Genomic DNA, 56,409 nt, shown 5'->3' on the forward strand with positions numbered 1-56,409 from the left:
CAGCCCCTCGACGAATAATTTGCCACCACTGGAGATTCTGACAGCACGGGTGTTAAGCGACAGAACCCATATTCTTGCCGAGTATCGTAATAATATTTTATTTTTCGCATCGTTGATGGCGGTGATATCCGTGGTGCTCGCGGTTATTTTTGCCCGTCGTGGGGTTTCGCCACTGCGCAGGTTAGCAGATCGTACGGCGCAGATTGGCACCAGGACCCTCTCCTTCCGGCTGAATAAGAACGATGTCCCGACTGAACTGGATACGTTAATTGACCAGACGAATGCCATGCTGGAACGTATGGAACGGGGATTTCAGCAATTGAAGCAGGTGAGTGCGGATATGGCACATGACTTGCGAACGCCCATTACTACTCTGCTGGGGCAGACGGAAGTCGGGCTGAGTGCGACTCGGGATAACGCTTATTATCAGCGACTGCTGGGGTCGAACTTTGAGGAGTTACAGCGCATGTCACGGATGATCGACAACATGCTGTTTCTGGCGCAGGCGGAACAACCTGACCAGGTCATCCAGTGTAGCGATATCGATATCAGTGCAGAGATGGCGCGGATTTGCGCCTATTTCGAAGATCTGGCCGCCGACCGGGATGTGACCCTCCGGACGCACGGCAGCGGTAAGGTATTTGCCGATGCCATGCTGTTGCGTAGAGCGCTGGCAAACCTGCTGTCAAACGCCGTGCGTTTCGCTCGCGCAGGAAGCAAAATTGATCTGATTGCTGAAGCTCTGTCTGATGGGATGAGTATCCAGGTGATTAACCACGGTGAGACGATCGCCCCCTTACACCAGGAGCGGATCTTTGATCGTTTTTATCGGGCTGACCCTTCCCGTAACAACTCGGCGCATTCCAGCGGGCTGGGACTGTCAATCGTCAACTCAATCATGCAGTTGCACCAGGGACGCTGCTGGGTTGAAAGCCGGGATGGTATCACCTGTTTTGGTCTGATGTTCCCCGACGCAAAACGCCTGAATAACGTATAAAACATTCACGGACTCATTACCCCAAACTGCCGCTGTAACGCAATTTTGCCCCTGGCGGTGAAGATCACCTCCCGATATCCGGGCGTGATGGTTATCCATGCTTTTTGCCGGAACAGCGTCAGCAGTGCCGCACCGGCATCCCCTCCCAGATGAAAGCGTCTTTCGCTCCAGTCGAGGCAGGCACAGCAAGCTTTACGCCGGGATAAAGGATTCAGCACCGCGCCCAGATGCAAAAAATGGGTTTTGCCCGCAGGTGTCAGTGCTGCACCGCCGGGTTCCAACCAGCCTTCCTGCTGCATAAAGTCGTAAATCTTCACAGCGATTTCACCTGCGAGGTGGTCATAGCAGGTTCTGGCATGGCGAAGATGCCGCGGTGTTCGTGATACCGCTGACGTGCCGGGGGTTATCGTCACGCCCATCAGCGTTTCCAATAGCCCGGCAATTTCACGTCCGGCAAGGCGATAATAGCGATGTCGCCCTTGTGTCAGGCAGAGGATTAGCCCGTTACTGAGCAGCCGCGAGAGATGACCACTGGTGGTGGATGGCGCAATGCCCGCCACCGCACTGAGTTCGGTCGCGGTCCAGGCGCGCCCATCCATTAACGCGCAGAGCATACTGACCCTCGACGGGTCAGCTATGGCGGCGGCAACGGCTGACATGGATTGTTCCAGCGAACTCTCCGGCAAGTCATCAGATGCGATATTCAACAGGTTCATGCAGGGGGTGTTTCCCATTCTCGCGTTACTTCGGCGGCCCGTTCATCATTGTCAGTGACAAGAATAAGCCGATTACTGTGATCGCTGTACTGTACCAATATATTCACACCGCTACGGGCAATTGCATCGGCAATTGCCCCCAGTTCTCCGGGATGTTCCTGGCGTAATTTTCTGATCAATGGACGACAAATGTTCCTGACGTCAAAGCCTGCGTCAGCCAGTACCTGAAGCGCTTTTTCACCGTCTTCAACCAAAAAATGAGCATGCCCTTCTTCGGCGGTTGCAAACATCCCTCCCCCTTCCAGGCCAACACCATTTTTACCCAACAGTTTCCCAAAAGCAGCCAGTGAGCCGGGGGTATGCTTAAGAACAACGTGAATATCATACATGCTGTAGCGACTCCTGATCTGACGAGTAATCCCGTAATACGTGGACAACGCGAATTCTGTAAAACGCAAAAATCGAACTTTTACCCTCTTCCTGGGCAGACTGATGCATCAGATTGTCTTTCCAGCGGGCCACCGACGTCTCATCCTCCCACCATGACAGGGAAAGTATCTTTTCGGGATTATTCAGACTCTGAAACCTTTCCAGGGTGATAAACCCTGGCGCATCTGCCAGCAAGGGTTTCAACTCGGAGGCGAGTTGCAAATAGCGCGCCTGGGCAGCGGGTAAGGCTTCTGCTTCAAAAAGAACCGCAATCATTTCAACACTCCATCATTAAGATGGCGTCAGTTTATGCCCGACAGAAAGCGATGCTTCGGTCGGCACCGAAATATGGAAAGTGGTCATAGCAAACAGCTACACAGGAAATGCCAATGTTTTGCGGTTTCCCGATGACATTAGTTACAACAGGCAAAAGGGGGTACAAAAAAAACACTGGTTTGTGACACTGGCGAAAGATGCCCTGCGTCTCACAATCTGGAAAAGTTTCCTGCTGACCGAAGGCGTATTTTAACGGAAATTATTAGGTTGTTGTAACTAAAGGCGCGGCGTTAATATCCTGCTACCGAAAGACCAATATGGGCAAATGAACATTGTCAGTGGCAGGTGTTGCGGATAACCTTAATAACCATAAAATTTAAATGGATATCAGGAAGGTTGTCATGAACCGTTTTATGATGGCAAACAGCCAGCAATGCATCGGATGCCGAGCCTGCGAAGTCGCCTGTGTCATGGCTCATAATGATGAGCAACATGCGTTAACCCCTGAGCAGTTCACTCCTCGTATTACGGTGATTAAACATCAACAACAGCGTAACGTTGTCACCTGTCATCATTGTGAAGATGCGCCCTGTGCCCGTAGCTGTCCAAATGGCGCAATCAGCCGCGTCAATGATTCCGTGCAGGTTAATCAGCAGCTGTGTATCGGCTGTAAATCCTGTGTCATCGCCTGCCCTTTTGGCACCCTTCAGGTGTTAATCACCCCCACTGGCAAAGCCACCGCGCACAAATGCGATCTCTGCCTTGAACGCAGGGATGGGCCGGCCTGTGCGCAAAATTGTCCTACGCATGCTTTGCAACAGGTGAATAACGTTACCCTGACCAAACTGGTGCAATCACGCCGCCTGCGTGCCGCCAGTCAGGAGGCGCAACCCTGGCACCAGGTTGCTGTGCTGCCACCTGTATCTGACCATGCCAAAGTACGGCAAATGAAAGCATCGTCGCCACGGGGAGAAGCAGACAAACTCCCGTTGGTAATGCGCCAACAAAGCTTTGAGGAAATCTACCTGCCATTTCGTGCAGAGCAGGCACAACGTGAGGCTCTGCGCTGCCTCGCTTGTGGCGAGCATAGCATTTGCGAGTGGAACTGCCCCCTGCATAACCACATTCCGCAATGGATAGCACAAGTGAAAGCAGGCAATATCGCCGCCGCCGTGGCGCTTTCACATCAAACCAACTGTTTGCCCGAAATCACCGGTCGCGTGTGCCCGCAGGACCGCCTGTGTGAAGGTGCCTGTACGCTTCACGACGAATATGGCTCAGTTACCATCGGCAATATTGAGCGATTTATCTCTGATCAGGCACTGGCGCAGGGGTGGCGGCCCGATTTAAGCACGGTGCAACAGGTGAATAAACGCGTCGCCATTATTGGCGCGGGTCCAGCCGGGCTGGCCTGCGCGGATGTGTTGGTGCGCAACGGCGTAAGCGCGACAGTTTATGACCGCCACCCGGAGATCGGCGGTTTACTGACCTTTGGTATTCCTTCTTTTAAACTGGATAAAGCGTTACTGGCGCGTCGGCGTGAGATCTTCAGCGCTATGGGCATCCGCTTTGAGTTGAACTGTGAGATTGGCAAAGACATCGCGCTGGAGACATTGCTCAGTGACTATGACGCCGTATTTATTGGCGTCGGAACTTATAACTCGATGAAGGCAAACCTGCCTAACGAAGACGCCCCCGGTGTCTGCGATGCACTCCCCTTCCTGATCGCCAATACCAGACAATTGATGGGGCTGCCACCCGCTGCCGGACAACCATTTATCAACACCGCCGGTCTGAACGTCGTGGTGTTGGGAGGAGGAGATACCGCGATGGACTGCGTGCGCACGGCGCTACGCCACGGGGCGAATAAAGTGACCTGTGCGTATCGTCGCGATGAGGCCAATATGCCTGGCTCCAGGAAGGAGGTGAAAAACGCACATGATGAGGGGGCAGCGTTTGAATTCAACGTACAGCCGGTGCAACTGGAACTGGACGACAGTGGCAAGGTTTGCGGTATCCGTCTGCTGCGTACACAACCGGGTGAGCAAGATGCGACGGGCCGTCGTCGGCCAGTGCCGATTGAGGGAAGCGAGTTTGTCATGCCTGCCGATATCGTGATTATGGCGTTTGGTTTTAATCCTCACGCCCTGCCCTGGCTGGTGAGCCAGAATGTTCAACTGGATGCCCGTGGCCGCATTGCCGCCAACGTTAACAGCACCTACCGTTACCAGACCAGCAATCCGCAAATTTTCGCTGGCGGTGATGCGGTGCGCGGTGCAGACCTGGTGGTGACGGCGATGGCCGAAGGTCGTCATGCGGCACAAGGTATGATGGACTGGCTGGAAATATAAGATGGGGTGTGCAACCGACCAAAATATGAATTAATTGTTTCTGAATATCGATAATAACGGTTAAATTCGCCACATCTGGTGGCGAATTTAAATCCCGACAGACAGTTAATATTTATAAAATATTTGATCGACTTCAAACAAATTTTAAAATGCCGTAAATACCTGAAAAAAATAATAACTTTATTATGCAAATGCACATTGCCTTGTGCCAGGCTAAACCTTATCGTTTTCTGGTGGAGAAATAAATAACAACGTTAAATCAGGATTGATATGTGCAAAGCGACCTGCATTCTTCCAGTGTAAATAATTAATTTATTCCAGGCATCCCTGACTTGAAGAATTCATTATTTACATTTTTAAAATTCTATCAAGTTTAAGGTGGTGCCAGATGGCTCAAGTCAATGAAGTCGGCGATGTTGTTCATGCCAGGAAAACCAATGTCAGGTGGCATGTTGTTATTATTCTGTTTATCATAACCGCCGTGAGTGTTGGCGATCGCTCCACGCTGGCAATTGCCGGTAAAGATATGACCACCTCTCTGGGAATTAACCCTGGTCAGATGGGATGGGTATTCTCAGCATTCGCCTGGGCATACTGTATGGCACAGATTCCCGGCGGCTGGTTACTGGACCGTTTCGGTTCAAAAAAAATCTATCTCTGCGGCCTGTGTTTGTGGTCAGTGTTTACTTTATTGCAGGGTTTTGTGGAAGTTTTCCACGGTTCCACTGCCATCATCTGTTTCACCGTTCTCCTGTTTCTGGTTGGCCTGTGTGAGGCGCCGGTCATGCCAGGAAACAGTCGTTTTGTCGCCGCCTGGTTTCCCTCTAAAGAAAGAGCTACCGCCGCCGCAGTTTTTAATTCGGCGCAATATTTCGCGACGGCGATTTTTGCACCCATAATGGGTTGGCTGACACTGAATTATGGCTGGCAATCTATTTTTATCTTTATGGGCCTGTTGGGTATCATCATTACTTTCTCTGCGGCCAGGGTCATCCATAATCCGTTGAACCATCCCCGCGTGAATGACGAAGAGATTGAGTATATCCGTGAAGGCGGCGCCTTGGTGGATATGGATCAGGGTAAGTCAAAGACAGCTTCCGCATTCAATATCAGCGCCTTCAAGCAATTGGTCACTAATCGCATGTTATTAGGGATTTATCTTGGTCAATATTGCATCAACGTTTTGACGTTCTTTTTCATTACCTGGTTTCCGCTTTATCTGGCAATGGATAAGGGGCTGGATATCAAAACGGTTGGATTTATTGCGGCCATCCCGGCAATTTGCGGGTTTCTGGGCGGATTGATGGGCGGTGTGATCTCGGACCGTATTTTACGCATCACAAAATCACTGTCTATCGCACGTAAAACGCCAATTGTCCTCGGTATGCTGCTCTCCATGGTGATGGTGTTCTGTAACTATGTCGACTCGATTTACCTGGTTGTCTTATTCATGTCACTGGCTTTTCTTGGCAAAGGCATTGGCGCACTGGGATGGGCAGTGATGTCAGATACCGCCCCGAAAGAGATGGCAGGTGTCGCCGGTGGGTTGTTTAATTTGTGTGGTAATTTCGCAGGCATCATTTCTCCGGTTGTCATTGGCTATATCGTAAAAGCCACAGGACATTTTGAATGGGCGCTGGTATTCGTTGCGATCCATGCGCTCATCGCCATTTTCAGCTTTGTGGTCATCGTTGGTCCGGTTAAACGTATTGAACTAAAAAAAGCGCTTTAAGCCCTACCGTGCCACGGATGGCACCGGGTCTGATTCCAGTCAACCTTCTCCTGACAATCCGCATATTTATTTCCTCAGAAAAAAGCCCTTTTCCAAAACAGAGATGGGCGAATTCACTTCCTTTTTTTGTTTTTTTACTAGTTTTTCCCTGATGCTGCTTTTTCAGCTTAAACGTATGCCGTTTCGGTACAGATGTGAAAGGTTGACTTCAGGTAGGGTTGGATTTATGTAGTTCTATGTCAACGGAGAGACAAAATCGATGAAATCATTATCAATACCCCATAATTTAATTCAGATGTTTGAAAATGACACCGTGGTAGGTTGGGCGATAAAAGACCGTACCTCAAAATTTGTCTATGTAAATAAAGCATTCAAGATCTGGCAAACTATCGCCACCTCTTATGATGACGAAGGCCGTAAGATCCACGACGTTCCGGTACCAGTCGCTGAATTTGCCGATATATTTGAGCAGCAGGAAAGGTTTGTAGAAAGCACAGGAACTATTTAAAGAGCCATCACGACGCATATTCAGGGTCGTGAAAAGATAATGCAGCCGGTTTATAATATTCAGGAACCACTTTATGACGAAAGCGGCACATGCATAGACACAATAATAAGCGTAAGACACGTTAATATCCTTACACCTATATCATTATTAAATGGCAAGCTGAATCAACACGCCACTTTTCAAACTCCACCTGATATTTTTACAGAAAAGGAATGGGAAGTAATGTATTTATTACTTTGTAATCTCAGCCTTAAGGAGATAAGTAATGTTCTTGGCATTTCTGTAGATGCCGTGAACGGGAGGCTGAGAAGCTCCTTCAGAAAAACCGGTGTAAACTCATCCGCGACATTAGTTGATTTTTGCAGAACCAGTAGATTTGATAACTATATTCCTCAGTTTTTCCTCAAAAAAGGCCACATCGTCATAACTGGTTGAGAAAAATGGAATTTTACTTCAAAAATTCATTGCTGGGATGGGCGGTAAAAGATCACTCATCCCGATACGTTTATGCCAATGACCGAGCCTGCAATTACTTCAACATCCCTTCTGATAAAATAAACGGGTGTACAGACCGGGATCTGATTAAAGATATTGATAGCGTTTACCACAGCAACATACTCGATGATCAAAAAATTGCCCGCACCGGCAGGATAAGTGTTGTGGTGAAAATCGTGAGAATACGTTGTTGTCAGAAGGCGGGAGCACTGAATACCTCGAGTCTGCTGCAATATTGCTATTGCAAGGGGTGGGATAATTATGTCCCACCTTACTTTTTAAACAAGAGATACCTGGTCATTGAACAATAATGGGACAAGCACTGGCGGACCTTAAGCCCGCCAGCATGTCACCGTTAAAACGGTGCCACCTGCGCCAGACTCACGGGGTGCCGCTGCCGCCACCAGCCAAAGCTCAGTAAAGAAATTCCACCAATGATGACCAGTGCACCCAGCAAGGTGAAGCCTGACATATAACTTCCCGTACGCGCATACAGAATCGCGACCATGAAACCTGCCAGCGTACCGCCACCACCAGCACCAATGCCATTGACGATGCCCGATGCAGCCCCCACCGCATGAGGACGCACACTTGACTGGATGATCGACCAGATATTCGGCGTAAAACTACTGGCGTAATAGCCCATTGCCAGGGTGATCAACGTCATTTTCACCACGGCGCTCTCGACCCACGGCAACAATAGCAACATCGCGCCAGGGATAAGCAGACCCAATGCGGCGATTAAAATCCGCTTACCGGTTTTGTCACTCAGCCATGACATAGGGATAGCCAGCAATACGGCCAGCAGGTAGGGCAGCGCGCTGGCAAATGCCTGGCTCCATCCGGTGAAGCCGAGGGATGTCACCACCATTGGAATCCAGAGCGTAATCCCCCAGAACAACATCCCCTGCGTAAGATAGGTGATGATCAACAACACAAACGACATGCCGCCAAAATCCTCACGAGTCAGACGCACTTTGCGCGGGGCCACCTGCGCCTGCTGCAACGGCGCATCACGCGTATTCAACAGCACGCGAGCATAGAGCGGCACCATCACAAGTAATCCAATGCCGCCACAGAGGAAAAAGAGATTACGCCAGCCCATCATATTGTGTAGCGGTGTCAGGATGATAAATCCCAGTCCGAGCGCTAAAAACTGGCCGTAATAATGGATAAGGCTGTTGGCGCGGGTCAGTTCTGCCGGGGAGAACCACAGCCGCACAAAGCGGGATTGCTGCGGCCAGTAAATCCCTTCCGCCACTCCCAGCACGAAGCGACAGGCGACCAGAAAGGCCACGCTGCTGACCAGGCCGGTGGTGAGGGTAGCCAAAGACCAAAGTGCCATCATACCGATCGCAATGGTTTTAGGGTCAAATCGGGTGGTGAAGATACCGCCGGAAATATTCGCAACGATATAACCGATGAGAAAAGCCGTCAGTACCAGGCTTGAGGTGGTGGCAAACCCAGCTCCGCTAAAACCGAGATCCTGAGCCACGTCCTTCAGCGTAACGGAGAGATTAGTGCGGTCGATGTAAGAGATAAACATACCCAACATCAGCGTACCGCCAATACGTAACCATGGAGATTGCATAGAGATGACCTCAGTAAAAGTCAGCAGCGCGCCACAAGGGAACGCCTGCTTTCAGGGTGAGTTGAGGCATCAGCAACTGGCTACCTGTCAGGGTATGCTGATGGACATCGGTAAAGGTAACCGAACGATTTTCAAGCCGAAAAAGCGCCACATCGGCATAACTGCCCGGCGCCAGGGTGCCTATCTGTTGTTGCATTCCCAGTAAGGCCGCAGGCCGGGCGGTACAGCGGGCAACCACCTGGTGCAGCGACAAACCCAGCGCAAGAAACTTCGACATCACCCAAGGCAAGCCATACACCGGTGCACGGTGTAACGTCATTGATGACAGATCGCTACTGATGATATCCGGCAGAAAATCATCCTCCACGGCACGCTGAGCCACCCGCTGGGAAAAATTATTGCGGCCATGAGCACAATCAAAGATCACCCCGCGCTGGCGTGCCAGGCGCGCCGCAGGCTTAACGCGCCCCTGTTCATCAAGCAATGTGTCCCCTTTCCCGTGGTAACAATGGGCGAACACATCCCCGGCACGGAATATCTCCAGCAGTTGTTCGGTAGTTTGCACCGGGTCAGTCATGTGCACGGCGACACGACAATTAAGCATCTCAGCCATCTCAACGGCACGTATCATCGGACGGGAACCCAGTTCACCGACAATGCCGCGTTCTTCTTTCAATTTTAGACCGAGCAGGACATCAGGATACTGGCGGAAAAGTTGCTGTAATCGGGGGAGGTCGAAATAAGCCGGATCGTGATTCTCTTCTTGCCAGAGCTGGCCTGCCGGGTACGCTGCGACATAAGCTTTAATACGCACCAGGCTACGGGGGATCTGGTCGCGCAGAAAGCTTTCGACATTGGCGCTCCCGGCAGAACCGGCATCAACCACGGTAGTGACACCAAGCGGCAGGGTGGCAAGATCGGGAGGTACGCTACTGTGGGTGCCGCCATAAAATACATGGGCGTGATAATCAATTAACCCGGGAAACGCATAGCAACCGGCAGCGTCGATAATCTCAGTCGTGCCGCTGACAGGCGTATCCTCCGGGGCAATGACATCATTCAGGATATGGATATCCTGACGGCATTCCGTTCCTCTGGCGGGATCAATAACAATGGCATTCTTAATTAACAGATGTTTTTCGGGCATAGGGACAGACCTTATTTGTGGTTATTCACCTTTTATTCCCTCTAAGCCTGGTGTTAAACACTGAATTAAGCATCGTTCATCTGCCCGGATTTAACGCCATCAGGAGCTGATTCTCTGTGAAAATACCCAATTTGATTTTAACTGCTTCACACTATTTTTTATTTTGTGAGCAATCCCGTGTTGACACAAAAAATAACAGATTTACATAAATTGACGCACAAAAAATAGCAAAATCGCTGCGTTAACATAGCAGCAGACCTCTCAGTCTGCTGCCACTCATCAAGGATTTACGGGTAACTCACCGGTGTGATTGCGCTCGGGTCGAGATGTTTACTCAATGTCTTGATTGCCGACTTCATCGGGCACAACGTACCGACGTCAGTGATACGGCAGTCGGCCTGACGCCACTCTTCACGCAGCAACGGATGAGCCTGGTCGACTGACTGTAAATGACGCAGGTCGTCCAGACTTTGTCCCTGAAAGAAGACATGGATAAACCGCTCACCACTTTGCGTGTCACGCCAGCGCTCAAAGACCAGACTGCTTCCCGGCGGAATATTGCCACGCGTATAGCCCGGCAGCGTCCAGCTGAAGCCCATCAGCGTGCGCACCATCGCGATATTGGTATCATGTGCAACCAGCAGCAACCAACGCGTATCCGGCATCGACGCCGGGGTATGATCCACCCCCTGCAACATGGCGTTCAGCAATATGGAACCCCGTTTCTGCGCGGTATAAAGCACGTCATTACTGAGATCATAATTGGCGGTCAGCAAGGGCAAGATCTCGGTTATCTGTGCAGCCGTTGTGATTTTCCCCCAGGCGAGCTGACTGAGCGGCAAATTTTCATTCCAGCCAAGCCGCAAGGTTTCCACCATATTAGCCAGCACGCTCAAACCCTCAACATAGGTTTTGCCACTTTTGCTTTGTTTAATTTGCCAGGGTTTATCAAAAAAAGAGCAGTCCGTTCCGGGAGCGCATACCGCGGCCTTCAGTGCGCTCACCGCAGGCTGCAATGCCTGTTGTCGTGCCGCCAGATCCCCCGCTTTGGCCTGTACCGCTGCCAACTGTGTTGCCGGTTCGGTGTTCGTCGCCGGAAACGCTTCGGTCTGGAACAACGGATCGTTCTCCTCCTTCACGCGGTGAATGGCAACACCACAACCGGGAAATGCCCCATCAACCAACGCCAGGGCTGTCGCCTGGGTACGTTGTAACGGACTGGCTCTGACATAGATATCCTGTGGCTGCGGGCAACCGGCGGTCAGTAAACCGAGCTGGCGATAGTGTTCACCTTCCCAGCGTCCTTTGTTTACCACCGCCGCATAACCATGTCCGGTCAGTTCACCGTCACGGGTGACCCAGGTTGTCCAGTGACGATGCGTGGCGGCCTCGATGTCCTTGCGGTTATCCGGCGTGGGTGGCCGGATGCCGTGGCGGCTGAGTTCCACCACTTTCTCCAGTTGATAATGTGCTGCTGCGTGGGTTTGCGTTGCGCATAACCACAGTGCTCCGGCGATGAACAGGCGTGCAGCGGCCTGATGTCTGCGTGGCATCATAATCTCTTCCTTTATTGAGGTAATTAAGATGAAAACAGGGTGCGGTGTTCGCTGGCGTTGCGTCTCGCCACCATCACAGCAGTGACAAAACACAACAACGCGGAAACAAGACCGGCTGCCACCCAAAACAGGGACAACGTGTGAAAATCGTAAAGTTTTTTGCCGTTTTCCATCACCGAGGTTTTATCGATGATAAAGCCGGTCAGGAACTCACCAAAACCCGCGCCAGCGTAGCTGACAATACCAATGGTGCCCAGCGCAGCGCCTGCTGCTTTGCGCGAGGAGATATCCACAGCGAGCAAACCGCCCAGAAAACAGGTCAGCGCGCCAATGGTGGCACCGAAGATCACCATCGACAGAATATCGGTGTAGTAGCTGTGTGGGGACCACAGCATCAAGGCAAAACCGGCGGTGTTAATCAGACTAATAAAACCCGCCATAATGCTGCGATTGCGGGCAAAGAAACGGTCTGATAACACGCCAGCGAGAATGGTGCCAACGATGCCGGCAATGGCATTTACACCAATAATGGCGGAGGCTTCGACGGTGGTGTACCCCTTGCCTTGTTGCAGGAAAAAGATGCCCCAGGAATTCACACCGTAGCGATCGATATACATAAATGCCGAAGCCAGCGCCAGCGTCCAGAGCGCCGGGTTGCGCAGCGCAATCAGTTGATTACGCAACACCGAACTTCTGGCTTCTTCTTCTTCAAGCGGTTCATCGCTGATGGTATTGATTGAGGGAAAGCCACTGCTCTGCGGCGAGTCACGCATAAACAACAGCATGATCACCACGCCTGCGGCACCCAGCGCCGCGGTGGAGAGATACCCCATATGCCAGCCGTAACCGGCAATAACCGCAGCAATCACCATGTAGGTCATGGCTTCGCCGATATTGTGCGCCGTTGACCAGATGGAATAGAAGGTGCCACGCTCCTTCGTCCCGTACCAACGTGCCAGCGACACGGCACATGGCCCGACCCCCATTGACTGTGCCCAGCCATTGATGCCCCAGAAAATCGCCAGCATCATGGCATTGGTGGTCATGCCCATCATCAAGTTCATGCCGGCACTGAGCAATAATCCCAGGCTCATAAAGCGCACCACGTTGGCATGATCCGCGAGAAACCCGTTCACAAACTTACCGATGGCATAACTAAAGAAGAGTGCAGAACCAATCATGCCCAATTCTGACGGTGAAATCCCTAAATCCACCAGCGCACTTTTGGCAACGGTAAAGGAAAGACGGCACACATAAAAGGTGACGTAAGCCAGTGTCATCGCCAGAAAGGTCTGCCAGCGCACCACGCGAAAACGGTTTTCATTAAAAGTTATGCCGTCTTTCGCCGGGCTGGCCCGGAAAAAGCTGAGTAATCCAGACATCATCGTATCTCCGTTGGGCGGAGGCGGTGCTGATTGATGTGTTTCATCCCTGAGAGCGTGTTCCCTGTTGTGTAGAGTACATAATCAGATGCCCTACCCGTGCAGGTTAAAGTAAGGGTTGTTTAACCCATTGTTTTAATTGTGGGTAAATCTTTTCACTTGCCAAAAGAACAACATTTCCGCGCGCGATCCCCTCCGCCGCCAGATAATCGTTGGTGATACCACCCGCCTCCCGCATTAACACGATCCCCGGTAATCCATCCCAGGGGTTCATATGCGGCTCGTAATACCCAATCAGACGACCCGCCGCAGCCCATGCGCTCATTAACGCACCAGATCCATTGCGCACGAACATGCCGCCATGTTGCAGAAGTTGGTCAAGAAACGGCAGGAAATCTTCGGTAGAAACGCGATGCGACGTGCCGACACCCATCACCCCACCCGCAACGGTGGTCGCCGGATGCGGCGAGATTTGCTGATCGTTCAGCCACGCGCCCTGCCCTTTGCAGGCATGGAACAGCTCGTGGTGATTGGGGTCATACACCACGCCGATCACCGGTTCGCCGTCAATAACGATGGCCAGCGAGAGACACCAGGTATGCAGGCCGTTGAGAAAACAGCTGGTGCCATCGATAGGGTCCACTACCCACAGCACCGATTTCCCCTCATCGGCCGTGCCGCTCTCTTCGCCGAGGAAACCATCGTTCGGAAATGCCTCCGCTATCCGCGATTTTACGAAGGACTCCACCTCACAATCGGCGCGGCTGACCACATCCTGCAAGTCGCTCCCTTTGTGCAGGGTTTGCAGGCTGTCACGCTGTTGATAGAACTCATACGCCAGTTTTCCACCTGACTCAGCAAGACTACAGGCGAAGCGATAGCGCGCCAAAAGCGAATCATTTTCACTGGTTAACATAACCTCTCCCTAAAATGCACACGCGTGCATTATGCGATAAAAAATTAGCCCCGAAGGGCAGAGAGAGTGTGGCGGCAGTCGGCAGATTATACTGTGACCGATGCCGCATAAAATTAATTTTCCATTAAGCACTGTTACGGATAATTAATTTCACTGGTACGGCACGCTGCCGTGAAGGGAGATCAAACTGTGCAATCCGTGTGATAAGAAGATCGACCGCATGGTGTGCCAGTGCGTCGGTATCCTGTTGAATTGTCGTGAGATGATAGGGATCCCATTCTGCCTGGGGTATATCATCGAACCCGATGACAGCGGGGAGTACCGTCCCATCATTAAGGGAACGAAGACCGTCAATTGCGCCCAGCGCCAGCATATCTGTGGCACAAATCAGCACATGGCAGCGACTCAGGGTGATGGCAGCGGCACGCCCTGCCGCATAACCACCACCCGCGATAAATTGTGGGGTGATGTTAAAATCAGGGGCGGCTAACACCAGCGACTGATAACGCTCGCGAGTACTGAAATTCGACGCATCTTCTCCAATAAACCCCACTTCCTGCCAGCCTCGTTGCCGACAGTAATCCGCCAGCAGCTGCATTCCCTGCGCATTATCGCTGGCAACACGATCGCAACCTTGCAGATTGGCATCACGGTTAATCAGGGTGACCGGGATTTTGCGCGCCAGATACTCCTCCGCCAGGGAGAGTGGCGGCGCACCTGAAGTAATAATCACCCCCGCCACATGATAACTCAGCAGTTGTTTCAGCGAAGGCGCCAGCTGTTCGGGATCGTCGGCGTTCATCAGCAACGGCATAAACCCCTGCAACGCCAACTGATGCACCAGCGGCGAAAGCAGCTTACTGCGGAAAGGGTTGTCAAAACCGGAGGTAATAATACCGATGAAATTGCTGCTCCCGGTATTCATCGTGCGAGCGATAATGTTGACCTGATAGCCCAATTGTTCAGCGGCCTGTAATACTTTGGCGCGCGTTTTTTCCGCAACGGATGCCCCGGGAGTAAAGGTACGTGACACCGCAGAACGTGAAACACCCGCCAGACGGGCCACATCTTCGGCCTTCACCCAGTTTTTATTTTTCTCACTCATGCTGAGTCTTCACTGTGGTCATCCCTTTTTGTGGAGAAACATTCACATTATCAAATCTGTGAGGCGTTGCAATCTCATGCATCCGTCGCCATGCGGGAATTTCATATTGAAATATGCGAATTAATTTAATAACTATCAATAAATTATATTTTCCAGTGCATGGGAAAAATCTCGTATTTTTCCCTGTTGTTAGCCGTTAAGGTTGTGAATCGGCAGTGGACGTTGTTTACTGAGGCAATCAAGGGAGGGACCAACCTATGTTAACCTGCTTTTCCATCGCCAATTATCGATCCATCCGCGATCTGACCTTGCCGCTGGAACGCTTGAATGTGATTACCGGCGAGAATGGCAGCGGTAAATCAAACCTCTACAAGGCGCTGCGCCTGCTGGCCGAGACAGCCAAAGAGGGGGTGATCAATGCGCTGGCAGAAGAAGGCGGGCTGACCTCAACCTACTGGGCAGGTCCGGAAACGCTGTCGCGCAGTATGAAACGTGGTGATGTGCCAATCGAAGGTGGGCCACGCCATCATGTGGTGCGCCTTAAGCTGGGCTTTGCCAGTGACCATTATGGTTATGCGATTAGCCTGGGCTTGCCGACCCCGAGTTCATCAGCCTTTGCTCATGACCCGGAGATCAAGCGAGAGGTTATTTTTAATGGTCCGTACTACCGCCCGGCTTCCTCATTAGTCGAGCGAAAAGGTAATCTGCTTAAAGTCCGCGCAGACAGACAATGGCAGGTCGCCACACAGAAAGTACCGGTCTACGGCAGCATGTTCGACCAACTGGCCGATCCCACCACTGCGCCTGAGGTTTTCCAGGTGCGTGAAATGATACGCAACTGGCGTTTCTACGATCATTTCCGTACCGATAAAGACGCCCCTGCACGCCAGGTGCAACTGTTAACGCGCACCCCGGTTCTGCACCATGACGGCAGAGACCTGGCATCAGCAATTCAAACCATTATTGAAACCGGCGATCGCCAGGCGCTTGCCCGTGCAATTAACGATGCTTTTCCTGGCAGTCGGCTGGAGGTCATGCAGCCAGGCGAGGGACGAGGTGCGATCGCTTTCTACCAACATGGTCTGCTACGTCCTCTTTCGGCCGCCGAACTCTCCGACGGTACGCTGCGGTTTATTCTTTGGGTTGCCGCCTTGCTGACGCCACGCCCACCCGAATTGATGGTGCTGAACGAACCTGAAACCAGCCTGCATCCGGACCTGCTGCCTGCACTGGCGCGCTTAATTCTTCAGGCTTCGCAACATACGCAAATTTGGGTAATCTCTCACGCCAGCCGTCTGGTTAATGCGCTGATGCAAGACTCAGAATGTCACCTGATTGAGCTGGAAAAGGAGCTGGGGCAAACGCAGATTAAAGGACAGGATATTCTCGACGTACCCGCCTGGCATTGGCCTGATGAGTGATGTCACACCGTCACGTCAGGTAAACGTCATTGCCCAGGTGATCACCCCAGCCACTACCGTGGTGAAGGTCAGTGCGACGAGGAAAAGAATATCGACCATTTTTTCCAGCCGGTGATTGCGCCGCTGGTTGCGGGTGCGTAGCGCCCAGTAAGACATGATGGTGGTCGCCAGATAAAGAATGGCATTGATGGCGAGCAGATCATCGCCAAGCGTATCTTCACGTCTCAGGGTGGTCACAACCTGAAAAATACCGATAACCGTAATACAAACGCCGACCATCGCCGCCGACGCCATAAAGATATGCACACAAATATCTTCATCCAGCCTGTTACTGATTTTGGGTTTGATCATCAGCATCACCTTAAAAAGAGCAACGTTCGATTTCTCAAATAGTGGTGATTCACTCTAACCTTATAAGGTTAACTCAGACTGAGGAGAGAGAATATGGCTAGCGGCTGGTCTGGTGATGGCGCCGTTCAGGATCAGATTGACGCCACTGTTGATGATGCCGTTGCCCGGGCACGGAGTCATCTGGGTCTGGGTGAAAGCGCCCACTATTGCGACGAATGTGGTGAGCCGATTCCCGAGGCTCGACGGCTGGCATTACCTGGGGTTCGCTACTGTATCAAATGCCAGAGCGAGAGAGACAAACATGAGGCCAGCCACAGCGGGTACAACCGTCGCGGCAGTAAAGACAGCCAACTGAGATAGCCTCTCAGGGCAGCGTTATTCCGGTTCTATCCAGGTTGAAGTAAAGTCGAACCAGCCCAGATTATTAAAATGCATCCCCTGTGCCTGCTCTGGCCCCTGCAAACGCATCCAGTGGTGAAACAATGGCTGCAACCACCCTTCCCTGATAATGATCTCCGTCAGTTGCCTGGCAGGGAGTACACCCGCACGCCACTGCTGCTGCCAGTGGGAAAATAAATGCTCATCGCCACCAGAAATGGAGGTTTTTAATAATGGCATACCGGTCAGCCAGGCACCGACATTCCAGGCCTCCGGCAAGGTAAAATTCACTGTACCTAACCATAAATCCGCGTCACCGGTGCCTGCCGCCCAGGCTTCATAGGGCATTTCAATCGCCTCAACGTCAACACCACTGGCTGCCAGAATCTGCTGACATGCCCGAATTAACACGGGAAATTCCCAGTGTTGATGGTGGTACGCCAGCCGCAGGCGTTGAAGGTCGGGAGTGCGCATTCCTCCTTTTGCAATCTGATGCGACCAGTCGGAAAGCAAGCTCTCTGCGGGTAGCCACAGCGCCCGGACCGTTTCCGGCATCTGTTGCCTGATGGCTTGCGGTGCCAATTGCGCCCGAATCCAGCGTCGGTGTGCAGGGTTATGCCACAGGGGCGAACGGCTGTCGCACAGCAAAAAGTAGCCGCCGCGCTCCAGTACCGGCTCTTCCGCTGACGCGGTAAAGTGCGCACCCAGCGCGGCGACGTACTCGATATCGCTCATCCCGGAACTCAGCAACGCCGAAGGTCGGTCGGAAGGGACGGGTTCCAGGCAGGTAATGATATCAATTTCGTCCAACAGGCTGCGAAAGCCAAAGTAGCGATCAAACGCGGTCAGGCGCAGGTGCCATTCGTTATTTTCCGCGACCTGATAAGGCCCGGAACCGACAGGGTGCGAGGCAAAATCAGGCCGCTGGTGATGGTCGGCGGGCAGAATCAATGCGGCGGCATCCGCCAACAATTGTGGCAACAACTCATCCGGGTGGCTCAGTTCAATCATGACGCTCAGCTCACCCTGCGCCAGCACGCTTTTAAGATGAGAAAAAAGTGGGGATTGCGCGCTGCGGGTCAGAGAAGCCACCACATCGTGGCTGGTTAATGACGTGCCATCGTGAAACAGCACTCCGGGACGCAGGTAGAATCGCCAGTGCAGCGCATCAAGCCTGCGCCAACGGTGCGCGATATCCTGCTCAACCTGCCCGGAGTGCTCATCAATACGTGTCAGCCCGCTAAATATCTGCCGGATCAGGTGAATTTCCGTACGCCGCAACGCCGTTCCGGGATAGAGATTTTGCAGAGATCGATAATAAGGCACACGCAGCGACTGGCGTTCATCCTGCACGCTGTGGCCCAGGCGACCGCGCAGCAGGGAGGCCAGATGGTGTTTCTCATCACCCAATAATGTCAGGACACCACGCATATCGTTCAGATCCAGCAGGCGTTCGGCCTTTGCCAGCATCAGTTGCTGTTGTGAATAGCGTAGCTCCAGTTTTGCCAGATGCCCGCGACCGGGGCGGGCATGCCAGGCCAGCCACCCGGCAGATTGCATCTGGATAATCAGGGTGCGCATATGTCGTTTGCTGCAAAACAGCGCATCAGCGAGGGTTTGCAGCGTGGTCAGTGCCTCGCGCTGCGGAAACAGGGTTAACAACTTTTGATAATGCTGCTCAAGACGTTGGCTACTCATAAAAGATGAACTCTATAGCGCAAAAGACATCAATTTTTCATTTCCTCTTTTTAACGCACTATTTTCCCGCAGGCAATCTAACCGACGGGAACCCCCATGAGCAGAATGATCAACAAAGACACCCGCATATGTATGTCACTGGCGGCGCGACCAACCAACTTCGGTACCCGCTTCCACAATTACCTCTACGAGGCGCTGGAACTCGATTATTTGTATAAAGCGTTCACCACTCAGGACCTGGCGGCGGCCATCGCGGGTATCAGAGCGTTGGGGATTCGGGGATGTGGGGTATCGATGCCGTTTAAGCAGGCGTGCATTCCGCTGATTGACGAGCTGGCCCCCTCCGCCGCCGTGATTCACTCCGTGAATACCATCGTCAATAACGACGGCTATCTGACCGGCTACAACACCGACTATATCGCCATCGAAAAATTGCTACAGAAATACGATGTTGCGCCGCAACTGACCTTTGCCCTGCAAGGCAGCGGCGGCATGGCCAGCGCCGTCGCCTGTGCGTTAAAAAATCACGGATTTCACCACGGCTACATCATCGCCAGAGATGACAAGAGCGGCAAAGCCCTGGCGGCGGCGCACGGCTATCAGCACCGCCATACGATGGAAGGAGTGACGGCTGACGTGTTGATCAATGCCACGCCTCTGGGAATGGCGGGTGGTCCGGAGGCGGAGACGCTGGCGTTCTCATCCACGGCGATTACGGCCGCTCAGGTGGTGTTTGATGTTGTGGCGCTGCCGGAACACACACCGCTGATCCGTTCTGCCCGTGAGCAGAACAAAAAGGTGATCAGCGGTGCGGAGGTTTTTGCCATTCAGGCGGTTGAGCAATTCAGCCTGTATACCGGTGTTCGTCCTTCCGATGAACACTTCCGTCAGGCCGCTGCTTGGGCAAGGCAGGTTTAACGCTGATACAGATGGACGATCTCCGCCGATAACTCCCGCGCCAGCAACGATGTCATTAAATGGTCCTGCGCATGGACCATAATCAAGGTCATGGGCTGGCGACCTTCTCCCGCATCCTGCTCAATCAGGCGGGTTTGCATTTTATGTGCCTGGCGGGTGAAGGTATCGGACTGCTGCAACAGCTGTTGCGCCAGGGCAATATCTCCCGCCCTGGCAGCCTGCAACGCCTCAAAGCACAGGCTGCGTGCCTGACCGGCGTTAACGATAATCTCCATCACCGCCTCTTCTAAATCGATCATCATTGCTCTCCGTCAAAGCCGTTATTTGCCGCCGTGGCAGCAAACCATTCGCCGCTTTTTTTCACGCTGCGCGTCTGGCTGGCGAGATCGAGCTGTACAAAACCGTAGCGGTTTTTGTAGCCGTTACACCAGGACCAGTTATCAATAAAGGTCCACATGTGGTAGCCAAGGCAGTGGCTGCCCTCGGCAATGCCTTTGTGCAGCCACTTCAGGTGATCGGAGATAAAATCGATACGGTATTGGTCGTTAATCTGCCCGTCTCGCGCAAAACGCTGCTCGTTTTCCACCCCCATGCCATTCTCGGAAATAAAACAGCGTGGGTTGCCGTAATTCACTCGCAGATTGGTGAGAATGTCATAGATGCCCGGCGGGTAGATTTCCCAGCCACGATACGGATTCATGGTGCGTCCCGGCATTTCATAATGGTCAAAGAACCACTCCGGCATAAAGGGGGCCGCCGGGTTGACCGCATTTTCGCGGCATTTAACCCGCCGAGGTTGATAGTAATTGATACCCAACAGATCGATTTTTCCTGCCGCGATCAGGGCGCTGTCCCCCGGCAGGCACGCCGGTAATTGGTCGTACTGCTTCAGCAACGCCACCAGATCTGGCGGATACTCCCCCAGCAGCACCGGATCGAGAAAGCTGCGATTAAACAGCAGATCAGCATGATGCGCGGCGGTAAGGTCGGCAGCGTGTTGAGAACGGGGGTACGACGGTGTCAGGTTAAGAATCACGCCGATCTCGCCGCGATAGTCCCCGGCGCGATACGCACTCACCGCCGCAGCGTGGGCCAGTACGGTGTGATACGCCACCGTGGCGGCCCGGCGAAAATCGACCACATTGGGATAGTGGAAATCATAAAGATAGCCACCTTCCACCGGCACGATCGGCTCGTTAAAGGTGAACCAGTGCAGCACCCGATCGCCGAACAGGTCAAAACAGACCTGCGCATAGCGACCAAACGCTGCCACCACGTCACGGCTCTCCCAACCGCCTTTCTCCTGCATCGCCAGCGGCATATCGAAATGAAACAACGTCAGGAACGGCGTGATGCCCTGCGCCAGTAATTCATCAATCACGCAGTTGTAAAACGCCACCGCTTCCGCATTTACCTCACCCGTGCCATCCGGTATCAGCCGCGACCAACTGATGGAGGTACGAAAACTGTTGTGATTAAGTTGCTTAAGTAAGGCAATATCCTGCTGCCAGTGCTGGTAAAAGGTCGAGGTGTGCTGTGGCCCGACCTGCTGATGAAAACGCCACGGTTGTTGTGCAAACCAGTGGTCCCAGGTAGTGGCGCTTTTTCCGCCGCTATCGCTGGCACCTTCTGTTTGCAGGGCCGAACTGGCACTGCCCCACCAAAAATTCTCAGGAAACTGATACTTCATTACGTTTCTCTCCGGATTGAGTTGTCGCCGCCTGTTCCTGGGCTTTTTGTTCTTCAGATTTCATCAGGGAACGCTCATACGCACGCAGGAAAGGCAGGTACATCAGGGCTGACATCACCATGCAAATCAGGCACATCACCACCGGGCTGATCGCCCAGTTGGCGGCCCAGGATGCACCAATTGGCGCCGGTGTTGTCCAGGGCGTGAGCGACACCACCTGGGCCAGCCAGCCCATCCTGGTGGCGGTCCAGGCGAGGATGGCGTTAACCATCGGTACACAGACAAAGGGGATAAACATCATCGGATTCATAATGATCGGCGCGCCGAACATTATCGGTTCATTGATGTTGAAGAAGCTCGGCACGATACCCATTTTGCCAATGGTGCGCAGATGGGTGGTGCGGCTGCGTAACAGCAGGAAAGCCAGCGGTAAGGTGGAACCCACACCCCCGATCAACAGGTAATGATCCCAGAACCCCTGAAGGTAGATGTGCGGCAAAGCGGTGCCCGCCGCCAGCGCCGCCTGGTTAGCGGAGAGGTTAGCCATCCAGAATGGGTTCATAATCCCGGTGACGATCAACGCCCCGTGAATCCCGGCAAACCAGAACAACTGACAAAGCAGCACCGACAACAAGATCGCTGGCAGCGAGTCAGACGCCGACACCAGTGGCTCAAGCAGATGCATAATCGCTTCGGGAATAATCATCCCGGTCTGCGCCTGGATAAACAGATTGAGCGGGTGCAGCGTGCCAATGATCACCACCACCGGGATCAGGATTTCAAAAGAACGAGCCACACCGGTTGGGACTTCTTTGGGTAAGCGGATGGTGATGTTGTTGTGCTTCAGCCAGGCGTAAACCCGCGTCGAATAAATCGCGGTGATCAACGCGGTAAATATCCCCTGCCCGGATAAATAGGCTGTGGAGATAGTGCCGTTGGAGTAAGGTGCGGCCACCAGCAGAAACGCCATAAAGGCCAGCAACCCCGACATTACCGGATCGAGCGAGAACTGCCGCCCGAGGCTTGCGCCAATCCCCACCGAGATAAAAAAGGTCATGACCCCCATGCTGAGGTAAAACGGCAACATCAGTTGCTCACGGTAAGTCGCGGAAAAATCCAGCCAGGCACGGGCAAAGCCGTTGGTGGTGGTGGCCGAGAATGGCGGGAAGATAAATACCAGCATGAAAGAACCGATAATCATAAACGGCAGCGCGGCAGTAAAGCCGTCGCGGATCGCTATGATGTATTTCTGTTGCCCGAGACGTCCGGCCAGCGGCGTGATCGCTTTTTCGATAACGCCAATCATCGACTGATATAACGAACTCATACCATCACCTTTATTCGTGAGCCGCCTCAATAAGCGAAAGCGCGAAATCCAGCACTTTGTCGCCGCGCTGCATACCGTAGTCCATCATCTCGATTGGCTGGACAGGGATCCCGGCGCTTGCCGCTTTGTCGGCCAGCGTTTTCAGCATGTATTTCACCTGAGGTCCCAGCAGCACCACCTGATAACGCGCAAACTGCTCGTCAAATTCGGTCACGCCATACGCATCAATTTCAACGGCCAGACCGCGTTCCTGCGCCACTTCTTTCATTTTGCGTACCAGCATGCTGGTGGACATCCCCGCCGAACAACACAACATAATCCTGATCATCGTCATCCATCCTTCAAAGCTATGCCTCAATGTGGTTACGATTGGATATCATACGGAAACCGGTTTCCATGAAAGGTTGAACGAAGTGTGACCCGCATCAATTTCTGATAAATCGGCGGTTTTTTTATTAGATTCGCATCACAAAACATCATTATTTCAACCCGTAACGGCGCGATTTATCGCACGTCATTTTGGCATAGTTAAAAAACCTCGCGATAAATCGCGCCGCTACGGGATGGTGATTTTGCGCAAAAATGGAAAACCGGTTTCCAACAATCAGGGAAGTCGTTATACTTCTGCTGGCTAAAGTTTGCTCAGGGTTTCCGGGGAGAAAGATGTCTACGATCAACGATGTATCGCGCTTAGCTGGGGTGTCAAAAGCCACAGTTTCTCGGGTGTTGAGTGGTTCGCGCGGAGTGAAGGAAGCCAGCCGTCAGGCAGTGCTCAAAGCGGTTGACGAACTCAAGTATCGACCTAACGTTATTGCTCAGTCACTCTTCAGTCAGTCTACCGGTTGTATTGGCGTCATCTGCGCCCAGGAAAACATCAACCAAACTACCGGCTACCTGTATGCGCTGGAAAAACAACTCAGCCAGCACCAGAAGCATCTTCTGTTACGCTTCGCCAACAACAAAGCCGATGTGTTACATGCGCTCGATGAACTGAGCTGTGGCTTGTGCGATGACGTGCTGATCATTGGCGCGCGCTTCCCGCTCGATATCCAGGATGACAATGTGATTCTGGTCGATTGTGCCGAAACTGACTGGCCCAACAGCATCCAGTTTGACCACGGTTTTGCCGCTGAGACCGCCTGTAACTATCTGATCAGCCAAGGTAAGCGCCAGATTGCTTTGATCTATCCCGAGGCCGGTAACGCAGGCGAGCAGGTACTGAGTGGTTATAAGCTCGCACTGGAAAATAACCTCCTGCCCTATAATCGTAATCTGGTGTTTATGGATGCGCCCTCTTCATCGGTCGCGCTTCAGGTGCTGCTCAACAATGCCAGTACCCTGAATTTTACTGCGTTGTTGACGGCCAACGACCAGGAAGCACAACAGGTTATTACCCAGCTACAGGCCTTTAATAAATCGGTGCCGGGCGACATTATGGTGTTCAGCCTGGCCGGTTCAGTCCATTTACCGGGCATTCCCACCATTCCGGCCATTGAGTATTCACTGGATGCGATGGCAGCCAGAATTGTCGGTTGGCTGACGAGAAAGACGCAAGATATGTTGGGTTCCTGTACGTTACGCGGAAACTTAATCATTCCGCGCTGACACCACCGGAGTGAGGAGACGAATAATGACGCAGCAGTATGAATACAGGCTCACCCGCATACCGGCACCGCCGACGTTTACGGATGCGCGCTCCGTAATCATCCCGGATGCCGTGATGCAGCAACGTCTCGCTGCACTCCTTCAGCGCATGAACGCACAACAACTGGATTACCTGGTCATTTACGCGGATAAAGAACATGGCGGAAACTTTGAGTATCTCGCCGGTTTTATCCCACGTTTTGAGGAAGCCCTGCTGGTGGTCAGCGCGGGCGGCTCTCTCAGCTACATCATGGGCAATGAGAACCTCAAGCTGGTGCCGTTTGCCCGCAACCCCGGCACCTGCCTGCACGCCCCGATTTTCTCCCTGCCAAATCAACCGATGGATGGCGACCAACCGCTACACAAGCTGCTGGCAAGCTGTGGTATCGGCACCACGAGTCGCACCGGGATCGTCGGTTGGAAATTGTTCGCCGATCTCGCGCTGTTTGATGTCCCGGCATTTGTCGCCGATGCGATATTTCAGGCTTCCGGTGGCAAACAACGTGTCAGCAACGCGACCGGGTTGTTTATCTCCCCGCACGACGGGGTGCGTATCCGTAACCGCGCGGCTGAAGTCGCCTTCTATGAATACGGTGCCAATCTGGCATCGGGCAGCCTGCTCAACGCACTGGATGCGGTGGAAATCGGCCTGAGTGAAAAAGCCATTGGACAACGGCTGGCCGCCGCAGGACAACCGAACAACGTCATCAGCATCGCCGCCACCGGTGACCGTTTCAGCCATGCCACTCTTTATCCCCGCGACAAATTGATTGCGCTGGGCGACCGCTTTTCCCTGACGGTCGGTTACAAAGGCGGGCTGAGCAGCAGAGCCGCGTATGTGGCGACCTGCGCTGACGATCTCCCTGCGCAAGTGGCGGATTACCTCACACGCGTGGCGGTGCCCTACTACCACACGGTGATCAGTTGGCTGGAGCGTCTCAAATGCGGCATCACCGGTGGTGAACTGTATCAGACGGTAGAAAATGTGTTGCCGAAGGAGCGCTGGCACTGGCATCTGAATCCTGGGCATCTGGTGGCCGATGAAGAGTGGCTGTGCTCGCCCGTCAGTGCAGGGTCCAGCGCGGTGTTAAGCAGTGGCATGTTATTGCAGATCGATATCATCCCTTCAGTGCCGGGTTACGCAGGATGCAGCATCGAAGATACGGTGGCGCTGGCAGATGCACAGCTGCAACAAGAGATTACGGCGAGCTACCCGCAGGTCTGGCAGCGGATGCAGGCACGGCGGCGCTATGTCGAACAGGTGCTGCATATCAGGCTGCATCAGGATGTGTTGTTGCTGTCGAATACAGTAGGTTATTTGCGCCCCTGGCTGCTGGATAAGACTCAGGCGCTGGTGAAGGCGGCAACCTGAATCCGAACGATTTTCCTATTACCCACACCGTTTGCGGTGAGCGTTGTTAGCCGCAGACGTGCGCTACCCCGTCTGAATTATCATATTTTCATATAGATGAAGGTGATTTCTCGGTGATCTCCTGTCTGATGCGCTGAGAAATAATTGCGCAGCTTCACAATTTTTATTATTAGTAATTGCCAATGTTGCAGAGCGTGCTGAATACTCCCGCCGCAACATCCACATACGTTTTATTGCGGCGTGCTACTGCTTCGGCAGGCAAGACCAAAATAAAAATGCCAGCTCCAGTCTTTTCTGGAGTGCATTTTTGTTTTGGTCTTTTTTTTTGCCTTAACGAAAAGGGAAAATGATGAGTCATAACGAGTTAGCTGATGAAATCCTGCGTCTGGTCAACGGAGGCGAAAACATCCGTACCCTGACGCACTGCGCCACCCGACTGCGGATGGAGTTCAACGATCGTGCTGCGGTCAACAGCGAGCAGATTGAAAAATTACCCGGCGTGATCAGCGTGGTGGAACGCGGTGGACAGTTCCAGATTGTGGTGGGTAACGATGTACAACGGGTATTCCGCGTACTGGAAAAAGCCACCAGCGGCAACAAACCCACGACCACGCCCCAGGCCAAACAAGAGCGTAGCGGTATCGTTTCTCAAATCATCAGCGTGATCTCCACCACCTTCACCCCGGTGATCCCGGCGATTACCGGGGCTGGGATGATTAAAGCGCTGCTGGCGATCTGTAAACTCACCGGCGTGATGAACGAGAGCAGCCCAACGTGGCAGTTGCTGAATATCATCTCCGACGCAGCGTTTTTCTTCCTGCCGGTACTGCTTGCCTATGGCGCGGCATTGAAATTCGAATGTAACGCGATTCTGGCGATGACCATTGCCGGCGCGCTGCTGCATCCGGATCTGGGTAAAATGCTCGCCAGCGGCAAGCCGGTGGATTTCCTCGGTTTGCCGTTCCAGCTGGCGGATTATGCCGGTTCGGTACTGCCCATCATCCTTACCGTCTGGTTGATGTCGTACATCGAACGTTTTGCTGAACGTGTCTCACCGTCAATCATCAAGTTTTTCGTCAAACCGATGATTATCCTGCTGGTCACCGCACCGCTGGCGCTGGTGGTGGTCGGCCCGCTGGGCATCTGGCTGAATGATGTCGTTGCCTCCGGCGCGGTGATTATTGACCGTCATGCCAGTTGGCTGATCCCGATGCTGATGGGTGGCTTGCAACCGTTCCTGGTGATCACCGGCACCGCCTGGGCGATGACGCCAATCGCCACCGGTCAACTGAGCAAGAACGGTTTTGAAATGATTAACGGCCCTGGCATGCTGGCTTCTAACATCGCCCAAGGCGCAGCGACCCTTTGCGTGGCGCTGAAAACCCGCAACAAAAACCTGCGTCAGCTCGCGTCTTCCGCTGGCTTCACCGCGTTGCTGGGCATTACCGAACCTTCGCTGTATGGCGTGACCCTTAAGTTAAAACGACCGCTGATCGCGGCGATGATTGGTGGCGGCTGTGCCGGTATCTATGCCGGGTTAAGTGGCCTGGTCCGTTATGCGTTCGTCTCCCCCGGACTGGCCGCCCTGCCTGCCTTTATTGGGGCTAACCCGATGAACATCGTTCATGCCTTGATCACCTGTGTGATTGCGATCGTGGTCACCTTCGCCCTCACCTGGATACTGGGTTTTGACGATATCCCTGATGGCGACACTCAGCCCCTCAAAGCCGCACCGGCACCGGTAAACCTGAAGCCCGGTACCATCATCAGCCCGTTGCGCGGCGAGATGGTGCCATTAGCTGAAGTCAAAGATGATGTGTTCTCCCACGGCCTGCTGGGCCAGGGCGTGGCGATCCGTCCCGAGGAAGGTGTGTTGCGCGCTCCGGTGAGCGGCAAAGTGATGACCTTCCTGCCCTCCTGCCATGCCGTAGGCCTGATGAGCCACGATGGTATGGAAGTGTTGGTGCATATCGGTCTGGATACCGTGGCGCTGGGCGGTCAGCATTTCAGTTCGTCCTTAGAGGTGGGCGATGAAGTTCAAGCGGGGGATGAGCTGGTACGTTTCGATCTGGCAGCGATTGCAGCCGCCGGTTATGACCTGATCACGCCGGTGGTGATCATTAACAGCGATGAATATGCCGTCACCACGGCCCCTGCCGCACCGGTCGATTTCGGCCAGCCGATTATGGAACTCAGTCTCAGGGAGCAGGCCGCATGATTTATCAGACACAAGCCGCGTTTCCTGACGGTTTTCTGTGGGGTGCCTCTACCTCGGCTTATCAGGTGGAAGGCAGTTGGGACAGTGACGGCAAAGGCCCGTCGGTGGTGGATATGCTGACCCATCCGGCGGGCAAAGCGGATTTCACCGTCGCCAGCGACCATTATCAACGTATGGAAAGCGATGTGGCGTTGTTTTCCCAGCTTGGCCTGAAAGCCTACCGCTTCTCCATTGCCTGGTCGCGGGTGATCCCCGACGGCGATGGTAACGTTAATCAGGCGGGCCTGAATTTTTATCGTCGCCTGGTGGATACCCTGTGCGCGCACGGCATTGAACCGATCGTCACGCTGTACCATTTCGACCTGCCCTGGGCGCTCGAGCAGAAAGGCGGCTGGCTGAATCGTCACACCATCGACGCCTTTGTGCGCTATGCCGATGTGCTGTTCCTTGCGTTAGGCAACAAGGTGCGTTTCTGGCTGACGATTAATGAGCAGAACACCATGATTCTGCATCCCGGCGCCATTGGCACACCGCCGGGGCGCGAGTTACCGGATAAAAAATCACTCTATCAGCAAAGCCATCATATGTTGGTGGCGCAGGCACAGGTGATGCAGCGCTGTCATCAACGACTGCCCGAGGCGAAAATCGGTCCGGCGATCAACACCACCTCAATGTACGCCGCCACCTGTCGCCCGGAGGACGCCATCGCCGCGCACAACTGGGAAACGCTGCGTTGCTGGAGCTTTCTCGATGTCGCGGTACATGGCCGCTATAACGCCCTGGCCCTGCGTTATTTGCAGGACCGTGACCTTGCGCCACAGATGCTGCCGCAGGATACGGCGCAACTGGCGGCGGCACGCCCGGATTTTGTCGCCATCAATTACTACTCCACCGCCACCATCGCCGCCAGCCGCGGTGATGCCTCCGATGTTGCGCCGCGCGCCGGCGATCAGCAGATTATGTTAGGTGAACCCGGCGTATACCGGCCAGAGGAGAATCCTTATACCGCCAAAACCCCGTATGGCTGGGTGATTGATCCAGTTGGATTACGTTTAACGCTGCGCAAGGTCTGCGAACGCTATGGCCTGCCGGTGATGATCACCGAAAACGGCATCGGTGCGCCTGACACCCTGGCGGCCGACGGCACAGTCGATGATGGCTACCGCATCGATTTTCTGCGTCAGCATATTGAGCAAATTCAACTGGCGCTGGCCGACGGCGTTGAGGTCATCGGTTATTTCCCGTGGTCAGCGATTGATGTGGTTAGCACCCATCAGGGCTATGCGAAACGCTATGGTTTCATTTATGTTAATCGCCACGAGCAGACGCTGAACGATCTACGGCGCATACCCAAACGCAGTTTTTACTGGTACCAGCAGGTGATCGCCAGTAACGGACACCAATTACAGGACACCCGTTAGCAGATGAAGGTCATTAAAGTCCTGAACAACAGCCTGGTGCTGATCGAGGATGGCGAAGGTAAAGAAGCCATCGTGATGGGTAAAGGCATTGGTTTTAACAGCCATGTTGGTGACCTGATCCCGCGCGAGAAGGTCGAAAAGTTGTTTATGGTGCAGGAAAATCTGCCCGGCGCGGAGTATCTGAACGCCTTCGCCGCCATGCCGGAAGAGATTTTCCAGATGACCGCGCTGGTGATGCAGATGGCGCAGCAGGAACTGAGCCATCCGCTGCGTCCGCAAATCTTTTTTACCCTGACCGACCACCTGATGTTTGCAGTGGAGCGCAGCCGCAAAGGGATCATGCTGCAAAACCGCGTATTGTTTGAGGTACAACGTTTCTGGCCAGCCGAATTTAACCTCGCACAGCAGGTGGTCGCGCGACTCAACAGTCAGTTCCAGCTTGAATTGCCCCCCGAAGAGGCGGGCAACATCGCTTTTCATCTGGTAAATGGTCAGTCGGAGCACAGCGACACCAGCCAGACATTGCTGGCGATGCGCATGCTGAAAGATATCTTCAATATCATTCAGTACCACGCCTGGATCACTATCGACACCTCTTCGCTGAATTACTCACGCTTTTTGATCCATATGCAGTTCTTTATCCAGCGGATGTTCGCCGGGCAGCTTAACCACAGCCAGGGCAATGCGTTGCTGCCACAAATCATCCGCCAGCACCCGCGTATGCACCGCTGTGCGCTGGTGATTAATGATTATGTGAAGAAAATGCTGGAGGTTGAGATGACCGATGATGAGCTGCTGTGGCTGATCGTCCATCTGGTGAGGATTGCAGAGGCACCCGTAGATTAATTGAGAAGAACGGGATATTAAACAGTCATGTCGGAAATATTTTGATTCCCATATGACTCATTAACCGACTTAATGACTCATATAAAACCCATAGCGCTGTTAGCTCACCGATGTCTTCAATGCTATAATGCCTCTATATAAGCCATAAAGTATGTTAATGACCTTTAAGGAGGTCAAAATGCCTCGTTCTGTTCCAAGAGCCTACTCTCGCTATACACATGAAGCTTTGCGTTTACTGGCGGCAATGATCCGGTTAGAGCGTAAAAGCCAAAAGATGACGGAGTCAGAATTAGCTGAACGTGCAGGCATATCTCGCAGCATGTTGCAGCGCATCGAAAAAGCAGACCCAAAGTGTGAGCTTGGCGTAGTGTTTGAAGTTGCAGCGTTATTGGGCATACGATTATTTGATGTAGATGCTGATACGCAAAAGTTAAGGGATTACCGTAAACATGCTGAAGACAAATTGAGTCTGCTGCCACAACGGATACGTAAACAAACGAAGGAAACGTTTGATGATTTCTGAACGAGCATCACAACAAGCATTTGTATGGATTTGGCTGCCAGGAGAAACAGCTCCCGTTGTTGCAGGTCGCCTGAGTAGTGACGATCGAGGCAATCTGGTTTTTAACTACGGTAAAAGTTATCTCGAACGTATCAATGACCAACCTGCTGCAATGCCGATATATCAGCCTGAACTCCCTTTACAATCTGGTATTCTGCCACTATTACCGGGTCTTACGATGCCCTCGTCTATCCGTGATAGCGCGCCGGATGCATGGGGGCGTCGGGTCATCATTAACCGCAAACTTGGGATACGGGGCGCAGATACCGATACCGCTTTGCTTGATGAGCTGACTTATCTGCTTGAGTCAGGTTCAGATCGGATCGGTGCTTTGGACTTTCAGCAATCAGCGACGATATATGAACCCCGTTACGCTAAAAATGTTGAGATGGAGGAGTTGCTACGTTCGGCTGAGCGCGTAGAGCAAGGCGTTCCCCTTACTCCTGAACTGGATCAGGCATTATTCCACGGAAGCTCAATCGGCGGCGCACGTCCGAAAGCACTTGTAGAGGAACAAGGTAAAAAATACATCGCCAAATTTTCAGCCAGCAACGATCTCTACAGCGTGGTCAAAGCTGAATTTACCGCCATGAGACTTGCTACCCTTTGCGGCCTGAACTGCGCGCCAGTACGTATGACGCAAGCAGCGGGTAAAGATATTTTGCTCATTGAACGATTTGATCGGATTAAAACCGATGCTGGCTGGACACGAAGAGCGATGGTATCAGCTTTAACCCTCTTCGGTCTGGACGATATGATGGCGCGGTATGCCAGTTATGAGGAGTTCGCTCATCTCATCCGCCAGCGTTTTGAACATCCGAAAGAGACGCTTCGAGAACTCTTTGCACGCATATGCTTCAATATTTTGTGTGGTAACACCGACGATCATGCCCGAAATCATGCCGCCTTTTGGAATGGTACAAGGCTTTCACTCACACCGGCTTATGACGTCTGTCCACAAGGCCGTGCTGGAAATGAAGCCACACAAGCTATGCTAATTAACGGTAATAACCGTTTCAGTCAGCGTAGTGCATGCCTTGAAACCGCGCAGAATTTCCTGTTATCGAAGGAAGAGGCTTCCGAAATTTTTGAGGCTCAGGTGGAAATCATCAAATCCAGTTGGGATGATGTGTGTGATGAGGCTGGATTGTCAGAAGTTGATCGCCGTTTTTTCTGGAAACGACAGTTTTTAAATCCTTTTGTCTTTGAATAATAACTCACAAGGTATTCAGGATGATTTATCCGTGGATGAAAAACGCCAGCTACGGGCGTTAAACGAGGGTTGGTAATGGACAAGAAATTGTTTGGGCGTCTGAAAGAAAGTATGACGCAAATGAGTGAAATTATTGAAGGCACCCGCGAAGCTTCACGCGAACCTACTGGACCAGCCAAAGCGCTGTTACGTGCTATTGAGCGCGATCCACAACATGTCATCCCAGCTCTTTCCCCTAAATCCTGATTCCATGATGATTTCTGAGCACCTACCAATTCAGCAGGTGCTCAGTCTTAACCTACATCAACTCTCTTGCATCGACTTCAGCATATGGTCTGCCAGACGCAAACTCAGGGCTGCGCCGGTCAGTGTCGGGTTCATGCAGGATGCCGAAGGCATCACGCTGGTGCCCGCAATCCACATATTGGGGTGATCGTGGGTACGGCAGTTACTGTCCACCACCGAATTCTTCGGATCATCGCCCATAATGGTGGTGCCCATGATGTGCTGCCTGTCCTGATACTTGGTATCAATCGACAAAATTTCCGCGTTGAGCAGCTCGGCAAACTTGTGGAAATCCTTAATACCTTCATCCTTACCGGCATGCCAGTAATCGGTCACGCTGTAATAAATTTCCGGCAGTGGAATCCCAATCGCATCCTTTTTGGTTTTGCTCGGCGTCACGCGGTTTTCCGGCAGCGGCAGGGTCTCAAAATCGATGGCGAAGTTAAGTGAACGTGCCGACTGACGTCGAATCTCCGCGTCAAGTTTTGAACCCAGCACCCCTTTTGCGATCAGCGACGCGGCATAATCGGCGGTCGGCACCGTATTACGCACCTTGATTTTGTAGCTGGGGAAATCCTTGCGGAACGCGCCATCACGATTGTTCAGATAGACCAGCAGTTCGGTTGGACCCTGACCCGGCCACACATCTTCCGACATCATCACATTCATGCTGATGCCGGTGTGCCCCATCAAATTGCGCCCGACCTGGTCAGAAGAGTTAGCAATGCCGTTGGGGTACTTCTCTGACGTGGACATCAACAGCAGTTTTGGCGATTCAATACCGTAAGCCGCCAGCACAAAGTAGTTCGCCGTCAGATGATGTTCGGAGCCATCCGGCTTTTTATACCAGACGCCGGTGATCTTACCGTCATCCGCCGCTTCGATGTGGTACACCACCGCGTTATCGAGCAGCTTTGCGCCGAGACGCTCGGCTTCATCGATATGCATCGAGCCATCGTATTTGGCGGCAATCGGACAGACCGGGTTGCAATTGTTATTTCCGGCGCACATCGGGCGTTTGCCCCACGGCTTGGTCGCACGACCGTTCGGCTCCAGCACCGGGTTGTAGCCCCCTTTACCGAGCAGGTCGCTGAGGCGGTCAAACAGGTAACTGGTCGGCAGACCTGGCATCGGGAACGGGGTGGAGCGTGGCGGCCAGGCTTTTCCGCCCTGTCCACTCTCATCCTGACCATCCACACCGGAAACGCCCAGCTCATGCTCCGCTTTGCCATACCACGGCTCCAGCTCATCGTAACCAAACGGCCAGTCACGGCCCCGGCCATACAGGCTGTTGAGCTTGAAATCATTCGGGATCATGCGCCAAAGCGCAGAACCGAAGTGCCAGGTAGTGCCGCCGACCACGCGCAGGTATTTCGTCGGATACTTCACCGGCCCAACCTGTTGCAAATAATCACCGTAGGTCGAGGGGATATGCGGCGGGTTCGGATAGGGTGAACCCACGCCCTGTAATTTAATGTTAGTCAGTGACATTTTGAACGGTGAGTTACGGAAGCGCTCGACGATCTCCTGACGTGACACCCGCGGTCCTGCCTCAAGGATGATCACCGATTTACCGGCCTTCGCCATTTGGGTCGCGATCAGGCCACCCATCACTCCTGACCCGATGATGATCACATCAGCATCGACTTTTTGTGCACTCATGCGTGTTCTCCTGTTGTTGCCACCTGACCTTTTTGTGTCACTGCCCAATAGAACGGCCCGCCGCCGTAGGTCGGCACCACGAGGATATCTTTGGTGGGCAGGTACATCATGGCATCGGCATAGGCGATCAACTCCAGATCGCTGCCGCTACCCACTACGCCGGTGTACCAGGCAGAAATGAGGGTTTTGGCGGTTTGCCAGTCGCTGTTGTCCGCGGTGAAGGCAGCAAGAAAATCATCAACATGAGAAAAATTACGCTGTTGCAACAATGTCTTCAGACTACTGAGCTTCTGACTGAACTGCGCATCATGACGCGTCAGCGCGTCGTAATAGCGTTGCCCCAGCAACGGACCGCACGGACGGCTGACGAGAAATTGCGACACCTGAAGAAACCCCGAGTCAGCCAACTGATCTGCCGCCAGCGCTCGCGCCGGAAACAGTGAATTGCACATCGCGCCGAGAGACAGGATGCCCATCCCTTGCAGCAGTCGGCGACGGGAGATGGCGGTAGAGTTGTTATGCGCCATGTTTTTTCCCCCTGCGCGAAAGTGAAACTAACAGCACCAGCAGAATAATCACCACGATGGCTGCACCGCCCCAGACTGCGGGCTGGGCCAGACGCGCAATCAATGGTCGTTCACCACCTTCACGCACGGTTTTCACCTGATCGGCCGTCACGTTCAGCTCGGCGTTGCCAAAGTTTTTCAACACGTAGTTGCTGACATCCGCGATTTGCTGATCGGTAAGACGATCGGTAAACAGCGCATCCGGGCCGAAACCTGGCATATCAATATCTTTGCCGTCGACCTGGCGATGAACCCCATAAACGATAGTGGCGATCAAATTGTCAGCCTGAGCGGCACCGGTGGTGGTGTTGTGGAACAGCGAGGGATAGATAGTGTTGCCGGAACCATCCGCCTGATGGCAATTGGCGCAGGTGCTGCTGTAGACTTTCCAGCCCGCATCCGGATCTTTCACGGCGCGTTGCAGTGCTTCACTGGTTGCCGGTTGGCCGATATTATCGCGCGCCTGACTGACCGGCTGACTCATCGCCGGAACCTGACGCAGATAAGCCACCATCGCCTGGATATCATCATCAGACAGATATTGCAGGCTGTGTTCAACCGCTTCGGCCATCGGGCCTGCGGCCTGAGCTTTGCCCGCCACATGACCGGTTTTCAGGTACTGCGCGATCTCAGCATCGCTCCAGTTACCAATACCGGCTTGTTTATCCGGCGTGATATTCGGCGCATACCAGCTACCGAGACTGCCGCCACTTAAGGCCTGATCGTTATTTTGTCCCATCAACGCATTACGTGGCGTATGGCAGGTATCGCAGTGCGCCAGCGCATTCACCAGGTAATCACCGCGATTAATTTCAGCGGATTTATCGGCAGCAGGCGTAAAAGGTTTGGCATCCGCGAATAACATATTCCAGAAGAACATGCTTGAACGGATATTAAACGGGAATGGCAAATTTGTTGGTGCCGGTACATTATCGTTAGCTTTCACGCCGTGCATAAAATACGCGTACAAGGCATGAATATCGCTATCGGTAATTTTCGCATACGAGGTGTAGGGCATCGCCGGATAAAGATGCTGCCCCTGTTTATTAATCCCCTCTCTGACGGCTCTGGCAAAATCCTGTTCGGTATAATCGCCAATTCCCGCTGTTTTCGATGGGGTGATATTGCTGGAAACGATATTTCCGAGTGGCGAAGAGATAATATACCCCCCCGACATTGCTGCACCGTGATCAGGTGCGGTATGGCAGGCCCCACAGTCTGCTGCAATAGCCAGATACTTGCCTTTCGCAATAAGCGATGCAGAGTCGGTCGCATTTTCAGCATGGGCTGAAAATGTCGCAGACATCAGAATGCTCAACGCGAAAGGCAGACAACTCTGTCTCACCTTTCTTGCCTTCATGGTAATTGCTTCCGGTAAATAATTATTAGTGTTATTAAAATAAGAAATGCACATCTGTAGCAATGCCACAGATGCGCAAGGTTAACAGATTGTAAATCTATACAAAATACAAACGGTGCTATAACAGTTCGTAATCATTGAAAACAATATTTTCACCACTGGCCGCCGTGATATCAACTTTGCCAGGTTCGGTCAAAAACGCATCGCCGGGATGAACCCACACTTCTTTTACCCGGTTTACATGGGTAGGGTCGGCTAACAACACCCGCCCTTCTGTGAAGAACACCCGCACTCCCGGCCCATGCTGGGTATATTCGCCGGTGCTTTCACCCGGTTTAAGGGTCACTTTCCAGCCTTTTACGGTTTTCTTATCCAGCACCTGCTGGAAGGCCTCGTTTGACGGGCGGGTGGCGCCGCCAAAATGTTGCGGCCCCGGAATATTGATTTCAAACGCCACCTGATGATTAACGTTATTGCCGGTGTTGGTGACTTTATCGGTATCAGATTTCCCCTGATGTTCCCCGAACTTCACATTGCCGGTTTTCATTTCGGTGTTGTTGGCTGGTTTGTCCGGATATTCGATTTTCACCGGGCTGCCTTCAATATGAGTATTAACGTAATCCAGATGTTGTTCGTGATACAGCGTGGAATGTCCGGGCTGGATCAGCACCCGCATCACTGTGACATACTTATTTTCCAGAATAACGTGATGCAGCGGTTCCAGATCCGTTGCCACCACTTTTTCCGCCGCACTGGCTTGCACACTACCAGCCACAATCGCAGAGGATAATAAGGCGTTCAGCAACGCATGACGAATTTTAGGCATGACAACTCCTTATTTAACGCATAAATATCATTCAAATTCAGGCTGAATGAATAATGTAACATGATGATGGTGATTGATATTTACTCAACAATGGTGACCCAATTTGCACCTTTCCCGGTTGGTACGCGTTCAATTAATGAAAGCTTGCCGGTATTTTGGTCAATTGCATACAACGCCACCTGGGTTGATTTTTGCCCTGACTCGATCAAATAACGACCCGAATTATCAATAGCAAAACCGCGTGGTTGGGTTTCGGTTTTGGTGCTGTTAATTAACGTCAGTCGCCCATCAACCGGAGAAACACGAAAAGCCGTGATATTGCTGCTGGTGCGTTCGGTGGAATAGAGAAAACGACCGTTCGGGGTGATATGAATGTCCGCCTGCCACAAACGCGGCTTGGCTGACTTCGGTAAATCATCATCACCGGTCAGTGGACGCGCCTCACCACGTTGCATATTGCTGGCAATGGCCGGATCGAGCGATGGCGTCGCTTCATGTTCGGTCATGGTACCGTCCTGATTTAGCGTCAGACGCGAGATATTGCCGGCCATCTCAGTCAGCAAATACATGTTTTGCGCGCCTTGCTCATCGCGTTGCGGCGCGAAGACAAAATGGCGAGGACCGGTAGCCGCTTCACGCTGAATATTCACAAAAGACGGGGTATTGGGCGTCACCTTGCCGCTGTGGCTGTCGAAGCGGTATTGCAATAATTGATCAGCACCGAGTAACGGAACAAACAGGAACTGGTTGCCGGGATCGGTTTGAATCGAATGCGCCCGCTTACCGGTATGCACCACCTGTACCGGTGCGCTTTCCACTTTGCCGTCGCTGGCGATGCGATTGACGCTGAACAGATCACCACCATAGGAAGAGGAGAGCAGAAAACGGCCGCTCTTATCCAGCGCCAGATACGCCATCGCTTCCGGCAATGGTGTATCCGCAAAGTGACTCAGGGTGCCATCCGCCTGAATATGCCAGGCCGAGACGTGATAAGGCTGGCTGCGTACCGACACGTAAAGCGTTTTTTTATCGCTGGAAACGGCCATTGGCATGCTTTTCAAACCGGTGGGATATTCCCCAAGCGGCTTAAGTTGACGCTGTGCTTTATCCAGCGTATAGGCGGTCACTGTCCCGCTGTCGCCATTCGAAACATACACATACGCCTTTTCCTGTGCCATCACAGTGGAAGCAAATAACATCATTCCTGCGGCCATGATTCTCTTTTTCATTTTTTATCGTCACTTTTGTAGGGTTCAGAGATTGAGTTACCAACGGGTGTTGAAATGCTCGCACAGTTCCAGCACCGCCTGTTCCGGTAAGGCCGTTGGCTTCGTTGTGCAGTTCAGCCATAAACGCGCGGTTTCCTCCAACTCCTCCAATGCGAAGCTGGCCGTTGAGACCGATGTGCCCCATATCACCGGCCCCAGACGTTCCAGCATCACGCCGCGCACCTCGTTAGCCAAACCGGCAACCTGCTCAGCCACCTCGGCATGGCCTGGACGGCGATAGTCGATCAGCGGGATACGGCCAACTTTCATCACCTGGTACGGCGTCAACGGCGGCAGAATGCTGTCGCGCTGCCAGACCCCCGCCAGCGTCAGTTGCACCAAATGGGTTGAATGGGTATGTACTACGCCGTGCGCATCGGGATTGCGGTCATAAATCTGGCGATGCAGCATCAACGTTTTCGAGGGCTTATCACCGGAAACCCACTCGCCGTCGCGGTTAACTTTGGCGATACGCGCCGGCTCCAGATGGCCTAAACAGGCATCCGTCGGCGTGATCAACCAGCCATCTTCCAGGCGAGCGCTGATATTGCCTGCGGTGCCGGTGGTGTAGCCGCGGGTAAACAGATCTTCCCCTACCCGGCATATCTCTTCGCGTAACGACTGTTCATTTTGCATAGTTTTTTCTCCTCACTCGCTCGCCGTGGCAACGACAGGCGATTCACTTTGGGTGTTGATGGGAAGGGGTTCCAGTTTGCCAAGCACAAACATAAAGGTCAGCGCGCCCAGTACGCAGATACCGCCGGCCACCAGTAACGGCACAACAAACGAGCCGTGGCTCAGGGTAAGCATCACGCCGGTAAACGAGGCGGTGACAATCCCGGCGAGATTACCGGCGAAGTTCTGAATACCGCCGAGGGTAGCGACATAGTTGCTGGCGGGTGCCACGTCTGCTGGCAACGTCCAGATGTTGGCGGCGGTAAAGGCCAGGCCCGCATAAGTAATGGAGAACAGCGTCAGGATCACGGTGATGCTGTCGGTAAATGCAGCGAATGCGATCACACTGGAAAGCAGCATCCCGGTGATCAGGCAGGTTTTGCGCGCCGCCGTCAGACTAAACCCCTTACGGTACAGCGCATCAGATACCACCCCGCCCAGTAAGCTGCCGGGGATCCCCATCAGCGCCGGAATGGCCCCCAAGGTACCCAGCTCTTTCAGCGAGAAGCCATGCGCCATGGTCAGATAGGTCGGGAACCAGGTGACAAAGAAATAGGTGGCGAAGTTCATGCAGAAGAAGCCAATCATCATGCCCCACACATTGCGATGGCGGAACAGCGACCACATCTCGATCTTGCCGTTGTTCTGCGTCGCAGGCACGGCGCGATCTTCCAGCAAATTCTGCCGTTCAGTTTCGTCCAGCCCTTTCATCTCTTCCGGCTCGCGATAAAACAGCAACCAGATAGCCACCCAAACCAAACCTAACGCCCCGGTCACCACGAAAGAGGTTTCCCAGTCCCAGGTACTGATTAACCACGCCACCAGTGGCAGCGCGATCGCGCTGCCGGCGCGCGGGCCAGCATCAAAGATGCCGCTGGCGGTGGCGCGTTGCTTTTTGGCAAACCAGCTGTAGACCACTTTGACACAACCCGGGTTTCCCCCCGCTTCACCGATGCCTAATGCCAGGCGAGCGGCAAAAATCGAGGCAAAGCCTTTGCCAAACGCGGTGAATACGGTAAACAGCGACCACCAACCCACGGCCAGCGCCAGTCCGGCGCGCGCCCCCAGGCGGTCAATCAGGCGACCGGCCGGGATCTGCATCAGGGCGTAGGTCCAGAAGAAAGCGCCGAGGATCAGCCCCATGCTGGTGTCGTCGATGCCCAGGTCGGCTTTGATATGCGGAGCAGCGATCGCCAGGTTAATACGATCGATGTAATTGATAGCGATGGCGAAAAAGCAGAACACGATCATCAGCCAGCGAATTCGTGGATATCTGCGCATGGTGAATTCCTTTATGATTTATTTATGGGTTACAGGAGGTTTAGCCGCATCACGCGTGCAGCCGCCGCCGGTGTCGTTAAAAATCGGGGACAGACATCATGAAACTGTTAAAAAAACGTGAGCAGGCATCCCCGACCTGATAACATGATGTAAAAAGTAAGCGATTACAAAATACAGTCAAGCCAAAAGTAAGCGCTTTCAAAATTGATGGTGAGTTGTCTGCGAATTTTGTGGACAAGCTCACTCTTTCAGCAGGAGTGACTTGATGAGTGAAAAACAAAATGGATCCGGCCGCGTATCACTGGAAGATGTTGCCCGCCTTTCTGGCGTGTCAACGGCCACTGTTTCTCGCGTGTTGAACGGCAGCACTACCGTTAAAGCGGCGCGCCGCGCCGCGGTGGAAAAAGCCTGTGAAGAGCTCGGCTATGTGATTAACCGCGCAGCGCGCACCCTCGCCTCGCGACGCAGCATGACCATTGGTGCCGTGGTGCCAACATTAGCGACGGAAACCTTCTCCCGCGCGCTGGCGGCGTTTCAGCAGTTAATCCATGACGCGGGTTATACGTTGTTGCTGGCGAACTCCAATTTCGACCCGGACACCGAGTTGAAAGAGGTGAACAAGCTGATTGAATACGGCATCGACGGCCTGATGCTGGTGGGCAACACCCACCATCCACGCCTGTGGGAGCGCATCAGTCAGCAAGAAATTGCCTGTATCCAGACCTTCTCCCATGACAGCGAGAAGCCCTGCGTCGGCTATGACAGCGAAGGTGCAGCAGAAACCATTGCCAGACATTTGCTGGAACTGGGGCATCAGCGATTTGCGGTGATTGTCGGTACGCCGCCGTCAAACGATCGTGTTTCGGATCGCCTGAAGGGGACACGACGAGCGCTACAACAGCAGGGGCTGACATTGGCGGATAGCCATCTTGTCGATAACGCTTTCACCATGAACGACGCACGCAAAGCGGTGTTCCGCCTGCTGGACGGGCCGGAGCCGCCCACTGCCATCATTTGTGGTAACGATTTGCTGGCATTCGGTGCCATGCGCGCCGCCAGCGAGCGTTATCTGCGCATTCCCGGCGACATCTCCATCGTCGGTTTCAATGACTATGAGTATGCCGAGCACCTGGAACATCCACTGACCACCATGCGCGTAGATCTGGCGTCAATTGGTGAACATGCCGCGCATTATCTGCTGAATACGCTCAATAACCTGCCTGCCCCGCAACACACGCTGATTAAGACTGAATTGATTGTTCGGGGCAGCAGCGGTTCTGTGCCCCGTCAGGAACGCTAATCGCGGCGTTGCATACCAAACTGGTTGAAGATGTCTGTCACCGCAGACGTTTTCAGCCAGGCCAGAAAGGCACTGGCCCGTTCTGGCTGTTGCGCACACGTCAGCATCGCCGCCGACAGCGAGATCGGTTGCTGTGCTTCTGCCGGCAGCGGACCCACCACGTCAATCCCTTCCACCATCAGCAGTTCGCTGATTTGTTGCACCGCGAGATCTGCGTTGCCGTTAACCAGTTGCTCAGCGGTAAACCCGGCCGGGATCACCGTACCGCGCGCACGTAGCGGCTCATCGATATTGAGTTGCTTTAACAACCGCGAGAACCAGACGCCGCTGGCCCCCGCTTCCGACCAGGCCACAGAACGCGCCGCCAGCAGGCTGGCAATCAGTCGGTCAAGGTTGCTGATATCCGGCGCTACGGCACCGGCCAACACCGCCACACCAATCGGAGAGTCGACCACTTCAATGCGGCTGCTGCCATCGGCAATCCCTTTGTCAATCAGGCGATCGACGGTGTCCACCGTGGCGATCACCACATCCGCCTCCGCCCCCTGGTTCAGCTGTTGCTCGATAACGGTACTGGGATGCCAGCGTATTGCCAGCGGCGTATCCGGGTGTGCCGACTGCCAAACATCAATCAGGGTGTTGAACGGTGCGCTCAGGGCGAGCGCGCTATAAATATGTAACGTCATTATTATCCCTCGCGGGCAAACAGCGGAGCACGGCGCAGCAACGCGGCATCCAGTTGGTCGGGTTTGGTGACACCAATCAGCGCCATATCGCGATCAATCTCATCACCCAGGATATGCATGGCATGCTCGATGCCGGCCTGGGCGCCAATCACCGAACCGTACAGAAACGGACGACCAAGAAACACAAAGTCGGCACCCAATGCCATCGCTTTCATCACATCGGTACCACGACGAATGCCACTATCGATTATCACCTTCATATTCCCTTTCGCCGCGGCGATTTCAGGCAAGGTATGCAACGGCGGCACGGTGTGATCAAGCTGGCGTCCACCGTGGTTGGAGAGGATGACCGCATCCGCGCCTAAATCACGGGCGATAAAGGCGTCCTCCGGTGACATCAGCCCTTTGATCACCAGGTTGCCTTTCCACTTCTTACGGATGGCCTCAACGTGTTTCCAGCTCAACTTGTCACGCGCGTTGGTGTTACGCACTTTGTTCGACATCATCGGCGGTCCGCGTTCCGCATCGGTGTTTTCAAAATGCGGGGCACCGTGGCGCAGGAAGGTTTGTGCTACGGTGCCGAGCAGCCAGCGCGGACTCAGGGCGCTTTGCCACATCACTTTCGGCGTGATTTTGATTGGCATGCTGAAACCGCTGCGGGTGTTGTGTTCGCGGTTGCCAAGCATCGGCGTATCACCGGTGACCACCAGCGTTTTATACCCGGCGCGTTCAACACGCTCGACCAGACGGTCAATACGCGGTTGATCGCCCGCCAGGTAGGCCTGAAACCAGGCATCGGGATTAGCAGCAATCACCTCCTCCAGTGGAATCAGTGACGATGCGCTGAGTATCATCGGCACGTTCATCGCTCTGGCCGCTTTTGCCAGCATCAGGTCGGCACGGTAGCTGACAAAAGACGCGCCACCCAGCGGGGCGACACCAAAAGGATGGGACCAGTTATGCCCCAGCAGGCTGACGTGCTGATCACGCCCGGACACGTCGCGAAACATGCGCGGCACAAACACATACTGCTGATAAGCCTCATAGGCTGCGGCGATGCCTCTGCCGGTCTCCACTCCGCCTTTTACGTACTGAAAAATCATATTTGGTAAGCGCTTGCGTGCATGACGTTCGAAGTCGTCCAGCGCCAGCAGATCGCGAAAATGGCGCGGTACGGTATTAGCGGGACGAACCTGCACTTCTGGCGTCACGGCGATGTTAATAGCGGTGGTGTCTCCACGAGTTGTCATAGTGCGTTCTCAATTTTATGGAAAGTAAGCGATTTCAAATCAGGGGTTATTACGAGGCTATCCTGTTTATATCCTGACAGACGCGCAGTTTTTTTGTGTGATCGCCGTCACCATATGAACACAAATGTAAGCCCTTACATTTTCAACCCGGATTAAGTATGGTGTGCTGTAGTCCACTTTGATCGTCGCTGCTGACGGAGATAACCATGAACCAACGCATTGTTTTATTGCACGCTACCCCGGTGGCGATGACCCCGATTCAGGAAGCTTTTAACGACTTATGGCCCGAGGCTGAGGTAGTCAATCTGCTGGATGACGGGCTGACCATTGACCGCGCCAAAGAGGACCAACTGTCTCGTCGATTGACGGATCGCTTTGTGGCTTTTGGTCGTTACGGCTACAGCATGGATGCCCGGGGTATTCTGGTCACCTGCTCCGCATTCGGTCCGGCGATTGATGAACTGGCCGCCGCCGTGCCGGTGCCGGTGTTAAAACCCAACGAAGCGATGTTCGAAGCCGCATTGCAGCAGGGCCAAACCATCGGCATGGTAGCGACCTTCGGCCCGTCACTGGTGACCATGTGCGCCGAATTCGATCAGTATGCGGCGCAAATCGGATCTGGTGCCCGGCTGGAAACCGTCCTGGTGCCGGACGCCATCGATCGGTTACGTAAAGGGGATGTCGACACCCACAACCGGCTGGTCGCCGAATATGCGCCACAACTCAGTCATTGTGATGTGATCATGCTGGCGCACTTTTCCACCTCTCGCGCCGCAGATGCGGTGCGTGCGCGTGTCGATATCCCGGTGCTGACGGCCCCGCATGCGGCAGTGCAGAAAATGAAGGCAGCCACAGGAGCATCATCATGTTGATTGGCGTTATCGCAGATGATTTTACCGGAGCCAGTGATATCGCGGTGACGCTGTCACAAGGCTTACCCGGCGAAGATGGCTTGCGTACCACGCAATATCTCGGCGTGCCACAACAACCTGCGCATGCGGAAGTCGAAGCCGGTGTGATTGCCCTGAAATCCCGCTCGCTGCCTGCGTCAGAAGCGGTCGCGCAGTCGTTGGCGGCCTGCGAATGGCTGCTGGCGCAGGGGTGTAGCCAGATTGTGTTTAAATATTGCTCGACCTTTGATTCCACCGATGAGGGGAATATCGGGCCAGTGCTCGATGCGCTAACAGCACGTTTGCAGGCAAAGCGCGTGATTGTCTGTCCGGCGTTCCCGGCGATGGGTCGCACCCTGTATCAGGGTAATCTGTTTGTTCACGATCGACCGCTAAATGAATCCGGTATGGAGCACCATCCCTTAACGCCAATGAAGGATGCCGATATTCGCCGCCTGTTGGCACGCCAGTCCCATACCCCTGTCAGCCATATTCGCTGGCAACAGGTGGTGGAAGGCAGCGAGGGGCTGCGTGAGCGACTGGAAACCCAGGATAATGACCCCGCACAGTTGGTAGTGGTGGATGCCCTGAGCGATCATGACCTGACAATTATTGGTATCGCCGCAGCGGGGCTTAAATTGATCAGCGGCGGCTCCGGCATTGCCCGGGCATTGCCCCATAACTTTATCAAGGCCGGGCAGGCACTGGGCCATCGGAGTAACAACCCGGCCGTCAGCGGCGCGACCGCCATTCTGGTCGGCAGTTGTTCCGGTGCCACACGCGGGCAGATCGAGGAGCATCAAAAACACCACGCGGTGCTGGCGCTGGATATCACCGATGTGATGAATGAACGCGTCGGTGCCGATGATGTGGTGAAATTTATCCTGGCACACCAGCAGGAATGCCCGCTGGTGTACTCTTCCGGCGATCCCGACAGCGTGCAGCAGGCACAGCAACAGTTTGGTCAGCATAATATCTCCCGCCAGCTCGATAAACTGTTTGGCGATGCGGCGCGCAAACTGGTGTACGAGGCGGGTATTAAACGTCTGGTGGTCGGCGGCGGAGAAACCTCCGGCGCGGTGGTGAGCGCGCTAAATCTGGGATCGTTGCAGGTTGGCGAGGAGATTGACCCCGGCGTTCCGGCGCTGTTCGCACAACCGGAAGCACCGCTGGCGCTGGCCCTGAAATCAGGGAATTTTGGCCGGAGAGATTTCTTTGCGCATGCGTTGAAGGTATTGGGTGGGTAATTCCATCCTTTGTCTCCTTACAGCGCGGCATACCGCGCTGCTTTTTGCTCAACTCTCGGCCCCATTGAAGTAATAATCTACAACTTATATAGTCCTGATTATAAGACGCAGCTTATAGGGAATTGGCATGTGGACGGTACTTTTTAGCCCACTTTTTGATGACTGGCTTCATGATCAGGAAGATGGGTTACAGGAAAAGATTATTGCAGACTTAATTAATCTTAAAGCATATAGACCTTCACTCTCACGCCCATATGCAGACACGGTAAAGGGTTCCATACATAAGAATATGAAGGAACTGAGGGTCCAATATTCAGGACGTCCTGTTCGTGCATTCTTTGCGTTTGACCCTGTCAGAAGAGCCATTGTGCTGTGTGCAGGTGATAAAAGTAATGATAAGAAATTTTATGAACGAATGATCCGTATCGCGGATGAAGAATTTTCGATCCATCTGGCCAGAATGGAGGTTAACAAATGAGAACATTAGATGAAGTGTTGGCCGCCCGCTCTCCTGAGAGCCAAGCGCGCATTAAAGAAATGGCTGATGAAATGATTCTGGAGACAGGACTCCAGATGATACGTGACGAGTTACAGCTCTCTCAAAAAAGTGTTGCTCAAGCAATGGGGATTAGCCAACCCGCGGTAACTCAGTTGGAGCAACGCGGCACTGATCTAAAAATCGCTACCCTAAAACGCTATATCGAAGCAATGGGCGGAAAACTCAGCCTGGATGTGGAATTACCCACTGGCAAGCGGGTTGCCTTCCATATCTAAAAACAAAATCGAGCAGGGGCATCCCCCTGCTCACTGCATTATGCGCTCCGTTCAGTGGCTTCCGCCTCAAGCGCTTCCTCATTCACCATCGTCGCCTGAATCGCTTCCTCCTCCAGCACCGGATTCAGTGCTGCACCAATCGGTGAGGTCGCCAGGCTATCCGGCATCACCACATGCGGCAAAGGGACTTCGGTGGTGGGCAATGGCAGGGCTTTGACCGGGCGATTCATCAGGGCGATCAGCAATGCGCACAAGGTAAACGCCAGGTACAGCACATGGCTGCCGAAGGGTTGCATCAGCGCCCCCACCACCAGCGGACCAATGCTGGCCCCGATGCCGAACGCCATCAAAAGACAGGCGCTCAGGGAGACGCGCCTTTCCGGCATCACCTGATCATTCGCCAGTGCCACCTGAAGCGGATAAAGTCCAAACTGCATCATGCTGACGAAAAACGCGATCACCAACAACATCTGGAACGAGAGAGTCCAGGGCAAACCCAATGTCAGCGCGCCCAGGCCATACAACAACGCGACAAAAAACAGCAGCCGCTGGCGGTCAAAGCGATCCGATAACCAACTGAGCGGGAACTGAGTCACCAGCCCGGCGAAAATGCTGACACTCATAAACAAACCGGTTTGTTCGGTGCTGAAACCCTGACGGCTGGCATAGACCGGTGCTAAGCCATAAAACGCACCGAGCGCCATCCCGCTCACCAGCGTGGTGGCCAGCAAACGCGGGATGGTGCGGAGAAAATAACCCAACTCCATCGGTGCTGGAGACATCGCACGCGCATTGGTTCGCGTGGTCAGGGCAATCGGCACCAGACAGAGCGCAAAGCACAGCGCGACAATCAACAAGGTGCTGATGCCAAAGCCATCCTGCATCGCGAGGATCACCTGGCCGCCACTCAGACCCAGATAGGTCGCCACCATGTACAAACCAAAAATCGTGCCGCGCTGGGAGGATTCCGCCTGATCGTTCAGCCAACTCTCCAGCACCATATATTGGCACATCATGCACAAACCGATGATCAGGCGTAAAAATACCCATATCGGGATCATGTCCGTCAACCCGTGACCCAGCACGGAGGCGGTCACGATTCCGGCGCAGGCGACATAGCTGCGGATGTGCCCGACGCGGGCAATCAGGTTGTGTCCGACTTTGCCGCCAATCACCAGCCCAACATAGTTAGCCGCGGTGATAGCGCCAATCAGCGTGCCGTTCACTTGCTCATGCGCCAGGCGCAATGACACATAGGTCGTGAGCAAACCAGAACCGAGCAACATCAACAATGTCGTGACATATAACGGAAGAAAAGCGTTGAGTACTTTTCTCATAAGATGCTCAGTGAGGATGGTAAAGCAGAACCCGGCATAGAGACCTCATCAGTAAACAGCTTAAGTAACAACGGGTAAAGATAGACGATACCCGCCAGCTATGCTTACGAATTTTGCTGAACTCCAGAACGCACCGCGTCTGTAGCGGCGCGATTTATCGCGCTGAAAAAGATGCGCAATAAAGTGCGCCGCTATGATCAGTTAGCGTAGATCTTCCACGCGGCTTCCATCCCTGCCCCTTGGACCGTTTTAAAACCATAACGATTAAGCGTGGCTTCCAGCGCCGCCAGGGTTTGCAACACACAGTCTTTGCGCGCGTTGTAACCCATAGTGCCGATACGCCACATCTTGCCTTTTAACGGGCCAAAAGAGGTGCCGATTTCGATACCAAAATCGTTAAGCATGCATTCACGGATTTGCTGATCATGCAGCCCGTCAGGAATGTTAATGCCCAGCACATTATTCATCTTATGCCGTGGGTCGCCGAACACCTCCAGCCCCATCGCTTCAACCCCGGCACGCAATGCAGCGCCATGCAGTTGGTGTCTGGCGATACCGGCTTCCACACCTTCCTGCACAATCAATCGTGCGCACTCACGGGCACCATACAGCGCCGAGGTCGCCTCAGTGTGGTGGTTCAGGCGTTCGCTGCCCCAGTAATCCATGATCATCGCCAAATCAAAATAGTTGGACGAGATAATGGGTTCGTCACCGTCCTGATGACGGTTATCGCGGATCCCCTCTTCCACATGACGTCGACGGGTGATCGAGTCTGCCATCTGTTCACTCAGGGTAATGGGCGAGGTACCGGCTGAACCGCCAAGACACTTTTGCATTCCAGCTGAAACCGCATCCAAACCCCATGCATCGGTTTCGAGCGGATTGCCACCGAGAGTCGCGGTGGCATCAGTATAAAACAGCACACCATATCGCCGACAAATTGCGCCTAACTCTTCCAGCGGCTGACGCATGGTGGTGGAGGTATCACCGTGCACGGTTAACAGCATGGTCGGCCGCACCCGTTTGATCGCCTCTTCGATTTGATCGGGGGTAAACACCGTGCCCCACGGGGTTTCGATGGTGTGGACTTCCGCCTGGCAACGACGGGCGATTTCACACAATAAATGACCAAAACGACCAAACACCGGCACCAGCACTTTATCCCCAGGCCGGATGGCTGAAACCAGAATCGCTTCAATCCCGGCACGCGATGTGCCATCCACCAGCAACGTCCAGTCGTTGCTGGTGCGGAACACCGAGCGGTACAGCATCATCACTTCGTTCATATACGCTGTCATTGCTGGATCGTATTGTCCGATAAGCGGTGCTGACATGGCGCGCAACACGCGTGGGTCGGCATTGATCGGGCCAGGCCCCATTAACAGGCGTTGCGGGGGATTGAGCTGGCTAAAAACAGGCTTGTTCAAAACATCTTCCTTAGTGACGTAAAATTTTGCTGACAAACTGCCGCGTGCGTTCGTGAGTGGGCGCGTCAAAAACCTGCTGCGGCGAGCCGGTTTCCACCACCTGACCATCGGCCATAAACACCACCTTTGATGACACCTCACGAACAAAACTCATCTCATGGGAAACGATAAACATCGTGATCCCTTCTGAGGCCAGCTCGCGAATGGTATCCAGCACTTCGTTCACCATCTCGGGGTCGAGCGCCGCCGTCACCTCATCCAGCAACAGGATGGTGGGCTTCAGCGCCAGCGCGCGGGCAATGGCAACGCGCTGTTGTTGACCGCCGGAGAGTTGGTCCGGATACGCATTGATACGATGTGACAACCCTACCCGTTCCAGTAAACGGCGTGCGTCCTGCTCCACCTGCTGCTTTGGCCAGCCTTTAATTTTGGTGGGCGTAATCATCACGTTTTCCAGTACCGTCATATTCTGGAACAGGTTGTACTGCTGAAATACGATGGCGATAGATTCACGCAGCTGGCGCAACTCGCCTTTATTGGCGTAATCCACCGCGTTATTTTCCAGCAGAACCTGTCCCTCTTTCGGCAGCAGTAAACCCATCAGCACTCGCAACAGGGTACTTTTGCCGGAGCCGGACGGCCCGATCAGGCTGACGATATCGCCTTTCTCCACCGATAAAGTGACGTTCTCCAGTACCGGTTGGTCGTTATAGGAGGCTTTTAAATTAATGATGTCGAGCTGTGGCAATTTTTCTCTCCAGACGCTTACCGAGACGCGATAACGGATAAGACACAATGAAATACAGCATAAGGACGACGGCATAGACCAGCGTGGCCGAGTAGCCTTTATCCGACAGGATTTTGCTGGCGGAGGTCAGTTCCATCACGCCAATCTGCGAAGCCAGCGTCGTGTCTTTGATATACATAACGAAGAAGCTAAAGGTTGGCGGAATCACCACCGTCAGGGACTGCGGAATGATCACGTAGCGCAGCGTCTGCAAATAGGAAAAGTTCAGCGTCACCGCCGCTTCCCACTGGTTATGGTGTACCGATTCCAGCCCGCTGCGGATGATCTCGCCAAGGTAGGCGGCAGCGATAATACACACGCTGATCAGCGCCACGGTAAAGGTGGAGAAGCGCAGGCCGGAATACTGGCTGATAAAAAACACCAGAAATAACGTCACCAGGAACGGGATGCGCCGGAAAATAAAGAAATACACATGGACCACGCCACGCAGCGGTGACAGGATCGCCGCTTTAGTATTGATGGTCACCGCCAGTACAAAGCCCGCCAGAAAACCAATCAGGCAGCCAAACGCCGACAGTGCCAGCGTGATGCCTAACCCCTGCAATAACAACAACAGGTTGTAGTACGAGAACAACCCTGTAATTTCCGACCAGTCGAAGTAGCTCATCAAAATACCCCTGTTCTGGCACGGAAAAGAAACCGCCCCATAATCGCCAGGGCAAAGGTGGCGACAATGGTGATCACGATATAAATCACGGCAGCTACGGAGAAAGACTCCACTGACAAATAGGTTTGTGAGCTGAGGTTATAGGTACGGCCAGTAAGTTCTTCGACACCAAACATCGAGGCCATTGACGTCCCCAGCGTCATCACAATGAACTGGTTGGAGAGCGGTCGGAACATCACCTTGATGACATGCGGCAGGATGACGTAACGGATAATCTGCACACGGGAGAAGCCGAGCACTTCTGCCGCTTCAATTTCCATGCGACGGACCGAATCAAAGCCCGCTCGCTGGATTTCACATAAATAAGCCCCGGCGTTGAAGGTGGCACCGATCAGCACTGCGGTGAATGGCGACAGCAAAATACCCACTTCCGGCAGAGCAAAAAACAGAAAGTAGATCTGCACCAGTTGCGGCGTGTTGGTGGCAAAAACCACGTAGGCGTTAATAAACTTACCGGCCAGTTTAGGGCCATAGCGCAGGATGCTGGTACAGATCATCGCAATCACCATACCGGAGGCGAACGCCAGCACCGCCAGTTGCAGGCTGATCCAGGCGCCGCCTAACAGGTAAGGCAGTTGATCAAGAATGGGGAAAAAATTCAGGTTCATCAGAACAACGCTCAATCGCTAAAGAGCGCCCCAAACTGCGGGCGCCCGATTAAATCAGAACGAAACTCAGTATTTCGTCGGCGAGGCAGTTGGGTCATGCAACATGGCGTGACCAAACCATTTCTTCCAGCTGCTGCCGATAAAGCCTGATTTATGCAGCGCGGCGATCTCGGTATTTAACTTCTCACGCAGCGCGGTGTTGCCTTTGCTGACGGCGATACAGTCGTAATCCACTTCGATCGGGTCATCCACCACATGCCACTTGGTAGGATATTTTTTGGTGTAATCCAGCATGAAATCGAGCACGTCGATCAGCGCATCAGCGCGGCCCTGCGCAATGGCGCGCACCGCATCCGGGTAGTTATCGAGGATCAACAGCTGAGCTTTAGGAATGTTGTCCTGAATATATTTGATTGGTGTGGTGCCGCGCACCTGCACCAGTTTTACTGACGGGTCATTCAGGTCCTGCCATTTTTTGTACGGTTTTTTATCAGTGGTGAGGATGCCCAGCACTTCGGTGTTAACCGGATCGGTGAAATCCACCACCTTCATGCGATCGTCGTTACGGGTCATTCCGCCCATCACCGCATCAATTTTGTCCGACATGATAAACGGCACGCGGTCATTCGAACCCACCGCCACCAGCTCCAGTTTCACGCCCATAGAATCGGCAATTTTCTTCGCCACTGTCGCATCAAAACCAGAGATCTGATTTTTATCGTCATACACCCCGAGCGGTGGAAGATTCGGGTTCACGCCGACGATCAGCGTTTTCGATTTCATGATCTCATCCAGCGATCTGGCGTTGGCCGTTGCGGCACCCAACAGCGAGCTGGCGATACAGCCTGCGATAACCAGCTTTCCTAACATACTCATTTTACTCATTATTTAACTCCCGGTGTCGTCTGATTGCTTACCCTGGTGTTGGCAAATGACCAACGATATAAACTTCGTATGCTTTACATATACGATTGGTATACGATACCATGCCTTCCATCTTGTCAAGTCTCAATGAGCAGTTGTCGACCAAAAAGGGAGACGTTATGCAGCACACTTCAGGGAAAAACGTCCGTTTCGTTTTTGACAATCAGGGATATATGGCATTACCGGGCCAAAGCATTGCCGCCGCACTTTTTTCCAGCGGCGTCAAAACGTTACGCTTCAGTCCCCATCAACATCAGCCCCGCGGCATGTTTTGCCTGATGGGTTCGTGTCAGGAGTGCCTGGTCATGGTGGAGGGTAAGCGGGTATTAGCTTGCAAAACTGAGGCCAGCGCCGATCTGGTTGTTCACTCTGTTTCGGATAGCGATCCTTATGAATCATTATGATCTGATCGTCCTGGGTGCCGGTCCGGCAGGGGTTTCAGCGGCACTGATGGCTTCAGCGAAAGGACTGCGGGTTGCATTGTTCGACGAAAACGCGGCGGCCGGTGGACAGGTGTATCGCGCGCCGATCATGCCCGATGCAAAAATGGATGGCGCTGAATTCAGGGCCGGAGAAACCTTGCGCGATGCCTTATCGCGGAGCAAGGTGCGCCTCTTTTTAGGGCATGTCGTCTGGGCGGTGACCGGCGATTATCGTGTCGATGCCCTTGGGCCGGACGGTTCAATCGCCTGCACCACCACGGTGCTGCTGGTGGCGACCGGCACCACCGAACGCGTGGTCCCGTTTGAAGGCTGGACTTTACCGGGTGTGATCGGGCTGGCTGCCGCCACTATTTTGCTTAAATCGCAGCGTACCCTGCCGGGGAAAACCACCCTGGTGGCGGGATGTGGCCCCCTGTTGGTGGCGGTGGCGGGAAATACCCTGAAAGCAGGCGGTGACGTGAAGGCGATTGTTGACATTGCTTCACGCGGCGAATGGCTTGGCACCGCTTCGGCGCTGCTCAGCCGTCCGGCGATTTTCAAGCAAAGCCTGACGTATGGTCTGCCGATTCTGCGCGCCAGAACCCCGCTATATTCACGTCATACACTGGTGAAGGTCAGTGCGCAGGGCGACCAGTTGCTGGCTGAAATCGCACCCTGTGACGCAGCGGCACGACCTGTCGCCGGTAAAACGAAAAAAATTCTGGTGGATTGTGTTGCCGTCGGCCACGGTCTGACCCCCTCCTCCGACATCACGCGTCTGCTCCATGCCAGACATCAATACTCCCGCGAGGCCGGCGGCTGGATTGCCGAAACCGATGAAAACGGCCAGACCAGCCGTGAACGGTTGTTTGTTGCCGGTGACGGTGCCGGTATTCGTGGTGCCGCTGCGGCAATGGAACACGGCAAACGCGTCGGACTGGCTTGTGTCGCCATCATTCAGGGCAAAACCGTGCCAGAACCGGAAGCTGAAAACCTCAGCAAAGCCTGGCAGCACGCCGCCCGCTTCGGGCAGAAGATGGCCGCGATGATGGCGCTGCGTGAAGGCCATGTTGACAGTATCCCGCCGCACACCGTGGTGTGTCGTTGCGAAGACGTCACGCGCGCCGAGATCGAACAAGCCTGCGAAGCCGGCGCGCATGATGTAAACCAACTGAAGGCTTGGACGCGCTGCGGTATGGGTCCCTGCCAGGGACGCACCTGCGGCGATATCGCCGCCGAACTGCTGGCAACCAAACTGGGGGTGTCGCGCGAAACGGTGGGGATTTTCTCACCCCGCACTCCGCTGCGCCCGCTCACCATCAGCGATATGACCGGCGACTACGACTATGCGGATATCCCGATTCCTAAGGCGGCCCCACTGTGACTTCAACACGCTTTGATGTGTGCATCGTTGGCGGCGGCGTGATGGGCTGCTCCACCGCGCTGTTTCTGGCGAAAGCCGGGATGCGTGTGGTGGTGGTGGAACGCAATGCCCTCTGTCGCAGTGCCTCCGGCGTCAATGCCGGGACACTCACGCTGCATATGACCCGCGCCGCGCTGGTGCCCTACGCCATGAAAGCGTGGGAGATGTGGATGCGGCCGGAAACCTGGCTCGGCCAGGGGGTGCTGGCAACCCATGCACCTGGTTTGTCTCTCGCCTTTACCGATGCCGAAGTAATGATGCTGGAAGAGCGCGCGGCAGCCCGGCGTGAGTATGGTGCCGATATTTCGGTGATTTCACCGCAGGCGGCGATGAAGGTTGATCCGGGCATCAACGGCTCCATCAAAGCGGCGGCATTCTGTGAGATCGATGGCTTTGCCAGCGCCTACCTGACAGGCCGTGCCTTCTATGCCGCGCTGCGTGAAGCCGGTGTAACCATCATCGAACAATTTTCCGTCGGCCATATCGAGCGGCAAAACGCCGGTTATCGCGTCTCAACCGAGAACCGTAGCCAATCCATCGAGGCCAGCCGTCTGGTGCTGGCGGGCGGTGTCTGGCTGGAGCCGATGCTGGCGATGATCGGCATCCATATCCCGGTTAAGACATTGATTAACCAGTTGATCGTCACCGAAAGAATGCCAACCGTGATGCGTTCCGTACTCAGCATCGCCAATGGTTTGTTATCCATGAAGCAGTTTGCCAACGGCACCGTGGTGATCGGCGGCGGCTGGCAGGGCATCGGGTCGCGTGAGCTGGGCGGCCGGGAAACCATCCCCGAAAACCTGATCGGCAACCTGCGGCTGGGTCAGCATGCCGTTCCGGCACTGGCATCTGCCCGTGTTGCACGCATCTGGCTGGGTCTGGAGTCGGAAACCGCCGACGCGATGCCGATGATTGGGCCACTGGCACAACACCCGGATCTGTTCGTGATTGGCTGCGTCCACTCCGGTTATACCAGCGGGCCGTATATGGGCAAGCTGCTGGCGCAGCAGATCCTGGGCCAGCAACCCGAAATGCCGCTTTTTGATCCATCACGACTGCTGCCCACTGATGACCACGCAGTCGCATCCTAATCCAGAGGCCAATAATAAAATGAAAGAGTTACACCATTACCAGGGTGTGTATGCGGCGACTGTTTGTCCGATGGACGAAAGTGGCAGATACATCGACGAAGCGAGCCTGATTGCGCATTTGCGCCAGGTTTCGCAGGTGCCAGGGATTCGCGGGTTGCTCATCAACGGCCACGCCGGTGAAAACTTCGCGCTCTCGCGTGAGGAAAAACGTCGCGTGGTAACCCTGGCGCGTCAGGTGTGTCCACCGCAGACGCTGCTGGTAGCCGGTCTTAACGCCGAGGACAGTTTTGATGCACAGGCGCAGGCTGACGATGCGAAAGCCGCCGGTGCTGATGCCATTCTGCTGTTCCCCCCCTACTCCTGGACGCTCTCCACCGACGAGAAAACGGTGCTGAATCACCACCGTATCGCCAATGCCAACGCCGCGTTACCGATGATGTTGTATCAGTCCGGCGTGAACAGCGGTGGTATGGCGTATCCCCCGGCGTTGCTTCAGCAACTGGTCTGCCTGCCCAACGTGGTCGCGGTGAAGGAAGGTAGCTGGGAAACCGCCACCTATGAGGCGAACCTGCGATTGGTCCGTGAAGTTGCACCGCATGTGGCGGTGATGGCCTCCGGTGACGAGCATCTGCTGACCTGCTTTGCCCTTGGCACCGATGGCAGCCTGGTGAGTCTGGCGGCGGTGGTGCCCGAATTGGTGGTGGCGCTGTACGACGCGATGCAGCAGCAAAACCTCGCTGAAGCGCAGCGCCTGCATCAATTTATTTATCCACTGGCGAAGGAGATCTACGGCACCTGGCCGGGCACCCATGCCAATGCGCGCTTAAAAGCCTGTCTGCATCTTGCCGGGCATCTTCCTCACGCCATGCCGCGCCCGCCAGTGCCTGCCGTCGATGACGCGCAGCGCCAGCGGTTAGCGACAGCGCTAACCTTTGCACAATCCTTTACGGCTACCCCCTAAGTACAAGCGGAGACTAACATGACCAGTACCCTGATTCGCGGTGGGCGGATTATCACGGCGGTGGACGATTATCACGCCGACATTCTGATCGAGAATGAAAAAATCGTCAGTATCGGACTGAATCTGCAACCTGGCGCTAACTGCCAGGTGATTGAAGCCAGTGGCATGCTGCTGTTCCCCGGTGGGGTTGATTGCCATACCCATATGGAAAACACCTTTGGCCCGTCAGTGACCGCAGATAACTTTAAATCGGGCACCCGTTCGGCAGCCTATGGTGGCACCACCACCATTATCGATTTTGCCTTGCAGAATCACGGCACCAGCCCGTTGCAGGCCATCGAGCGCGCGCAATCCAAAGCGGATAACGTGGCCAGCATCGATTATGGCTTTCACGTCATCATTACCGAGGTG

The 56,409-nt window shown here is 53.9% G+C and carries 57 protein-coding genes (2 of these 57 running past the window's edge); 27 read left to right on the forward strand and 30 right to left on the reverse strand.

Annotation, left to right across the window (positions count from 1 at the left end; genetic code table 11):
• Positions 1-997: the 3' portion of a heavy metal sensor histidine kinase gene (locus AC6I8N_RS24130; protein WP_208727349.1), read on the forward strand. The gene continues 410 nt to the left of window position 1, outside the view; 997 of the gene's 1,407 nt are visible here — the last part of the coding sequence; its start codon lies beyond the left edge, outside the window; the stop codon is at positions 995-997.
• Between the two features lie 5 nt (positions 998-1,002).
• Here the strand turns inward: AC6I8N_RS24130 and AC6I8N_RS24135 are convergent, their stop codons facing one another.
• The 3 genes from AC6I8N_RS24135 to AC6I8N_RS24145 are packed head-to-tail and all read right to left on the reverse strand — an operon-like array spanning position 1,003 to position 2,418.
• Positions 1,003-1,713: an ArsR/SmtB family transcription factor gene (locus tag AC6I8N_RS24135; RefSeq protein WP_497831194.1), complete on the reverse strand. Its 711-nt coding sequence runs from the start codon at positions 1,711-1,713 to the stop codon at positions 1,003-1,005.
• Positions 1,710-2,102 (reverse strand): amino acid-binding protein, encoded by a 393-nt coding sequence (locus AC6I8N_RS24140; RefSeq protein ID WP_497831195.1) that lies wholly within the window; start codon positions 2,100-2,102, stop codon positions 1,710-1,712. Before AC6I8N_RS24140 ends, AC6I8N_RS24135 begins: the two co-directional genes overlap by 4 nt.
• Positions 2,095-2,418 carry an antibiotic biosynthesis monooxygenase family protein gene (locus AC6I8N_RS24145; protein ID WP_497831196.1) on the reverse strand — a complete coding sequence of 108 codons (324 nt, stop codon included), beginning with the start codon at positions 2,416-2,418 and terminating at the stop codon, positions 2,095-2,097. Before AC6I8N_RS24145 ends, AC6I8N_RS24140 begins: the two co-directional genes overlap by 8 nt.
• A gap of 401 nt (positions 2,419-2,819) precedes the next feature.
• Between AC6I8N_RS24145 and aegA the strand changes: the two genes are divergently transcribed.
• The 5 genes from aegA (at position 2,820) to AC6I8N_RS24170 (ending at position 7,815) form a co-directional block, all read left to right on the forward strand.
• Positions 2,820-4,769 carry a formate-dependent uric acid utilization protein AegA gene (gene aegA / locus AC6I8N_RS24150; RefSeq protein ID WP_497831197.1) on the forward strand — a complete coding sequence of 650 codons (1,950 nt, stop codon included), beginning with the start codon at positions 2,820-2,822 and terminating at the stop codon, positions 4,767-4,769.
• 388 nt (positions 4,770-5,157) lie between these two features.
• Positions 5,158-6,501, forward strand: a complete 1,344-nt coding sequence (locus tag AC6I8N_RS24155) for an MFS transporter (protein ID WP_021185531.1) — start codon at positions 5,158-5,160, stop codon at positions 6,499-6,501.
• Between the two features lie 259 nt (positions 6,502-6,760).
• Positions 6,761-7,009 carry a hypothetical protein gene (locus AC6I8N_RS24160; RefSeq protein ID WP_497831198.1) on the forward strand — a complete coding sequence of 83 codons (249 nt, stop codon included), beginning with the start codon at positions 6,761-6,763 and terminating at the stop codon, positions 7,007-7,009.
• A gap of 39 nt (positions 7,010-7,048) precedes the next feature.
• Positions 7,049-7,444 carry a helix-turn-helix transcriptional regulator gene (locus AC6I8N_RS24165; protein WP_497831199.1) on the forward strand — a complete coding sequence of 132 codons (396 nt, stop codon included), beginning with the start codon at positions 7,049-7,051 and terminating at the stop codon, positions 7,442-7,444.
• 5 nt (positions 7,445-7,449) lie between these two features.
• Positions 7,450-7,815 carry a PAS domain-containing protein gene (locus AC6I8N_RS24170; protein ID WP_497831200.1) on the forward strand — a complete coding sequence of 122 codons (366 nt, stop codon included), beginning with the start codon at positions 7,450-7,452 and terminating at the stop codon, positions 7,813-7,815.
• Positions 7,816-7,859: 44 nt separating this feature from the next.
• On the opposite strand, the gene AC6I8N_RS24175 is transcribed toward AC6I8N_RS24170, so the two are convergent.
• From AC6I8N_RS24175 to AC6I8N_RS24200, 6 genes are all read right to left on the reverse strand, one after another.
• Positions 7,860-9,095 (reverse strand): MFS transporter, encoded by a 1,236-nt coding sequence (locus AC6I8N_RS24175; RefSeq protein WP_208727344.1) that lies wholly within the window; start codon positions 9,093-9,095, stop codon positions 7,860-7,862.
• A 10-nt stretch (positions 9,096-9,105) separates the two neighbouring features.
• Positions 9,106-10,242 carry a metallo-dependent hydrolase gene (locus tag AC6I8N_RS24180; protein WP_497831201.1) on the reverse strand — a complete coding sequence of 379 codons (1,137 nt, stop codon included), beginning with the start codon at positions 10,240-10,242 and terminating at the stop codon, positions 9,106-9,108.
• A gap of 287 nt (positions 10,243-10,529) precedes the next feature.
• On the reverse strand, positions 10,530-11,798 hold the full coding sequence (locus AC6I8N_RS24185) for a histidine-type phosphatase (RefSeq protein WP_497831202.1): 1,269 nt from the start codon (positions 11,796-11,798) through the stop codon (positions 10,530-10,532).
• Between the two features lie 23 nt (positions 11,799-11,821).
• A complete protein-coding gene (locus tag AC6I8N_RS24190; protein WP_497831356.1) occupies positions 11,822-13,180 on the reverse strand; it encodes an MFS transporter in 1,359 nt (452 codons plus the stop codon).
• A 106-nt stretch (positions 13,181-13,286) separates the two neighbouring features.
• Positions 13,287-14,096 carry an inositol monophosphatase family protein gene (locus AC6I8N_RS24195; protein ID WP_497831203.1) on the reverse strand — a complete coding sequence of 270 codons (810 nt, stop codon included), beginning with the start codon at positions 14,094-14,096 and terminating at the stop codon, positions 13,287-13,289.
• A 124-nt stretch (positions 14,097-14,220) separates the two neighbouring features.
• Positions 14,221-15,201 (reverse strand): LacI family DNA-binding transcriptional regulator, encoded by a 981-nt coding sequence (locus tag AC6I8N_RS24200; RefSeq protein WP_497831204.1) that lies wholly within the window; start codon positions 15,199-15,201, stop codon positions 14,221-14,223.
• A gap of 257 nt (positions 15,202-15,458) precedes the next feature.
• Between AC6I8N_RS24200 and AC6I8N_RS24205 the strand changes: the two genes are divergently transcribed.
• The gene (locus AC6I8N_RS24205) at positions 15,459-16,622 is read left to right on the forward strand and encodes an AAA family ATPase (protein ID WP_497831205.1); all 1,164 of its coding nucleotides are present in this window, start codon (positions 15,459-15,461) and stop codon (positions 16,620-16,622) included.
• A gap of 15 nt (positions 16,623-16,637) precedes the next feature.
• Here AC6I8N_RS24205 and AC6I8N_RS24210 read toward each other — a convergent pair whose 3' ends face one another.
• Positions 16,638-16,973 (reverse strand): hypothetical protein, encoded by a 336-nt coding sequence (locus AC6I8N_RS24210; RefSeq protein WP_021185540.1) that lies wholly within the window; start codon positions 16,971-16,973, stop codon positions 16,638-16,640.
• A 93-nt stretch (positions 16,974-17,066) separates the two neighbouring features.
• On the opposite strand from AC6I8N_RS24210, the gene AC6I8N_RS24215 reads away from it, so the two are divergent.
• Positions 17,067-17,333, forward strand: coding sequence for a DksA/TraR family C4-type zinc finger protein (locus tag AC6I8N_RS24215; protein ID WP_497831206.1), 267 nt, complete (start codon positions 17,067-17,069; stop codon positions 17,331-17,333).
• Between the two features lie 15 nt (positions 17,334-17,348).
• Here the strand turns inward: AC6I8N_RS24215 and sgrR are convergent, their stop codons facing one another.
• A complete protein-coding gene (sgrR, locus tag AC6I8N_RS24220) occupies positions 17,349-19,049 on the reverse strand; it encodes an HTH-type transcriptional regulator SgrR (protein ID WP_497831207.1) in 1,701 nt (566 codons plus the stop codon).
• A 96-nt stretch (positions 19,050-19,145) separates the two neighbouring features.
• On the opposite strand from sgrR, the gene AC6I8N_RS24225 reads away from it, so the two are divergent.
• Complete coding sequence (locus AC6I8N_RS24225; RefSeq protein ID WP_497831208.1) at positions 19,146-19,967, forward strand: shikimate 5-dehydrogenase; 822 nt, start codon at positions 19,146-19,148, stop codon at positions 19,965-19,967.
• Here AC6I8N_RS24225 and AC6I8N_RS24230 read toward each other — a convergent pair.
• The 4 genes from AC6I8N_RS24230 to AC6I8N_RS24245 are packed head-to-tail and all read right to left on the reverse strand — an operon-like array spanning position 19,964 to position 23,312.
• Positions 19,964-20,266 (reverse strand): PTS lactose/cellobiose transporter subunit IIA, encoded by a 303-nt coding sequence (locus AC6I8N_RS24230; protein WP_036627274.1) that lies wholly within the window; start codon positions 20,264-20,266, stop codon positions 19,964-19,966. The genes AC6I8N_RS24225 and AC6I8N_RS24230 overlap by 4 nt on opposite strands.
• Positions 20,266-21,657, reverse strand: coding sequence for a glycoside hydrolase family 1 protein (locus tag AC6I8N_RS24235; protein WP_497831209.1), 1,392 nt, complete (start codon positions 21,655-21,657; stop codon positions 20,266-20,268). Before AC6I8N_RS24235 ends, AC6I8N_RS24230 begins: the two co-directional genes overlap by 1 nt.
• Positions 21,638-22,984, reverse strand: a complete 1,347-nt coding sequence (locus AC6I8N_RS24240; protein ID WP_021185546.1) for a PTS sugar transporter subunit IIC — start codon at positions 22,982-22,984, stop codon at positions 21,638-21,640. Before AC6I8N_RS24240 ends, AC6I8N_RS24235 begins: the two co-directional genes overlap by 20 nt.
• 10 nt (positions 22,985-22,994) lie before the next feature.
• On the reverse strand, positions 22,995-23,312 hold the full coding sequence (locus tag AC6I8N_RS24245) for a PTS sugar transporter subunit IIB (protein WP_021185547.1): 318 nt from the start codon (positions 23,310-23,312) through the stop codon (positions 22,995-22,997).
• Between the two features lie 335 nt (positions 23,313-23,647).
• Here AC6I8N_RS24245 and AC6I8N_RS24250 point away from each other — a divergent pair, with 335 nt between their 5' ends.
• The 8 genes from AC6I8N_RS24250 to AC6I8N_RS24285 all read left to right on the forward strand — a co-directional run bounded on the left by AC6I8N_RS24250 (position 23,648) and on the right by AC6I8N_RS24285 (position 32,506).
• The gene (locus AC6I8N_RS24250) at positions 23,648-24,589 is read left to right on the forward strand and encodes a LacI family DNA-binding transcriptional regulator (protein WP_497831210.1); all 942 of its coding nucleotides are present in this window, start codon (positions 23,648-23,650) and stop codon (positions 24,587-24,589) included.
• A 25-nt stretch (positions 24,590-24,614) separates the two neighbouring features.
• Positions 24,615-26,000 carry a M24 family metallopeptidase gene (locus tag AC6I8N_RS24255; protein WP_497831211.1) on the forward strand — a complete coding sequence of 462 codons (1,386 nt, stop codon included), beginning with the start codon at positions 24,615-24,617 and terminating at the stop codon, positions 25,998-26,000.
• Positions 26,001-26,349: 349 nt separating this feature from the next.
• Positions 26,350-28,218, forward strand: coding sequence for a beta-glucoside-specific PTS transporter subunit IIABC (locus tag AC6I8N_RS24260; RefSeq protein WP_497831357.1), 1,869 nt, complete (start codon positions 26,350-26,352; stop codon positions 28,216-28,218).
• On the forward strand, positions 28,215-29,639 hold the full coding sequence (locus AC6I8N_RS24265) for a glycoside hydrolase family 1 protein (RefSeq protein ID WP_497831212.1): 1,425 nt from the start codon (positions 28,215-28,217) through the stop codon (positions 29,637-29,639). Before AC6I8N_RS24260 ends, AC6I8N_RS24265 begins: the two co-directional genes overlap by 4 nt.
• Before the next feature lie 3 nt (positions 29,640-29,642).
• Positions 29,643-30,485: a PRD domain-containing protein gene (locus tag AC6I8N_RS24270; RefSeq protein WP_497831213.1), complete on the forward strand. Its 843-nt coding sequence runs from the start codon at positions 29,643-29,645 to the stop codon at positions 30,483-30,485.
• A 178-nt stretch (positions 30,486-30,663) separates the two neighbouring features.
• The gene (locus AC6I8N_RS24275; RefSeq protein WP_497831214.1) at positions 30,664-31,008 is read left to right on the forward strand and encodes a helix-turn-helix transcriptional regulator; all 345 of its coding nucleotides are present in this window, start codon (positions 30,664-30,666) and stop codon (positions 31,006-31,008) included.
• Entirely contained in the window at positions 30,998-32,260 is a 1,263-nt protein-coding gene (locus AC6I8N_RS24280; protein ID WP_497831215.1) for a type II toxin-antitoxin system HipA family toxin, read from the forward strand. The genes AC6I8N_RS24275 and AC6I8N_RS24280 overlap by 11 nt, the downstream gene beginning before the upstream one ends.
• A 75-nt stretch (positions 32,261-32,335) precedes the next feature.
• Entirely contained in the window at positions 32,336-32,506 is a 171-nt protein-coding gene (locus tag AC6I8N_RS24285) for a hypothetical protein (RefSeq protein ID WP_497831216.1), read from the forward strand.
• A gap of 57 nt (positions 32,507-32,563) precedes the next feature.
• Here AC6I8N_RS24285 and AC6I8N_RS24290 read toward each other — a convergent pair whose 3' ends face one another.
• The 7 genes from AC6I8N_RS24290 to AC6I8N_RS24320 all read right to left on the reverse strand — a co-directional run bounded on the left by AC6I8N_RS24290 (position 32,564) and on the right by AC6I8N_RS24320 (position 40,183).
• Complete coding sequence (locus AC6I8N_RS24290) at positions 32,564-34,207, reverse strand: GMC family oxidoreductase (RefSeq protein ID WP_497831217.1); 1,644 nt, start codon at positions 34,205-34,207, stop codon at positions 32,564-32,566.
• The gene (locus AC6I8N_RS24295) at positions 34,204-34,734 is read right to left on the reverse strand and encodes a sugar dehydrogenase complex small subunit (protein WP_497831218.1); all 531 of its coding nucleotides are present in this window, start codon (positions 34,732-34,734) and stop codon (positions 34,204-34,206) included. Before AC6I8N_RS24295 ends, AC6I8N_RS24290 begins: the two co-directional genes overlap by 4 nt.
• The gene (locus tag AC6I8N_RS24300; protein ID WP_497831219.1) at positions 34,724-36,133 is read right to left on the reverse strand and encodes a c-type cytochrome; all 1,410 of its coding nucleotides are present in this window, start codon (positions 36,131-36,133) and stop codon (positions 34,724-34,726) included. Before AC6I8N_RS24300 ends, AC6I8N_RS24295 begins: the two co-directional genes overlap by 11 nt.
• Before the next feature lie 118 nt (positions 36,134-36,251).
• Positions 36,252-36,959 (reverse strand): hypothetical protein, encoded by a 708-nt coding sequence (locus AC6I8N_RS24305; RefSeq protein WP_021185556.1) that lies wholly within the window; start codon positions 36,957-36,959, stop codon positions 36,252-36,254.
• An 80-nt stretch (positions 36,960-37,039) separates the two neighbouring features.
• A complete protein-coding gene (locus AC6I8N_RS24310; protein ID WP_497831220.1) occupies positions 37,040-38,188 on the reverse strand; it encodes a lactonase family protein in 1,149 nt (382 codons plus the stop codon).
• A gap of 36 nt (positions 38,189-38,224) precedes the next feature.
• The gene (gene otnC / locus AC6I8N_RS24315) at positions 38,225-38,863 is read right to left on the reverse strand and encodes a 3-oxo-tetronate 4-phosphate decarboxylase (protein ID WP_497831221.1); all 639 of its coding nucleotides are present in this window, start codon (positions 38,861-38,863) and stop codon (positions 38,225-38,227) included.
• A 12-nt stretch (positions 38,864-38,875) separates the two neighbouring features.
• Positions 38,876-40,183 carry an MFS transporter gene (locus tag AC6I8N_RS24320; protein WP_021185559.1) on the reverse strand — a complete coding sequence of 436 codons (1,308 nt, stop codon included), beginning with the start codon at positions 40,181-40,183 and terminating at the stop codon, positions 38,876-38,878.
• Positions 40,184-40,448: 265 nt separating this feature from the next.
• Here AC6I8N_RS24320 and AC6I8N_RS24325 point away from each other — a divergent pair, with 265 nt between their 5' ends.
• The gene (locus AC6I8N_RS24325; RefSeq protein WP_021185561.1) at positions 40,449-41,483 is read left to right on the forward strand and encodes a LacI family DNA-binding transcriptional regulator; all 1,035 of its coding nucleotides are present in this window, start codon (positions 40,449-40,451) and stop codon (positions 41,481-41,483) included.
• On the opposite strand, the gene AC6I8N_RS24330 is transcribed toward AC6I8N_RS24325, so the two are convergent.
• Together AC6I8N_RS24330 and AC6I8N_RS24335 are read right to left on the reverse strand one after the other, a co-directional pair.
• Positions 41,480-42,169, reverse strand: coding sequence for a molybdate ABC transporter substrate-binding protein (locus AC6I8N_RS24330; protein ID WP_497831222.1), 690 nt, complete (start codon positions 42,167-42,169; stop codon positions 41,480-41,482). The genes AC6I8N_RS24325 and AC6I8N_RS24330 overlap by 4 nt on opposite strands.
• 2 nt (positions 42,170-42,171) lie before the next feature.
• Positions 42,172-43,419: an alpha-hydroxy acid oxidase gene (locus AC6I8N_RS24335; protein ID WP_497831223.1), complete on the reverse strand. Its 1,248-nt coding sequence runs from the start codon at positions 43,417-43,419 to the stop codon at positions 42,172-42,174.
• 206 nt (positions 43,420-43,625) lie between these two features.
• Between AC6I8N_RS24335 and AC6I8N_RS24340 the strand changes: the two genes are divergently transcribed.
• The 4 genes from AC6I8N_RS24340 to AC6I8N_RS24355 all read left to right on the forward strand — a co-directional run bounded on the left by AC6I8N_RS24340 (position 43,626) and on the right by AC6I8N_RS24355 (position 46,330).
• Complete coding sequence (locus tag AC6I8N_RS24340) at positions 43,626-44,291, forward strand: aspartate/glutamate racemase family protein (protein ID WP_497831224.1); 666 nt, start codon at positions 43,626-43,628, stop codon at positions 44,289-44,291.
• A complete protein-coding gene (otnK, locus tag AC6I8N_RS24345) occupies positions 44,285-45,556 on the forward strand; it encodes a 3-oxo-tetronate kinase (RefSeq protein WP_497831225.1) in 1,272 nt (423 codons plus the stop codon). The genes AC6I8N_RS24340 and otnK overlap by 7 nt, the downstream gene beginning before the upstream one ends.
• Before the next feature lie 127 nt (positions 45,557-45,683).
• Positions 45,684-46,034, forward strand: a complete 351-nt coding sequence (locus AC6I8N_RS24350) for a type II toxin-antitoxin system RelE/ParE family toxin (RefSeq protein ID WP_497831226.1) — start codon at positions 45,684-45,686, stop codon at positions 46,032-46,034.
• The gene (locus tag AC6I8N_RS24355) at positions 46,031-46,330 is read left to right on the forward strand and encodes a helix-turn-helix domain-containing protein (RefSeq protein WP_497831227.1); all 300 of its coding nucleotides are present in this window, start codon (positions 46,031-46,033) and stop codon (positions 46,328-46,330) included. The genes AC6I8N_RS24350 and AC6I8N_RS24355 overlap by 4 nt, the downstream gene beginning before the upstream one ends.
• 38 nt (positions 46,331-46,368) lie before the next feature.
• On the opposite strand, the gene AC6I8N_RS24360 is transcribed toward AC6I8N_RS24355, so the two are convergent.
• From AC6I8N_RS24360 to AC6I8N_RS24385, 6 genes are all read right to left on the reverse strand, one after another.
• The gene (locus tag AC6I8N_RS24360; protein WP_497831228.1) at positions 46,369-47,667 is read right to left on the reverse strand and encodes an MFS transporter; all 1,299 of its coding nucleotides are present in this window, start codon (positions 47,665-47,667) and stop codon (positions 46,369-46,371) included.
• 197 nt (positions 47,668-47,864) lie between these two features.
• Positions 47,865-49,046 carry a pyridoxal-phosphate-dependent aminotransferase family protein gene (locus tag AC6I8N_RS24365; protein ID WP_497831358.1) on the reverse strand — a complete coding sequence of 394 codons (1,182 nt, stop codon included), beginning with the start codon at positions 49,044-49,046 and terminating at the stop codon, positions 47,865-47,867.
• A gap of 58 nt (positions 49,047-49,104) precedes the next feature.
• Complete coding sequence (locus tag AC6I8N_RS24370) at positions 49,105-49,842, reverse strand: amino acid ABC transporter ATP-binding protein (RefSeq protein WP_497831229.1); 738 nt, start codon at positions 49,840-49,842, stop codon at positions 49,105-49,107.
• Positions 49,820-50,509, reverse strand: a complete 690-nt coding sequence (locus AC6I8N_RS24375; protein WP_021185568.1) for an amino acid ABC transporter permease — start codon at positions 50,507-50,509, stop codon at positions 49,820-49,822. Before AC6I8N_RS24375 ends, AC6I8N_RS24370 begins: the two co-directional genes overlap by 23 nt.
• Positions 50,509-51,177, reverse strand: coding sequence for an amino acid ABC transporter permease (locus AC6I8N_RS24380; RefSeq protein ID WP_497831230.1), 669 nt, complete (start codon positions 51,175-51,177; stop codon positions 50,509-50,511). The genes AC6I8N_RS24375 and AC6I8N_RS24380 overlap by 1 nt, the downstream gene beginning before the upstream one ends.
• Positions 51,178-51,243: 66 nt before the next feature.
• Entirely contained in the window at positions 51,244-52,062 is an 819-nt protein-coding gene (locus tag AC6I8N_RS24385; RefSeq protein ID WP_497831231.1) for a transporter substrate-binding domain-containing protein, read from the reverse strand.
• A 158-nt stretch (positions 52,063-52,220) separates the two neighbouring features.
• Between AC6I8N_RS24385 and AC6I8N_RS24390 the strand changes: the two genes are divergently transcribed.
• The 5 genes in view from AC6I8N_RS24390 to hydA are tightly spaced (at most 19 nt apart) and all read left to right on the forward strand, a layout consistent with a single transcriptional unit that may run on beyond the window.
• Entirely contained in the window at positions 52,221-52,505 is a 285-nt protein-coding gene (locus AC6I8N_RS24390; RefSeq protein ID WP_021185571.1) for a (2Fe-2S)-binding protein, read from the forward strand.
• Positions 52,492-53,907, forward strand: coding sequence for an FAD-dependent oxidoreductase (locus AC6I8N_RS24395; protein ID WP_497831232.1), 1,416 nt, complete (start codon positions 52,492-52,494; stop codon positions 53,905-53,907). Before AC6I8N_RS24390 ends, AC6I8N_RS24395 begins: the two co-directional genes overlap by 14 nt.
• Entirely contained in the window at positions 53,904-55,037 is a 1,134-nt protein-coding gene (locus AC6I8N_RS24400) for an NAD(P)/FAD-dependent oxidoreductase (RefSeq protein ID WP_497831233.1), read from the forward strand. Before AC6I8N_RS24395 ends, AC6I8N_RS24400 begins: the two co-directional genes overlap by 4 nt.
• 19 nt (positions 55,038-55,056) lie before the next feature.
• Positions 55,057-55,998, forward strand: a complete 942-nt coding sequence (locus AC6I8N_RS24405) for a dihydrodipicolinate synthase family protein (protein ID WP_497831234.1) — start codon at positions 55,057-55,059, stop codon at positions 55,996-55,998.
• 18 nt (positions 55,999-56,016) lie between these two features.
• A protein-coding gene (gene hydA, locus AC6I8N_RS24410; RefSeq protein ID WP_013512802.1) for a dihydropyrimidinase crosses the window boundary here: on the forward strand, positions 56,017-56,409 show its start. It continues 1,032 nt past the right edge of the window; only the first 393 of its 1,425 coding nucleotides appear in the window; its start codon is at positions 56,017-56,019; its stop codon lies off the right edge, out of view.

It is taken from the genome of Pantoea sp. X-Soil-TKNS-1279 (assembly GCF_059730565.1).

Bases quoted from the DNA above. Each gene is read 5' to 3' on its own strand.
- AC6I8N_RS24135 (WP_497831194.1), bottom strand. From the start codon at position 1,713: ATGAACCTGTTGAATATCGCATCTGATGACTTGCCGGAGAGTTCGCTG.
- AC6I8N_RS24140 (WP_497831195.1), bottom strand. From the start codon at position 2,102: ATGTATGATATTCACGTTGTTCTTAAGCATACCCCCGGCTCACTGGCT.
- AC6I8N_RS24145 (WP_497831196.1), bottom strand. From the start codon at position 2,418: ATGATTGCGGTTCTTTTTGAAGCAGAAGCCTTACCCGCTGCCCAGGCG.
- aegA (WP_497831197.1), top strand. From the start codon at position 2,820: ATGAACCGTTTTATGATGGCAAACAGCCAGCAATGCATCGGATGCCGA.
- AC6I8N_RS24155 (WP_021185531.1), top strand. From the start codon at position 5,158: ATGGCTCAAGTCAATGAAGTCGGCGATGTTGTTCATGCCAGGAAAACC.
- AC6I8N_RS24160 (WP_497831198.1), top strand. From the start codon at position 6,761: ATGAAATCATTATCAATACCCCATAATTTAATTCAGATGTTTGAAAAT.
- AC6I8N_RS24165 (WP_497831199.1), top strand. From the start codon at position 7,049: ATGCAGCCGGTTTATAATATTCAGGAACCACTTTATGACGAAAGCGGC.
- AC6I8N_RS24170 (WP_497831200.1), top strand. From the start codon at position 7,450: ATGGAATTTTACTTCAAAAATTCATTGCTGGGATGGGCGGTAAAAGAT.
- AC6I8N_RS24175 (WP_208727344.1), bottom strand. From the start codon at position 9,095: ATGCAATCTCCATGGTTACGTATTGGCGGTACGCTGATGTTGGGTATG.
- AC6I8N_RS24180 (WP_497831201.1), bottom strand. From the start codon at position 10,242: ATGCCCGAAAAACATCTGTTAATTAAGAATGCCATTGTTATTGATCCC.
- AC6I8N_RS24185 (WP_497831202.1), bottom strand. From the start codon at position 11,798: ATGATGCCACGCAGACATCAGGCCGCTGCACGCCTGTTCATCGCCGGA.
- AC6I8N_RS24190 (WP_497831356.1), bottom strand. From the start codon at position 13,180: ATGTCTGGATTACTCAGCTTTTTCCGGGCCAGCCCGGCGAAAGACGGC.
- AC6I8N_RS24195 (WP_497831203.1), bottom strand. From the start codon at position 14,096: ATGTTAACCAGTGAAAATGATTCGCTTTTGGCGCGCTATCGCTTCGCC.
- AC6I8N_RS24200 (WP_497831204.1), bottom strand. From the start codon at position 15,201: ATGAGTGAGAAAAATAAAAACTGGGTGAAGGCCGAAGATGTGGCCCGT.
- AC6I8N_RS24205 (WP_497831205.1), top strand. From the start codon at position 15,459: ATGTTAACCTGCTTTTCCATCGCCAATTATCGATCCATCCGCGATCTG.
- AC6I8N_RS24210 (WP_021185540.1), bottom strand. From the start codon at position 16,973: ATGATCAAACCCAAAATCAGTAACAGGCTGGATGAAGATATTTGTGTG.
- AC6I8N_RS24215 (WP_497831206.1), top strand. From the start codon at position 17,067: ATGGCTAGCGGCTGGTCTGGTGATGGCGCCGTTCAGGATCAGATTGAC.
- sgrR (WP_497831207.1), bottom strand. From the start codon at position 19,049: ATGAGTAGCCAACGTCTTGAGCAGCATTATCAAAAGTTGTTAACCCTG.
- AC6I8N_RS24225 (WP_497831208.1), top strand. From the start codon at position 19,146: ATGAGCAGAATGATCAACAAAGACACCCGCATATGTATGTCACTGGCG.
- AC6I8N_RS24230 (WP_036627274.1), bottom strand. From the start codon at position 20,266: ATGATCGATTTAGAAGAGGCGGTGATGGAGATTATCGTTAACGCCGGT.
- AC6I8N_RS24235 (WP_497831209.1), bottom strand. From the start codon at position 21,657: ATGAAGTATCAGTTTCCTGAGAATTTTTGGTGGGGCAGTGCCAGTTCG.
- AC6I8N_RS24240 (WP_021185546.1), bottom strand. From the start codon at position 22,984: ATGAGTTCGTTATATCAGTCGATGATTGGCGTTATCGAAAAAGCGATC.
- AC6I8N_RS24245 (WP_021185547.1), bottom strand. From the start codon at position 23,312: ATGATCAGGATTATGTTGTGTTGTTCGGCGGGGATGTCCACCAGCATG.
- AC6I8N_RS24250 (WP_497831210.1), top strand. From the start codon at position 23,648: ATGTCTACGATCAACGATGTATCGCGCTTAGCTGGGGTGTCAAAAGCC.
- AC6I8N_RS24255 (WP_497831211.1), top strand. From the start codon at position 24,615: ATGACGCAGCAGTATGAATACAGGCTCACCCGCATACCGGCACCGCCG.
- AC6I8N_RS24260 (WP_497831357.1), top strand. From the start codon at position 26,350: ATGAGTCATAACGAGTTAGCTGATGAAATCCTGCGTCTGGTCAACGGA.
- AC6I8N_RS24265 (WP_497831212.1), top strand. From the start codon at position 28,215: ATGATTTATCAGACACAAGCCGCGTTTCCTGACGGTTTTCTGTGGGGT.
- AC6I8N_RS24270 (WP_497831213.1), top strand. From the start codon at position 29,643: ATGAAGGTCATTAAAGTCCTGAACAACAGCCTGGTGCTGATCGAGGAT.
- AC6I8N_RS24275 (WP_497831214.1), top strand. From the start codon at position 30,664: ATGCCTCGTTCTGTTCCAAGAGCCTACTCTCGCTATACACATGAAGCT.
- AC6I8N_RS24280 (WP_497831215.1), top strand. From the start codon at position 30,998: ATGATTTCTGAACGAGCATCACAACAAGCATTTGTATGGATTTGGCTG.
- AC6I8N_RS24285 (WP_497831216.1), top strand. From the start codon at position 32,336: ATGGACAAGAAATTGTTTGGGCGTCTGAAAGAAAGTATGACGCAAATG.
- AC6I8N_RS24290 (WP_497831217.1), bottom strand. From the start codon at position 34,207: ATGAGTGCACAAAAAGTCGATGCTGATGTGATCATCATCGGGTCAGGA.
- AC6I8N_RS24295 (WP_497831218.1), bottom strand. From the start codon at position 34,734: ATGGCGCATAACAACTCTACCGCCATCTCCCGTCGCCGACTGCTGCAA.
- AC6I8N_RS24300 (WP_497831219.1), bottom strand. From the start codon at position 36,133: ATGAAGGCAAGAAAGGTGAGACAGAGTTGTCTGCCTTTCGCGTTGAGC.
- AC6I8N_RS24305 (WP_021185556.1), bottom strand. From the start codon at position 36,959: ATGCCTAAAATTCGTCATGCGTTGCTGAACGCCTTATTATCCTCTGCG.
- AC6I8N_RS24310 (WP_497831220.1), bottom strand. From the start codon at position 38,188: ATGAAAAAGAGAATCATGGCCGCAGGAATGATGTTATTTGCTTCCACT.
- otnC (WP_497831221.1), bottom strand. From the start codon at position 38,863: ATGCAAAATGAACAGTCGTTACGCGAAGAGATATGCCGGGTAGGGGAA.
- AC6I8N_RS24320 (WP_021185559.1), bottom strand. From the start codon at position 40,183: ATGCGCAGATATCCACGAATTCGCTGGCTGATGATCGTGTTCTGCTTT.
- AC6I8N_RS24325 (WP_021185561.1), top strand. From the start codon at position 40,449: ATGAGTGAAAAACAAAATGGATCCGGCCGCGTATCACTGGAAGATGTT.
- AC6I8N_RS24330 (WP_497831222.1), bottom strand. From the start codon at position 42,169: ATGACGTTACATATTTATAGCGCGCTCGCCCTGAGCGCACCGTTCAAC.
- AC6I8N_RS24335 (WP_497831223.1), bottom strand. From the start codon at position 43,419: ATGACAACTCGTGGAGACACCACCGCTATTAACATCGCCGTGACGCCA.
- AC6I8N_RS24340 (WP_497831224.1), top strand. From the start codon at position 43,626: ATGAACCAACGCATTGTTTTATTGCACGCTACCCCGGTGGCGATGACC.
- otnK (WP_497831225.1), top strand. From the start codon at position 44,285: ATGTTGATTGGCGTTATCGCAGATGATTTTACCGGAGCCAGTGATATC.
- AC6I8N_RS24350 (WP_497831226.1), top strand. From the start codon at position 45,684: ATGTGGACGGTACTTTTTAGCCCACTTTTTGATGACTGGCTTCATGAT.
- AC6I8N_RS24355 (WP_497831227.1), top strand. From the start codon at position 46,031: ATGAGAACATTAGATGAAGTGTTGGCCGCCCGCTCTCCTGAGAGCCAA.
- AC6I8N_RS24360 (WP_497831228.1), bottom strand. From the start codon at position 47,667: ATGAGAAAAGTACTCAACGCTTTTCTTCCGTTATATGTCACGACATTG.
- AC6I8N_RS24365 (WP_497831358.1), bottom strand. From the start codon at position 49,046: ATGGGGCCTGGCCCGATCAATGCCGACCCACGCGTGTTGCGCGCCATG.
- AC6I8N_RS24375 (WP_021185568.1), bottom strand. From the start codon at position 50,509: ATGAGCTACTTCGACTGGTCGGAAATTACAGGGTTGTTCTCGTACTAC.
- AC6I8N_RS24380 (WP_497831230.1), bottom strand. From the start codon at position 51,177: ATGAACCTGAATTTTTTCCCCATTCTTGATCAACTGCCTTACCTGTTA.
- AC6I8N_RS24385 (WP_497831231.1), bottom strand. From the start codon at position 52,062: ATGAGTAAAATGAGTATGTTAGGAAAGCTGGTTATCGCAGGCTGTATC.
- AC6I8N_RS24390 (WP_021185571.1), top strand. From the start codon at position 52,221: ATGCAGCACACTTCAGGGAAAAACGTCCGTTTCGTTTTTGACAATCAG.
- AC6I8N_RS24395 (WP_497831232.1), top strand. From the start codon at position 52,492: ATGAATCATTATGATCTGATCGTCCTGGGTGCCGGTCCGGCAGGGGTT.
- AC6I8N_RS24405 (WP_497831234.1), top strand. From the start codon at position 55,057: ATGAAAGAGTTACACCATTACCAGGGTGTGTATGCGGCGACTGTTTGT.